This is a genomic window from Rhodobacter maritimus (assembly GCF_058747975.1).
The window spans coordinates 2,218,444-2,274,565 of the sequence record NZ_CM179095.1; the positions used below are offsets into that span (position 1 = coordinate 2,218,444).

General features: G+C 66.8%; 50 protein-coding genes, 2 tRNA genes and 1 pseudogene (2 of these 53 running past the window's edge). 24 read left to right on the plus strand and 29 right to left on the minus strand.

The annotated features are described in order from the left end of the window. Positions 1–557 carry the start of an outer membrane protein assembly factor BamB family protein gene (locus AC4PTO_RS11365; RefSeq protein WP_492728547.1) on the minus strand. The gene continues 760 nt to the left of window position 1, outside the view, so the window shows 557 of its 1,317 coding nt (coding positions 1–557); the start codon lies at positions 555–557; the stop codon falls past the left edge of the window. A 76-nt stretch (positions 558–633) separates the two neighbouring features. Continuing rightward, positions 634–1,293 carry a hypothetical protein gene (locus tag AC4PTO_RS11370; RefSeq protein WP_492728549.1) on the minus strand — a complete coding sequence of 220 codons (660 nt, stop codon included), beginning with the start codon at positions 1,291–1,293 and terminating at the stop codon, positions 634–636. A 264-nt stretch (positions 1,294–1,557) separates the two neighbouring features. Here AC4PTO_RS11370 and AC4PTO_RS11375 point away from each other — a divergent pair, with 264 nt between their 5' ends. Next, positions 1,558–2,640, plus strand: coding sequence for an efflux RND transporter periplasmic adaptor subunit (locus tag AC4PTO_RS11375; protein ID WP_492728552.1), 1,083 nt, complete (start codon positions 1,558–1,560; stop codon positions 2,638–2,640). Further along, the gene (locus AC4PTO_RS11380) at positions 2,637–6,188 is read left to right on the plus strand and encodes an efflux RND transporter permease subunit (protein ID WP_492728554.1); all 3,552 of its coding nucleotides are present in this window, start codon (positions 2,637–2,639) and stop codon (positions 6,186–6,188) included. Before AC4PTO_RS11375 ends, AC4PTO_RS11380 begins: the two co-directional genes overlap by 4 nt. 20 nt (positions 6,189–6,208) lie before the next feature. Here the strand turns inward: AC4PTO_RS11380 and AC4PTO_RS11385 are convergent, their stop codons facing one another. Both AC4PTO_RS11385 and AC4PTO_RS11390 read right to left on the minus strand, forming a co-directional pair. After that, the gene (locus AC4PTO_RS11385) at positions 6,209–8,044 is read right to left on the minus strand and encodes an ABCB family ABC transporter ATP-binding protein/permease (RefSeq protein ID WP_492728556.1); all 1,836 of its coding nucleotides are present in this window, start codon (positions 8,042–8,044) and stop codon (positions 6,209–6,211) included. A gap of 130 nt (positions 8,045–8,174) precedes the next feature. Continuing rightward, the gene (locus tag AC4PTO_RS11390; protein WP_492728558.1) at positions 8,175–9,416 is read right to left on the minus strand and encodes a LysM peptidoglycan-binding domain-containing protein; all 1,242 of its coding nucleotides are present in this window, start codon (positions 9,414–9,416) and stop codon (positions 8,175–8,177) included. A gap of 125 nt (positions 9,417–9,541) precedes the next feature. Between AC4PTO_RS11390 and AC4PTO_RS11395 the strand changes: the two genes are divergently transcribed. Next, positions 9,542–10,099: an LOG family protein gene (locus AC4PTO_RS11395; RefSeq protein ID WP_492728561.1), complete on the plus strand. Its 558-nt coding sequence runs from the start codon at positions 9,542–9,544 to the stop codon at positions 10,097–10,099. On the opposite strand, the gene rarD is transcribed toward AC4PTO_RS11395, so the two are convergent. The 7 genes from rarD to AC4PTO_RS11430 form a co-directional block, all read right to left on the minus strand. Next, positions 10,036–10,971, minus strand: coding sequence for an EamA family transporter RarD (rarD, locus tag AC4PTO_RS11400; RefSeq protein ID WP_492728563.1), 936 nt, complete (start codon positions 10,969–10,971; stop codon positions 10,036–10,038). The genes AC4PTO_RS11395 and rarD overlap by 64 nt on opposite strands. A 97-nt stretch (positions 10,972–11,068) precedes the next feature. Then, positions 11,069–11,512 (minus strand): baeRF12 domain-containing protein, encoded by a 444-nt coding sequence (locus AC4PTO_RS11405; RefSeq protein ID WP_492728565.1) that lies wholly within the window; start codon positions 11,510–11,512, stop codon positions 11,069–11,071. Between the two features lie 120 nt (positions 11,513–11,632). Continuing rightward, positions 11,633–12,232: a superoxide dismutase gene (locus AC4PTO_RS11410; RefSeq protein ID WP_492728567.1), complete on the minus strand. Its 600-nt coding sequence runs from the start codon at positions 12,230–12,232 to the stop codon at positions 11,633–11,635. An 89-nt stretch (positions 12,233–12,321) separates the two neighbouring features. Beyond that, complete coding sequence (locus AC4PTO_RS11415) at positions 12,322–12,882, minus strand: sarcosine oxidase subunit gamma (RefSeq protein WP_492728569.1); 561 nt, start codon at positions 12,880–12,882, stop codon at positions 12,322–12,324. Next, the gene (locus AC4PTO_RS11420) at positions 12,875–15,832 is read right to left on the minus strand and encodes a sarcosine oxidase subunit alpha family protein (protein ID WP_492728570.1); all 2,958 of its coding nucleotides are present in this window, start codon (positions 15,830–15,832) and stop codon (positions 12,875–12,877) included. The genes AC4PTO_RS11415 and AC4PTO_RS11420 overlap by 8 nt, the downstream gene beginning before the upstream one ends. Further along, complete coding sequence (locus AC4PTO_RS11425; protein ID WP_492728572.1) at positions 15,829–16,152, minus strand: sarcosine oxidase subunit delta; 324 nt, start codon at positions 16,150–16,152, stop codon at positions 15,829–15,831. The genes AC4PTO_RS11420 and AC4PTO_RS11425 overlap by 4 nt, the downstream gene beginning before the upstream one ends. 87 nt (positions 16,153–16,239) lie before the next feature. Next, positions 16,240–17,487, minus strand: coding sequence for a sarcosine oxidase subunit beta family protein (locus AC4PTO_RS11430; RefSeq protein ID WP_492728574.1), 1,248 nt, complete (start codon positions 17,485–17,487; stop codon positions 16,240–16,242). 234 nt (positions 17,488–17,721) lie between these two features. On the opposite strand from AC4PTO_RS11430, the pseudogene ccmI reads away from it, so the two are divergent. The 3 genes and pseudogenes from ccmI to AC4PTO_RS11445 all read left to right on the plus strand — a co-directional run. Further along, positions 17,722–18,009, plus strand: a pseudogene (gene ccmI / locus AC4PTO_RS11435) (c-type cytochrome biogenesis protein CcmI); the annotation flags it as partial. Between the two features lie 1,220 nt (positions 18,010–19,229). Continuing rightward, a complete protein-coding gene (gene ruvX / locus AC4PTO_RS11440) occupies positions 19,230–19,703 on the plus strand; it encodes a Holliday junction resolvase RuvX (RefSeq protein ID WP_492728575.1) in 474 nt (157 codons plus the stop codon). After that, positions 19,700–19,939 (plus strand): DUF1289 domain-containing protein, encoded by a 240-nt coding sequence (locus AC4PTO_RS11445; protein WP_492728576.1) that lies wholly within the window; start codon positions 19,700–19,702, stop codon positions 19,937–19,939. The genes ruvX and AC4PTO_RS11445 overlap by 4 nt, the downstream gene beginning before the upstream one ends. Here the strand turns inward: AC4PTO_RS11445 and AC4PTO_RS11450 are convergent. Further along, complete coding sequence (locus AC4PTO_RS11450; RefSeq protein ID WP_492733607.1) at positions 19,936–20,964, minus strand: ABC transporter ATP-binding protein; 1,029 nt, start codon at positions 20,962–20,964, stop codon at positions 19,936–19,938. The genes AC4PTO_RS11445 and AC4PTO_RS11450 overlap by 4 nt on opposite strands. A 161-nt stretch (positions 20,965–21,125) precedes the next feature. Further along, positions 21,126–21,905 (minus strand): SDR family oxidoreductase, encoded by a 780-nt coding sequence (locus AC4PTO_RS11455; RefSeq protein ID WP_492728578.1) that lies wholly within the window; start codon positions 21,903–21,905, stop codon positions 21,126–21,128. Positions 21,906–22,071: 166 nt separating this feature from the next. Between AC4PTO_RS11455 and AC4PTO_RS11460 the strand changes: the two genes are divergently transcribed. Genes AC4PTO_RS11460 through AC4PTO_RS11470 form a run of 3 tightly spaced genes read left to right on the plus strand, consistent with a single transcriptional unit; the run spans position 22,072 to position 25,705 of the window. After that, positions 22,072–23,082 carry a Hint domain-containing protein gene (locus AC4PTO_RS11460; protein WP_492728580.1) on the plus strand — a complete coding sequence of 337 codons (1,011 nt, stop codon included), beginning with the start codon at positions 22,072–22,074 and terminating at the stop codon, positions 23,080–23,082. Between the two features lie 54 nt (positions 23,083–23,136). Continuing rightward, positions 23,137–24,732, plus strand: a complete 1,596-nt coding sequence (locus AC4PTO_RS11465) for a peptide chain release factor 3 (protein ID WP_492728582.1) — start codon at positions 23,137–23,139, stop codon at positions 24,730–24,732. Positions 24,733–24,781: 49 nt separating this feature from the next. Further along, on the plus strand, positions 24,782–25,705 hold the full coding sequence (locus AC4PTO_RS11470; protein WP_492728583.1) for an acyltransferase family protein: 924 nt from the start codon (positions 24,782–24,784) through the stop codon (positions 25,703–25,705). Between the two features lie 58 nt (positions 25,706–25,763). On the opposite strand, the gene AC4PTO_RS11475 is transcribed toward AC4PTO_RS11470, so the two are convergent. Next, complete coding sequence (locus AC4PTO_RS11475) at positions 25,764–26,186, minus strand: OsmC family protein (protein WP_492728584.1); 423 nt, start codon at positions 26,184–26,186, stop codon at positions 25,764–25,766. Between the two features lie 177 nt (positions 26,187–26,363). Here AC4PTO_RS11475 and AC4PTO_RS11480 point away from each other — a divergent pair, with 177 nt between their 5' ends. Beyond that, entirely contained in the window at positions 26,364–26,999 is a 636-nt protein-coding gene (locus AC4PTO_RS11480; RefSeq protein ID WP_492728586.1) for a DUF6778 family protein, read from the plus strand. Positions 27,000–27,021: 22 nt separating this feature from the next. Here the strand turns inward: AC4PTO_RS11480 and AC4PTO_RS11485 are convergent, their stop codons facing one another. Then, positions 27,022–28,167 carry a deoxyguanosinetriphosphate triphosphohydrolase gene (locus tag AC4PTO_RS11485; RefSeq protein ID WP_492728588.1) on the minus strand — a complete coding sequence of 382 codons (1,146 nt, stop codon included), beginning with the start codon at positions 28,165–28,167 and terminating at the stop codon, positions 27,022–27,024. A 75-nt stretch (positions 28,168–28,242) separates the two neighbouring features. On the opposite strand from AC4PTO_RS11485, the gene AC4PTO_RS11490 reads away from it, so the two are divergent. The 3 genes from AC4PTO_RS11490 (at position 28,243) to xth (ending at position 30,198) form a co-directional block, all read left to right on the plus strand. Then, the gene (locus AC4PTO_RS11490; protein WP_492728590.1) at positions 28,243–28,575 is read left to right on the plus strand and encodes a HesB/IscA family protein; all 333 of its coding nucleotides are present in this window, start codon (positions 28,243–28,245) and stop codon (positions 28,573–28,575) included. 95 nt (positions 28,576–28,670) lie between these two features. Next, positions 28,671–29,390 carry a hypothetical protein gene (locus tag AC4PTO_RS11495; RefSeq protein ID WP_492728592.1) on the plus strand — a complete coding sequence of 240 codons (720 nt, stop codon included), beginning with the start codon at positions 28,671–28,673 and terminating at the stop codon, positions 29,388–29,390. 28 nt (positions 29,391–29,418) lie between these two features. Continuing rightward, positions 29,419–30,198 (plus strand): exodeoxyribonuclease III, encoded by a 780-nt coding sequence (gene xth, locus AC4PTO_RS11500; protein ID WP_492728593.1) that lies wholly within the window; start codon positions 29,419–29,421, stop codon positions 30,196–30,198. A 12-nt stretch (positions 30,199–30,210) separates the two neighbouring features. On the opposite strand, the gene AC4PTO_RS11505 is transcribed toward xth, so the two are convergent. Beyond that, positions 30,211–31,386: an FAD-dependent monooxygenase gene (locus AC4PTO_RS11505; protein ID WP_492728595.1), complete on the minus strand. Its 1,176-nt coding sequence runs from the start codon at positions 31,384–31,386 to the stop codon at positions 30,211–30,213. Positions 31,387–31,474: 88 nt separating this feature from the next. Continuing rightward, positions 31,475–31,897, minus strand: a complete 423-nt coding sequence (gene dksA, locus AC4PTO_RS11510) for an RNA polymerase-binding protein DksA (protein ID WP_492728597.1) — start codon at positions 31,895–31,897, stop codon at positions 31,475–31,477. A gap of 193 nt (positions 31,898–32,090) precedes the next feature. On the opposite strand from dksA, the gene AC4PTO_RS11515 reads away from it, so the two are divergent. From AC4PTO_RS11515 to AC4PTO_RS11530, 4 genes are all read left to right on the plus strand, one after another. Further along, entirely contained in the window at positions 32,091–32,930 is an 840-nt protein-coding gene (locus AC4PTO_RS11515; RefSeq protein ID WP_492728599.1) for an AAA family ATPase, read from the plus strand. 100 nt (positions 32,931–33,030) lie between these two features. Then, the gene (locus AC4PTO_RS11520; RefSeq protein WP_492728601.1) at positions 33,031–35,073 is read left to right on the plus strand and encodes an ASKHA domain-containing protein; all 2,043 of its coding nucleotides are present in this window, start codon (positions 33,031–33,033) and stop codon (positions 35,071–35,073) included. A gap of 137 nt (positions 35,074–35,210) precedes the next feature. Next, positions 35,211–35,284 (plus strand) — tRNA-Gly (locus AC4PTO_RS11525). 90 nt (positions 35,285–35,374) lie between these two features. After that, positions 35,375–35,725, plus strand: coding sequence for a RidA family protein (locus AC4PTO_RS11530; RefSeq protein WP_492728603.1), 351 nt, complete (start codon positions 35,375–35,377; stop codon positions 35,723–35,725). Between the two features lie 61 nt (positions 35,726–35,786). On the opposite strand, the gene AC4PTO_RS11535 is transcribed toward AC4PTO_RS11530, so the two are convergent. Beyond that, positions 35,787–36,215 (minus strand): SufE family protein, encoded by a 429-nt coding sequence (locus AC4PTO_RS11535; RefSeq protein WP_492728604.1) that lies wholly within the window; start codon positions 36,213–36,215, stop codon positions 35,787–35,789. 121 nt (positions 36,216–36,336) lie between these two features. Between AC4PTO_RS11535 and AC4PTO_RS11540 the strand changes: the two genes are divergently transcribed. Continuing rightward, positions 36,337–36,825, plus strand: coding sequence for a hypothetical protein (locus tag AC4PTO_RS11540; RefSeq protein ID WP_492728605.1), 489 nt, complete (start codon positions 36,337–36,339; stop codon positions 36,823–36,825). 29 nt (positions 36,826–36,854) lie between these two features. Here AC4PTO_RS11540 and rnd read toward each other — a convergent pair whose 3' ends face one another. The 3 genes from rnd to purM all read right to left on the minus strand — a co-directional run bounded on the left by rnd (position 36,855) and on the right by purM (position 39,739). Then, on the minus strand, positions 36,855–38,012 hold the full coding sequence (rnd, locus tag AC4PTO_RS11545; RefSeq protein ID WP_492728607.1) for a ribonuclease D: 1,158 nt from the start codon (positions 38,010–38,012) through the stop codon (positions 36,855–36,857). 96 nt (positions 38,013–38,108) lie between these two features. Continuing rightward, positions 38,109–38,696 (minus strand): phosphoribosylglycinamide formyltransferase, encoded by a 588-nt coding sequence (gene purN / locus AC4PTO_RS11550; protein WP_492728609.1) that lies wholly within the window; start codon positions 38,694–38,696, stop codon positions 38,109–38,111. Then, positions 38,693–39,739 carry a phosphoribosylformylglycinamidine cyclo-ligase gene (purM, locus tag AC4PTO_RS11555; protein ID WP_492728611.1) on the minus strand — a complete coding sequence of 349 codons (1,047 nt, stop codon included), beginning with the start codon at positions 39,737–39,739 and terminating at the stop codon, positions 38,693–38,695. Before purM ends, purN begins: the two co-directional genes overlap by 4 nt. Positions 39,740–39,871: 132 nt before the next feature. Here purM and AC4PTO_RS11560 point away from each other — a divergent pair. Continuing rightward, positions 39,872–39,947, plus strand: a tRNA-Ile gene (locus AC4PTO_RS11560). Positions 39,948–39,987: 40 nt separating this feature from the next. Here the strand turns inward: AC4PTO_RS11560 and AC4PTO_RS11565 are convergent. The 4 genes from AC4PTO_RS11565 to AC4PTO_RS11580 form a co-directional block, all read right to left on the minus strand. After that, positions 39,988–41,277 (minus strand): DUF3422 family protein, encoded by a 1,290-nt coding sequence (locus AC4PTO_RS11565; protein WP_492728612.1) that lies wholly within the window; start codon positions 41,275–41,277, stop codon positions 39,988–39,990. 184 nt (positions 41,278–41,461) lie between these two features. Next, positions 41,462–42,895 carry an NAD(P)(+) transhydrogenase (Re/Si-specific) subunit beta gene (locus tag AC4PTO_RS11570; RefSeq protein ID WP_492728614.1) on the minus strand — a complete coding sequence of 478 codons (1,434 nt, stop codon included), beginning with the start codon at positions 42,893–42,895 and terminating at the stop codon, positions 41,462–41,464. Between the two features lie 13 nt (positions 42,896–42,908). After that, on the minus strand, positions 42,909–44,480 hold the full coding sequence (locus AC4PTO_RS11575; protein WP_492728616.1) for a Re/Si-specific NAD(P)(+) transhydrogenase subunit alpha: 1,572 nt from the start codon (positions 44,478–44,480) through the stop codon (positions 42,909–42,911). A gap of 193 nt (positions 44,481–44,673) precedes the next feature. Continuing rightward, positions 44,674–45,123 (minus strand): methyltransferase family protein, encoded by a 450-nt coding sequence (locus tag AC4PTO_RS11580; RefSeq protein WP_492728618.1) that lies wholly within the window; start codon positions 45,121–45,123, stop codon positions 44,674–44,676. 150 nt (positions 45,124–45,273) lie between these two features. On the opposite strand from AC4PTO_RS11580, the gene kynU reads away from it, so the two are divergent. Next, positions 45,274–46,470 (plus strand): kynureninase, encoded by a 1,197-nt coding sequence (gene kynU / locus AC4PTO_RS11585; protein WP_492728620.1) that lies wholly within the window; start codon positions 45,274–45,276, stop codon positions 46,468–46,470. A gap of 16 nt (positions 46,471–46,486) precedes the next feature. Here kynU and AC4PTO_RS11590 read toward each other — a convergent pair whose 3' ends face one another. Further along, positions 46,487–47,260 (minus strand): gamma-glutamyl-gamma-aminobutyrate hydrolase family protein, encoded by a 774-nt coding sequence (locus tag AC4PTO_RS11590; RefSeq protein ID WP_492728622.1) that lies wholly within the window; start codon positions 47,258–47,260, stop codon positions 46,487–46,489. 88 nt (positions 47,261–47,348) lie between these two features. Further along, entirely contained in the window at positions 47,349–49,514 is a 2,166-nt protein-coding gene (locus tag AC4PTO_RS11595; RefSeq protein ID WP_492728624.1) for a malate synthase G, read from the minus strand. A gap of 199 nt (positions 49,515–49,713) precedes the next feature. Here AC4PTO_RS11595 and pepN point away from each other — a divergent pair, with 199 nt between their 5' ends. The 3 genes from pepN (at position 49,714) to AC4PTO_RS11610 (ending at position 54,573) form a co-directional block, all read left to right on the plus strand. Further along, entirely contained in the window at positions 49,714–52,269 is a 2,556-nt protein-coding gene (pepN, locus tag AC4PTO_RS11600) for an aminopeptidase N (RefSeq protein ID WP_492728625.1), read from the plus strand. A gap of 209 nt (positions 52,270–52,478) precedes the next feature. Then, positions 52,479–53,993: an Asp-tRNA(Asn)/Glu-tRNA(Gln) amidotransferase subunit GatB gene (gatB, locus tag AC4PTO_RS11605; protein WP_492728627.1), complete on the plus strand. Its 1,515-nt coding sequence runs from the start codon at positions 52,479–52,481 to the stop codon at positions 53,991–53,993. A gap of 151 nt (positions 53,994–54,144) precedes the next feature. Further along, positions 54,145–54,573: a DUF4177 domain-containing protein gene (locus AC4PTO_RS11610; RefSeq protein WP_492728628.1), complete on the plus strand. Its 429-nt coding sequence runs from the start codon at positions 54,145–54,147 to the stop codon at positions 54,571–54,573. Here the strand turns inward: AC4PTO_RS11610 and AC4PTO_RS11615 are convergent. After that, positions 54,570–54,824 carry a BolA family protein gene (locus AC4PTO_RS11615; RefSeq protein ID WP_492728630.1) on the minus strand — a complete coding sequence of 85 codons (255 nt, stop codon included), beginning with the start codon at positions 54,822–54,824 and terminating at the stop codon, positions 54,570–54,572. The genes AC4PTO_RS11610 and AC4PTO_RS11615 overlap by 4 nt on opposite strands. A gap of 85 nt (positions 54,825–54,909) precedes the next feature. Between AC4PTO_RS11615 and AC4PTO_RS11620 the strand changes: the two genes are divergently transcribed. Beyond that, positions 54,910–55,536 carry a J domain-containing protein gene (locus tag AC4PTO_RS11620; protein WP_492728632.1) on the plus strand — a complete coding sequence of 209 codons (627 nt, stop codon included), beginning with the start codon at positions 54,910–54,912 and terminating at the stop codon, positions 55,534–55,536. A 16-nt stretch (positions 55,537–55,552) separates the two neighbouring features. On the opposite strand, the gene AC4PTO_RS11625 is transcribed toward AC4PTO_RS11620, so the two are convergent. Continuing rightward, positions 55,553–56,122, minus strand: the 3' portion of a protein-coding gene (locus AC4PTO_RS11625; protein WP_492728633.1) for a DUF808 domain-containing protein. The gene runs 402 nt beyond the window's last position; 570 of the gene's 972 nt are visible here — the last part of the coding sequence; the start codon falls outside the window, past its right edge; its stop codon occupies positions 55,553–55,555.

Here is a 56,122-nt window from a genome sequence, read left to right on the forward strand (position 1 = left end):
ACGTCGAAGCGCTGCCGCCAGGCGACCGCACCCGTGGCCGCATCCAGCGCGATCAGCTCGCCGAACCCGGTGGTCACATAGACCCGGCCGTCGGCATAGGCGATCCCGCCGCCCGAGGCGTCGTCGGCACGGTCCGAGGGCGGCGTCAGGTCCGCGCTCCACAGCGTGGCGCCATTGGTGCCCGTCGCCACGACCGTTGCGCGGCTGTCCATCGTGTAGACGCGCCCCGCCCCGACCACCGGATCGGCGGTGATGCGGTGCTTGCGCCCCGCGCCCTGCCCTACATCGGCCGACCAGACCCGCGTCGTGCCCTGCCCGATCGCGGCATTGAACAGCGCATGCGTGGGCAGGCCGCCCCGATGTGTCCATTCCGCATTGGCCCGGCTGGCCGGAAGGTTGATCGGAACCGCCACCGCGCCGGTCAGCGGGGCCGCCTCTGCACCTTGCAGCACGTCGCGCGGATCAAGCCGGTCGCCTTCGAGTATCAGCTCTTTCGGCGCACAGGCCTGAAGTGCCGCAGCTGCGGCCAATACCGCGATCCCTTGGGAAAGCCTCACCGCTCTTGCCCCCTGTTCCTACGGTCATTCCGACCTGTTGCCGTTACGGCCGCCACACTTGCCCGCGCGCCGTCCGTCAGTTCTGCGCGGCGGGATCGGCCCCAAGCGCCACAATCAACTCACTCGCCCGCTGTTGCAAGCCCGCCGTCAGCCCGGCCTCGGACAGGATCTGGCGCAGAAGGTCCACGGCCGCGTCGGTCCGCCCTTCGGCGACATGGACCAATGCTTGCTGCTCCATCGCCAGAAGGCGGTAGGGCGCGCCGGGCGCGGCCAGCGTAGCAAGCGAGGCATCGCGCGTGGCGGCGTCCATCGCCGCCCCCCCCACGATCACGGATTTGAGCCGCGCCAGATCGCGCAGGCTTTGCGGCACCTCTGTGTCCGAAGCCACCGCAGACAGCTTCTCCAGTGCCGCCGCGCGCCCTTCGGCATCCGTCGCCTCGGTCTCGGCCGCCGCGATCAGCGCCAGAACGCCCGCCCGCGCGCCATCGGCCGAAACCGCCGCAAGCGCGGCGGCGCGGTCCTCGGCCTCCATCGCGGACATGACCGAATCCCCGAAGGCCTGTGCCTCGGCCTCGGCGCGCGCCTTCTGCCATTCGTTGTAGGCAGCACCCCCGACGATGCCCAGAACCGCCACGACGCCGATCCAGCCATATTTGCGCATCAACGCAAACAGCCGGTCGCGGCGCACCTCTTCGGTAACCTCGTCGATGAAGCTGTCGGTATCGCTCAAGCTCATGCCCTCTCATGCTTTTCGAGCCTGTCTTACACGCTTGCCCCCCGCCTTGCCAAGGGCGGGCACCAAGGTCGCGCACCACAACCCGGTCTAAGCGGGTTTTGTCTTGAGGCGCGGCGCCGTCGGCCCTAATGTGAACCGTCTGGTTCAGACCCTGCCGCTTCGCCGCTATGGCGCAGTAAAAGGGATGCTGGGTTCGGGTTTCGCGGGCAATCCGCCCGGCTGTTTATTACACTGATCGCCCTGTTGCCGGGCAAGGGGTCTGCAATGCGCGTCGTTCCCATCGTCAACGCTGTCCTTGTCAGCGCCGCACTTTACCTACTGGTGTTCGAGCGCGACCGCCTGCTGGCCTTCGCGGCCCGCGATGCCGAGGACGCGATCCCCGCCCAGCCCGCAGCACCGCCAGAGGCGGTATCGGTGCAGGTCATCAATTCGCGCGCGCAAGAGGTGGGCCAGGGCGTGCTGACGCGCGGCCAGACCGAGGCCGCGCGGCGCGTCGAAGTGCGGGCCGAGACCACCGCGCCGGTCATCTCCGAACCGCTGCGGAGGGGCGCGCTGGTCGCGGCCGGCGACGTGCTGTGCCGGCTTGATCCCGGCACCCGGGCCGCCACCCTCGCCGAGGCCGAGGCGCGCCTTGCCGAAGCGTTGCTTTCGGCCAATGCCGCCGAGAAACTGCAAGAAGGCGGGTTCCGCTCGGAAACCGCCACGGCGGCGGCGCGCGCGGCCCTTCAGGCGGCAGAGGCCGGCGTTCAGGCCGCCCGCAAGGAGATCGAGCGGCTGACCATCACCGCGCCCTTCGCCGGCCTTCTGGAATCCGACACGGCCGAGCTGGGCGCGCTTCTGGCCGCGGGCGGCGCATGCGCCACGGTGATCGCGCTCGACCCGGTCAAGCTTGTGGGTTTCGTGCCCGAAACCGAGGTCGACCAAGTGCGCGAAGGGGCCGAGGTCGGCGCCCGGCTTGCCACCGGGCGCGAGGTTATGGGCCGCGTCACCTTCCTGTCGCGCGCCGCCGATCCGGCCACCCGCACCTTCCGCATCGAGGCCGAAGTGCCCAACGCGGACCTGTCGATCCGCGAGGGCCAGACCGTCGAGATGATCGTCGCGGCCGAGGGCACCCAGGCCCATTTCCTGCCCGCCTCGGCGCTGACGCTGGACGACGCGGGCCGCCTTGGGGTGCGCATCGTGGACGCGGGGCGCGCCGCCTTCCACCCCGTCAGCCTTTTGCGCGACGCGCCCGACGGGGTCTGGCTGGCGGGCCTTCCCGAGACGGCACAGGTCATCGTCCTGGGCCAGGAATACGTCACCGAGGGCACACTGCTTGAGGTGCACGAGGCGGGGCCGCTGCAATGACTGCCATCATCGACTGGGCCGCGGCCCGCGCGCGCATGGTGCTGGCCTTCGTGGTGATGACGATCGTCGCGGGGCTGTTTGCCTATATCGGCCTGCCCAAGGAGGGCGAACCCGATATCGAGATCCCCACCCTGTTCGTCTCGGTCCCCTTCCCCGGCATCTCGGCCGCCGACAGCGAAAAGCTGCTGGTCAAGACGATGGAGACCGAACTGGCCGATCTGGACGGCCTGAAGAAGATGTCGGGCACCGCGCTTGAGAACTATGCCGGCGTGATGCTGGAATTCGAATTCGGCTGGGACAAGACCAAGATCATCGCCGATGTGCGCGACGCGATGAACACCGCCGAGGGCAAGTTCCCCTCCGGCGCCGAGAAATACACGATCAACGAAATCAACTTTTCGGAATTCCCCATTGCGGTGGTCACGCTGTCGGGCGCGGCGCCCGAACGCACGCTGCTGCGGCTGGCCACCGAATTACAGGACAGGCTTGAAGGGCTGGACCCGGTGCTTGAAGCGACGCTGGCCGGACACCGCGACGAGATGCTCGAGGTGGTGATCGACCCCTTGCGCCTGGAAGCCTACAACGTCACCGCGCCCGAGCTGATCAATGTCGTGCGGATGAACAACCAGCTGATCGCCGCGGGCGAGGTCGAGACCGAGGGCGGCGCCTTCTCGGTCAAGATCCCGTCGTCGTTCGACAGCCCGCAGGATGTCTATGCCCTGCCCGTCAAGAAGAACGGCGAGCGTGTGGTCACGCTAGGCGATCTGGCCGAAATCCGCCTGACCTTCGAGGACCGCACCGGCACCGCGCGCTTCAACGGAGAGCGCACGGTCGCGCTGCAAGTGGTCAAGCGCAAGGGGTTCAACATCATCAACACCGTCGACGAGGTGCGCCGCGCCGTCGAGGCCGCCGAAGCCGCCTGGCCCCCCGAGCTGCAAAAGGCCGTCGACGTGGGGATCTCGCTCGACCAGTCGATCACCGTCGGCTCGATGGTCAGCCAGCTTGAAGGCTCGGTCCTGACGGCGATCGCGCTGGTGATGATCGTAGTGCTGGCAACGCTTGGCACGCGCTCGGCCCTGCTGGTGGGCTTTTCGATCCCGACCTCGTTCCTGCTGACCTTCCTTCTGCTTGGTGCGATGGGGGTGGCGGTATCGAACATCGTGATGTTCGGGCTGATCCTTGCGGTGGGGATGCTGGTCGATGGCGCCATCGTCATCGTGGAATATGCCGACATGCGGATCCGCCAGGGCCAAGGCCCGATGCGCGCCTATACCGAGGCCGCCAAGCGCATGTTCTGGCCGGTTGTCTCCTCCACAGCCACCACGCTGTGTGCCTTTCTGCCGATGCTGTTCTGGCCGGGCGTGCCGGGCGAGTTCATGGGGATGCTGCCGATCACCATCATCTTCGTTCTTTCGGCAAGCCTTGTGGTGGCACTGATCTATGTGCCGGTGGTGGGCGGTGTCGCGGGCCGTCTGAGCCGCCTGTTCGAACGTGGCGCAGCTGTGCTTCTGCCCTACCCCTGGTGGCTGCGCGCGGCGCTTGCGCTGATCGCGGTGGGGGCGGTGTTCCTTGGCGCGATGCTGATGCTCAACCCCGGCTATCTGTCGGGCAGGCGCATGCCCTCGGGGGCTTTCCTTGCTGCGGTTCCGGGGGCGGTGCTGTTCCTTCTGGGCACGATGGCGGCCTCGGTCACGCTGACCGCGATCCGGCCGCGGCGCGCACCCAAACCGATCGCGCCGGGCTATCGCCGCCGCCCCTTCGGCCGTTTCACCGCGCTTATCGCGGGAAACCCGGTGATGCCGCTGGTCACGGTGGCGGTGGTGCTGGGCATCGTCGTCGCGGTCTTCGGCTATTACGGGCGCAACAACAACGGCACCGAGTTCTTCGTGGAATCCGAGACCGAGCAGGCGATCATCTATGTCCGCGCGCGCGGCAATCTGGGCCTGAGCGAGAAGGATGCGATCATGCGTGCGGCCGAGGCCCATGTCCTTGGCACGCCGGGGGTCGCGGCGGTCTTCGCCTTTGCCGGCGAAGGCGGGCTGAACCAGAACACCGGCGGCGCCATCGCGCCCCGCGACACGATCGGCCAGATCCAGGTCGAGATGCTGCCCTGGGTCCAGCGCAAGGACGATCCCGCGCTGGATGGCGACGTGGTGATGGATGGCATCATGGCGCGGCTGGCCGGTATTCCCGGCATCCGCGCGGAATACCTGTCGCAATCGCGCGGGCCCGCCTCGGGCAAGCCGATCCAGCTACGCCTGAAGGGCGACGATTTCGCCGCGCTGGATCAGGCGGTGACGATCGTCGCGGACCGGATGGCCGGGATGCGCGGCATCACCGCGATCGAGGACACCCGCCCCCTGCCCGGCATCGACTGGGAAATCGATGTCGATGTCACCCGCGCGGGCCGTTTCGGCGCGGATGTGGCCACGGTGGGCGGCATGGTCCAGCTTGTTACTCGCGGCATCCTTCTCGATACGATGCGCGTCGACAGCTCGGACGAAGAGATCGAGATCCGCGTGCGCCTGCCGCGCGAAGACCGCGTCCTGTCGACCCTCGATGCGCTGAAGCTGCGCACCGCCGAGGGGCTTGTGCCGCTGGCCAATTTCATCACCCGCACGCCGGTCCCGAAACTGGGCCGGATCGACCGGGTGGACCAGACCCGCTATTACGACGTGAAGGCCGATGTCATCGCGGGGCTGAGCAACGAGGTGGGCCAGCCGATCAACGGCAACGAGCGTATTCAGGCCATCACCGGGTGGCTTGAAACCGAAGCCGAACTGCCGCCCGGCGTGGCCTGGGAATGGACCGGCGACATGGTCGATCAGGCCGAAAGCCAGGCCTTCCTGACCAGCGCCTTCGGCGGGGCGCTTGCGCTGATGTTCGTGATCCTGCTGGCACAGTTCAACAGCTTCTACAACGCGGTGCTCGTGCTGCTGGCGGTGGTGCTGTCCACGGCCGGGGTGCTGGTGGGCATGCTGGTAATGGATCAGCCCTTCTCGATCATCATGACCGGGGTGGGGATCGTCGCGCTTGCCGGGATCGTGGTGAACAACAACATCATCCTGATCGACACATTCCAGGAGTTCCGCCGCTACATGCCCCCGATCGAGGCCGTGATCCGCACCGCCGAGCAGCGCCTGCGCCCCGTCGCGCTGACCACGATCACCACCATGGCAGGCCTGGCCCCGATGATGTTCGGCCTCAGCCTCGATTTCATCAATGGCGGCTATTCGATCAACAGCCCCACTGCGCTGTGGTGGAAGCAGCTCGCCACCGCGGTGGTCTTCGGTCTTGGAACGGCAACGGTGCTGACGCTTATCGTCACCCCCGCGCTTCTGGCGCTACGCATCTGGTTCAGCACGGGGGCCTATCGCGGCCGCAAGGCACTGTCGGCGCTGCTTCAGGGCAAAGACAGCACCGCCGCGCGCGACCTGGCGCTGGAACGCGCCGCGCGGCGCATGGGCCATACCGAGATTGTCTGGGACGACATGCCCCCCGCCAATCCCCCGGCAGAGGAACACGGGCTGAACCGGGCCGCGGAATAGGCCCGGCTTGGACGAGCGGCTCAGGCCGCCTCTTCCTCGGCCGACTGGCGCGCCCACATCGCGCTATAGCGCCCGCCGCGCGCCAGAAGCGCCTCATGCGTGCCTTCCTCAACGATCTCGCCCTTTTCCAGCACCACGATGCGGTCGGCATCGGCGATGGTCGACAGGCGGTGCGCGATGGTGATCACGGTGCGCCCCTGCCCCATCGCGCGCAGGCTGTCCTGGATGTCGCGCTCGGTCTGGGTATCGAGCGCCGAGGTCGCCTCGTCCAGAAGCAGGATCGGCGGGTTCTTCAGCAGCGTGCGCGCAATGCCCACGCGCTGCTTTTCACCGCCCGACAGCTTCAGCCCGCGTTCGCCCACGGCCGTGTCATAGCCCTCGGGCAGCGCCATCACGAAATCATGGATCTTGGCGGCCCTGGCGGCGGCGATGACCTCGGCCTCGGTCGCGTCGGGGCGGCCATAGGCGATGTTGTAGCGGATCGAGTCGTTGAACAGGACCGTGTCCTGCGGCACTACGCCGATCTGGGCGTGCAGGCTGTCTTGCGTGATGTCGCGCACGTCCTGCCCGTCGATGCGCAGCGCGCCCCCCGTGACATCGTAGAAACGGAACATCAGCCGCCCGATCGTCGATTTTCCCGAGCCCGACGGACCCACAAGCGCCACGGTCTGGCCCGGCTCGACCCGCAACGAAATGCCCTTGAGGATCGGGCGCGCGGGATCATAGGCGAAACGGACATCCTCGAAGACGACCGCGCCGCCATTAACGCGCAGCGCGGGCGCGCCGGGCTTGTCGGTGATCTCGGCGGGCTGGTGCAGCAGGTCGAACATCTCGCCCATGTCCACCAGCGCCTGGCGGATCTCGCGGTAGACCGTTCCCAGAAAACCGAGCGGCATGGTGATCTGGATCATGTAGGCCTGCACCATGACGAAATCGCCCACCGTCAGGGCGCCGCGCTGCACGCCGATCGCGGCCATCACCATCACGACGACAAGGCCCGTGGTGATGATCAGCGCCTGCCCGAAGTTCAGCGCGGCAAGGCTCTGGCCGGTTTTCACGGCCATCTTCTCATACCCCGCCATCGAGGCATCGTAGCGCGCGGCCTCGCGCGCCTCGGCCCCGAAATACTTGACCGTCTCGAAATTCAGCAGGCTGTCTATGGCCTTCTGGTTGGCCTCGGTATCGGCCTCGTTCATCTGGCGGCGGATCTTCACGCGCCATTCGGTCACCTTGAAGGTCCATGTTACATAGGCCCAGATCGTGACCACCACCACCGCGGCATAGCGCCAGTCGAACAGCACCGCGAACAGGAGCGCCACCATCGTCAGTTCAAGAATCAGCGGCCCGACCGAGAACAGCATGAAGCGCAGAAGGAAATCCACGCCCTTCACCCCGCGCTCGATGATCCGGCTGAGGCCGCCGGTCTTGCGCGTGATGTGATAGCGCATCGAGAGGCGGTGGATATGGGTAAACGTCTCCAGCGCAAGCTGGCGCAGGGCGCGCTGCCCCACGCGCACGAACAACGCGTCGCGCAGCTCGCCGAAGCCGACGGACGAGATCCGCGCCACGCCATAGGCGATCGTCAGCGCGATCGCCCCAAGCGCCAGAAGCCAGCCGTCGTCGCGCGCCTCGCCGGCAAGGCTGTCGACGGCGGCCTTGTAAAGGAAGGGCGTCGCAACCGAGATCAGCTTGGCCACGACAAGCGCCGAAAGCGCCAGCACGACCCGGTGCTTGACCCATGACTGCGATCTGTCCTGCGGCCACAGATAGGGGGCAACCTGGCGGATCGTGCGCCAACCGCGCCCGCGCTCGCGCAGGTCTTTAGATTTGTCCGCACTGATATCAGACCTGCGCATTCCGCTTGCCTCGCCCGCCTTCCGGTTTCGAAGAATTCAGCCGAACCTCGAGGGCGAAGACACCCCGCACCCGCCAAAACGAACGATCCGGTTCGGCGAACCTAATCACGCAGGATGCAGAGTTCCAGCCCTATTCGGGAAGCGCGAAGACCTGGCCGGGATAGATCAGGTCGGGATCGCGGATCTGATCGCGGTTTGCCTCGAAGACACGCACATACAGCAGCCCATCGCCATAGGTCTCGCGCGCGATGGCCCACAGCGTGTTGCCGGGCTGAACCGTCAGGATCTCGGCCCGGGCACCGGGGGCGCCGGGGGGCGCATCGGCCGGGGCGGGCGCCTGCGCGGCCAGAAGGGCCTGCGGCGTTTCGCGCAGGAAGGGCGTTTCGGCGCGGCGCGCGACCTTTCCGTCCGGATCCAGCGCGTCAACCCGCAGCGTATAAGTGCCCGGAGCGACATCGCGCAGCACAAGCCGCCATTGCCCATCCTCTTCGGCGGCGGCAGAACCCACCTCACGGTTGTCGATATAGGCCCGCACCGCGCCGCCCGGCACGCCGCCGCGCCCGCTGACGGTCACCTCGGCGCCGCTGCCATAGGCGATCGTGTCGATCCGCATCGGATCCTGCGGCGAGGCCGTCGAGCCAGGATCGAGAAGCCGCGCGCCGGTGGCATCGGCCAGAAGCACGGGCGGCGGGGCCGCAATACCGCCCGCGCCGGTGGCATCGCCCGGGGCTGCGGCCTGCGTGTCCGGCATGGGCGCCTGCCCGGCGCCGGGCGGGTTTTGCTGGGCGGCAAGGGCCGGATCGGCCAGGGCGACCTCGGCGGCATCGGCGCTTTCGGCACCAGCCGTTTCCGCCCTAGCCGTTCCCGTGGGCCGCATCACTAGGGTCTGGTCGGACTCGACCGCTCTGCCGTTGGCATCGGTCGTCCGCAGCGTCATCGCGCGGGGCGCATCGGCCGGGGGCGCATCGAAGACAAGCGCGAAGGCGCCGCCCGCCCCCGCCACCACAGAGGCTACGGGCTGGCCGTCAAGCAAGACCTCGACCGTGGCGCCGGGCGCGGCCTGCCCGGCCACCGTCACCGCCCCGTCGGGGGTGGCGCGGAACATGTCGAAGACCGGGGGCATAGGCGCGCCGTCCTGACCCGAGGCGGGCGCGGCGCTGCCGGTTGCCTGGGGCGCCGCCATCTCGGGCGCGCCAAGCGCCGCGGGCGGAGCTGCCGCCTCATCCGCCGGGCCCGGCGCAACCGGGTTCTCCCGGTCCAGCGCGAACCATGCCAGCAGCGCCAGCGCCGCCGCCCCCGCTACCAGCCCGCCGATCGCCGCACCGCTGAAGGGCCGCGCCGCAGCCCCTTCGTCCGTCTTGCCGCCGTCCATATCCAACCCCAGTCCGGGCCACCCGCGGGCCCCTTCGGGCGGGGTCTTTCCGCCCCGCTGCTTGAGCAAGCTTAGCAAGCCCGCTATCACCGCTCAAGAACGCCCTTTCACAGTAGCGAGGAACCATGAGCCGCCACCAGAACTCTGTCTGTGTCTATTGTGGCTCGCGCAGCGGCGCGCGCCCCACTTATACCGAGGCCGCGCGCGCCACTGGCGCCATGCTGGCCGCGCGTGACTGGCGGCTGGTCTATGGGGCGGGCGATGTGGGCCTGATGGGTGAGGTCGCGCGCGCGGCCCAGGGCGCGGGCGGCGACACCTTCGGCGTGATCCCGATCCACCTGTTCCAGCGCGAAGTCGGCAAGCGCGACCTGTCGACCTTCATCGTCACCGAGAACATGCACGAGCGTAAGAAGGTCATGTATATGAACTCGGACGCGATCGTGGTGCTGCCCGGCGGGGCGGGATCTCTGGACGAGCTGTTCGAAGTGCTGACCTGGCGCCAGATCGGGCTGCACGAAAAGCCGATTTTCCTTCTGAACATCGAGGGTTACTGGGATCTTCTGCTGGGCCTTATCGATCACGTCATCGCCGAGGGCTTCGCCGATGCCAGCCTGCGCGATTACCTGGTGGTCGTGCCCGATGTCAGTGCGTTGGAAAGCGCGCTTTCCACCGCCTTCGGCTGACGCAGGCTGGCATAGGAATAAAGCACCAGCGCGGGCCAGATCAGCCCAAGCGCCGCGACATGCCAGCGGGTCAGCGGTTCGGCGAAAAGCAGCACGGCGCAGACAAGCTGCAATGTCGGGTTGAGGTATTGCACCAGCCCCACCGTCGCCAGCCGCACGCGCCGCGCCGCATAGGAAAACAGGATCAGCGGCCCGGCGGTCAGCACCCCCGAAAAGACCAGCATCGCCGTTGTCGCGGCATCCCGGCCGAAATGCCCCACCCGTCCCTGCGGCCCCCACCATCCGGCATGCAGCCCCGCAAGGCAGACCAGCGCCAGCGGCGTCAGGATCGCCACCTCGGCCGTGACCGACACGACCGGCCCGACGGGAAGGTATTTCTTCGCCAGCCCGTAAAGCCCGAAGCTGAAGGCAAGGGCCAGCACGATGCCGACCTTGGCCCCCAGTCCCCAGAACAGCACCCCCACCGCAACCGCCGCCAATGCCACGGCCACGGCCTGCAACCGGCCCAGCCTTTCGCCGAAGGCCAGCATCCCGATCACCACCGCGACCAGCGGAAAGACGTAATACCCCAACGAGGCCTCGGTCGCGCGGCCCGATTGCACCGCCCAGATGAAAACGAACCAGTTGACCGAAACCACCGCCGCCGAGAAGGCCAGCACCAGCCCGTTGCGCCCGCCGAAGGCCGCGGCAAGCGCGCCGAGCCGCCCCTGCGCGGCAAGGATCAGCCCGAACAGCACAAAGGACCACAGCGTGCGGTGGCACAGCACCTCAAGCGGCGGCACGTCCGACAGCGCCTTGTAATAGATCGATGACAGCCCCCAGACCACGCAGGCCGAGACCATCGCCAAAAGTCCTTTTGCCGCCTCGGTCATCCCGCCTTCTCCGGCCCCTCACGCCCCTTCATCGCCGAGCACCGGGCAAAAGGAAAGCGCCTTCGGGTGCACCCCGCCGGGGCGGGGGCCGCGCGGCCTAAAGCGCGTCGATTTCCTCCGCGACGATGGTGGCGATCTTTGCCACGGGATGCCGGGTCAGGGTCTTGTCGATCTCGGCCACGACACAGGCGCGCAGAGTATCGTCCATCTCGTCGCGCAACGCGCCCAGAACTTGCGGCGGGGCGCACAGGACCAGCTTCTGGAACCGCCCCGCGCGGGCACGGCGCGCCAGGGTTTGCACAAGATCCGCAGCGAACCGCTCGGCCGTCAAGCGTGCGTAATCGGGCTGCTCCAGCGCCGAACGCTGTCCGGGGCCATCGTCGGCCATGCGGCCCGGACGGTCAGACGCCGTTACCACCTCGTCGGCCTCGTCGCGGGCGATCAGCGACAGGCGGGGCGCCGCCGCGCCGCCGGTATTCTCCAGCAGCAGAGCCTTTTCGCCATCGGCCACGACAACCCAGGTTCCCTTGGCAAGCAACATCTCCGTCCCTCCTCTTTCGGTTGCACGATCCTATCCGAGATAGGATCGCACCGCCCCGATTTCAAAAGGCCCGCCGGAATATCCGGCGGGCCCTGCAACGATACACCGACGCGAAACGGGTCAGAGGCGCGAGGCCACGTTTTCCCAGTTCACCAGCTTTTCGAGGAAGTTGGTCAGGTAGGCCGGGCGCTTGTTGCGGAAGTCGATATAGTAGGAATGTTCCCACACATCGCAGCCCAGAAGCGCGGTCTGACCGAAGCACAGCGGGTTCACGCCGTTTTCGGTCTTGGTGACCTTGAGGCTGCCATCCTTGTCCTTGACCAGCCAGCACCAGCCCGAACCGAACTGCCCGGCACCCGCGGCGGCGAAGTCTTCCTTGAACTTGTCGACCGAGCCGAAGCTTTCGGTGATCGCCGCTTCAAGCGCGCCGGGCATCTTGTCGCCATTCGGACCCATCATCTCCCAGAACTGCATGTGGTTCCAGTGCTGCGAGGCGTTGTTGAAGATGCCGTTCTGCGCCACGGCGCCGGCCTGATAGGTGCCGCGCACGATATCCTCAAGGGATTTGCCTTCCCACTCGGTCCCGGCGATCAGCTTGTTGCCGTTGTCGACATAGGCCTTGTGGTGCAGGTCGTGGTGATATTCCAGCGTTTCCCTGGACATGCCAAGACCGGCAAGGGCGTCATGGGCGTAGGGAAGATCGGGAAGTTCAAAAGCCATCGTTCGGTTCCTTCTGCGGAAGAGTTCCTGTTCCAACGCCTATAGAAGGCCATGGGTTCCCGAGGTCAAGGGCAGAGCCCGGCCGAAATTCAGGCCGGTGCAACCAGTTCGCTGCCCGGACGCGCCGAATGTTCAAGCGCCCCCATGACGTAGCCCGCAACCGAACGGAAGCAGACCACCGAGAACGTATCCTTATCCGATCGCCAGAGCGCGGCCGCAACCTGGGCGGCACGCGTGCGGCGTACCTCGTCGGCGGCAAGCGCGTCGAAATCGACGGGGCAAAGCTTCGTCAGCACCTGCTCGGCCTTCTCGCCGATGACGCGGAACATGGCGCGCGCGTCCGAGACGTCGACCACCAGCGCATGTTCCTTGACAAGCGCCTTTTCCAACGCCGCGACAGTGGCCGCGGCCTCGGCATAGGGCACAAGGATCAAAAGCTCGTCGGGCGACATCCAAAGCGCGGACCGCCCGGAGGCGGCCACCACGCGGCGCTGCGCGGGAAGCGAAAGGCCAAGCTCTTTCAGGGCCTTGGCAAGGGCTTTCGACGCAAGATCGCAGCGCAGCGAGACCATGCCCTGAAGCCCGGCTTCCTGCACCGTTGCAAAGCCCTGACTGGTGCGGCCCTCAAGGGCGCTGACAGCATCAGACATTCTGCTTCTCCCCATCCTTGTCGTAGAATACCGGATCGACGATGCGCGCCCGGAACACCTTTCCCGCATCGGCCGGGAAATCGAGCACCTCGCCCATCCTATCGGGTCCGCGATGCACCAGCCCCATGGCGATGCCCTTGCCCAGCGTGGGCGAGAAATAGGTCGAGGTCACGCGCCCCTGCACATTGCGCTGCCCGTTGGGGTTATGCCCCTCGGCCACCGCATAGACGCCGTCGGGCAGGACCGATCCGTCCACGGTTTCCAGACCCACCAGCTGCCAGCGGTCGGGGTTGTCCATGAAGGAACGCTGCTGCGCGCGCTTGCCCAGGTAATCCTCTTTCTTCTTCGAGATCGCCCAGCCAAGGCCAAGATCCTGCGGGATCACCGTGCCGTCGGACTCGTCGCCGATCATGATGAAGCCCTTCTCGGCGCGCATCACATGCAGCGCCTCGGTGCCGTAGGGCATCGCGCCGAACTCTTCGCCCGCCGCAAGGCAGGCCTTCCAGAACGCCATGCCCTCTGAGGCGGGGACGGCGATCTCGTAGCTCAGCTCCCCCGAGAAGGAGATGCGGAAGATCCGCGCGCGGAACCCGCCCAGCTCGCCCTCGGCCCAGGTCATGAAGGGCAGCGCCTCTTTCGAGACATCCATCCCGCCCAGCTTTTCCAGCAGCTTGCGTGCGTTCGGGCCGACAATGGCCACCTGCGCGAACTGCTCGGTCAGGTTGGCGGTATAGACCTTCCAGTCCCACCATTCGCATTGCAGCCAGTCTTCCATCCAGCCATGGATGCGATCGGCCCCGCCCGAGGTGGTGTGGCACAGCCAGCTGTCCTCGGACAGGCGCACGACCACGCCGTCATCCATCAGGAAGCCGTTCTCGTTGCACATCAGCCCGTAGCGGCATTTGCCCACCGGCAGCGTGCTCATCATGTTGGTGTAGAGCATGTCGAGGAATTTCCCCGCATCCGGCCCCTTCACCACGATCTTGCCCAGCGTCGACGCGTCGAGCATCCCGAGGCTGTTGCGGGTGTTCGAAATCTCACGGTTGACTGCATCGCGCAGCCCCTCGCCCGCGCGCGGGTAGGAATAGGGGCGGCGCCACAGGCCCACCGGCTCCCAATGGGCGCCATTGGCCTCGTGCCATTCGTGCATCGGCGTGCGGCGCAGCGGCTGGAAGATTTCGCCGCGCGCCTCGCCCGCGATCGCGCCGAAGCTGATCGGGGTATAGGGCGGGCGGAAGGTGGTGGTGCCGGTCACCGGGATTGCCTGGCCCAGTGCGTCCGACAGGATCGCCAGCCCGTTGATATTGCTCAGCTTGCCCTGATCGGTGGCCATGCCGAGCGTGGTGTAGCGCTTGGTATGCTCGACCGATTCATAGCCCTCGCGCGCAGCCAGCTGCACGTCCGAGACCTTCACGTCGTTCTGATAGTCGAGGAAGGCCTTGAAGCGCAGCGCGGGCGGCGCACCTTGCGGCATCATCCAGACCGGGGCCATCGGGCCTTCGGCGGCGGCAACAGCTGGCGGGCCACCCGCGTCGGCCAGAGCCTCGGGCAGGCGCAGCGCGCCATTCGCCGCGCCGACCGCGCGCACCATCGCGGCGCCATCGGCGCCGGTCGGCGGGCGCGACGGATCGGGGCGGAAGCAGGCATTCGCCTCGTCCCAAAGCAGCTTGCCGCCGCAATGCGACCACAGATGCACGACCGGCGACCAGCCGCCGGACATGGCGACACAATCGCAGCCGATCTCTTCGAGGACCGCGCCCTCGCCCGCCTGTGCGCAGACCTGAACGCCCTGCACCCGCTTGCCGCCCTTGACCTTGGCGACACCGCGCCCGGTCAGGACACGCACGCCGCGGGCGCGGACCTCTTCGATCAACTCGCCCGTCGGGGCCTCGCGCGCATCGAGGACCGCAGGCACGACCAGCCCCGCATCCAGCAGGACAAGCGCCGTGCGATAGGCATCGTCGTTATTCGTGACGATCACGGTTCGGTCGCCGGGGCTGACGGCCCAGTTGATCACATAATCGCGCACCGCCGAGGCCAGCATCACGCCGGGCACGTCATTGCCCGCGAAGGCCAGCGGGCGTTCGATCGCGCCGGTCGCGGTGACGATCTGCCCCGCACGCACCCGCCAGAGGCGGTGGCGCGGGCGGCCGTCGCCGGGCGTCGCGTCGCCCACGCTTTCATAGCCCAGCACATAGCCGTGATCGTAAAGCCCTGCCGCCATACAGCGGGTGCGCAGGCTGACATTGGGCATCGCGGCCAGTTGCTCAAGCGCGCCGGCCACCCAGTCTTCGGGCGCCATGCCGTCGATCTGGCCGCCATCGACCGGGCTGCGCCCGCCCCAGTGGGCAGTTTGTTCCCAGACGATCACGCGCTTGCCAGCGCGACCGGCCTCGAGCGCGGCGGAAAGCCCCGCCACGCCGCCGCCCACGACCAGCAGGTCACAGAAGGCATAGGCATGTTCATAGCGGTCGGCATCGCGTTCCGTGGGCACCTTGCCCAGGCCCGCCGACTGCCGCACGATCGGCTCGAACACATGTTTCCACGCCGCGCGCGGGAACATGAAGGTCTTGTAGTAGAACCCTGCGGGAAGGAAGCGATAGGCCCAGTTGTTCAGCACGCCGATATCGGTCTCGAGGCTGGGCCAGTGGTTCTGGCTGGAGGTCTCGGCGCCGTCGAAAAGCTCGGTCGTGGTGGTGCGCTGGTCGGGCTCGAAGCGCGCCCCGGTGCCCAGCCCCACGAGGGCGTTGGGCTCCTCGACGCCGCTTGCGATGATGCCGCGCGGGCGGTGATACTTGAAGGACCGGCCGACAAGCATTTGGTCCGCACCCAGAAGCGCGGATGCGAGCGTGTCGCCGGCAAAGCCCTTTAGGCGCTTGCCGTTGAAGCGGAAGCCGAGCGGTTTGGTGCGGTCGATCAGGCGACCGCCGGTGGCGAGACGGGTGCTCATTTCAGGCCCTCCCAGTCGGGGCGGCGGGCCTTGATGGCCGCGACGATGGATGCAGGGGGTTCGGTGGTCTGCGCGGGATAGGTGCCGAACACCTCGAGCGTGGCGGTGCAGCGCGCGGCCAGAAACCATTTGCCGCAGCCATAGGCGTGGCGCCAGCGTTCGAAATGCACCCCCTTGGGGTTCTTGCGGGCGAACAGGTAGCCTTCGAAATCTGTATCCGAGGATCCGGGGCCGAAGCGTTTCAGATGCGCCTCGCCGCCCGGAGCGAGCTCGGTTTCCTCGACGGTCATACCGCAACAGGGACAGGTCAGTGTCAGCATCTCAGCGGGCCTTTGCTTGGCGGGCGCCGGGGGCTTCGCGCCCCCGGACCCCCGCGGGATATTTGGACGAAGATGAAGGGGCGGGCATCAGTGCGCCACCCCGGCGGCCACGGATTCGTCGATGAAGCGGCCTGCGCGGAAGCGATCGAGGCCGAATTCCGCCGCGAGGGGGCCGGGGCTGCCCTTGGCCACCAGTTCGGCCATGGCCCAGCCCGATCCGGGGATGGACTTGAAGCCGCCGGTTCCCCAGCCGCAGTTGACGAAGATGTTGCCCACGGGCGTGGCCGACAGGATCGGCGAGCGGTCACCCGTCATGTCGACGATGCCGCCCCACTGGCGCAGCATCTTGAGCCGCGAGATCATCGGGAAGGTCTCGATCAGGGCGCGGACGGTTTCCTCGACATGGTGCCAGGAACCGCGCTGCGTGTAGTTGTTGAACCCGTCGGTACCGCCGCCGATCACCATCTCCCCCTTGTCGGACTGGGACATGTAGCCGTGCACGGTGTTGGCCATCACCACGACGTCCATGCAGGGCTTGATCGGTTCGGAGACGAGGGCCTGAAGCGCCAGCGACTCGATAGGCAGGCGGAAGCCGGCCATTTCGGCCAGCACCGAGGAATGGCCCGCGACGACGATGGCAAGCTTGCCGCAATCGATCGCGCCCTTGGTGGTGTCGACGCCCTGCACCTGGCCGCCCGCGGTGCGGATGCCCGTCACCTCGCATTGCTGGATGATGTCCATGCCCATGGCCGAGCAGGCGCGCGCATAGCCCCAGGCCACCGCGTCATGGCGCGCGGTGCCGCCGCGCGCCTGGTAGAGCGCGCCCAGGACCGGGTAGCGCGGGCCGTCGATATTGATGATCGGCACCAGTTCCTTGACCCGCTCGGGACCGATCCATTCGGTTTCGACGCCTTGCAGGTTGTTGGCATAGACCGTGCGCTTGTAGCCGCGCACCTCGTGTTCGGTCTGGCCCAGCATCAGCAGGCCGCGCGGCGAGAACATGACGTTGTAGTTCAGGTCCTGGCTGAGATCTTCGTAAAGCGCGCGGGCTTTCTCGTAGATCGCGGCCGAGGGGTCCTGCAGGTAGTTCGAGCGGATGATCGTCGTGTTGCGGCCGGTATTGCCGCCGCCAAGCCAGCCCTTCTCGATGATCGCGACATTGGTGATGCCGAAATTCTTGCCCAGGTAATAGGCGGTGGCGAGGCCGTGCCCGCCGGCCCCGACGATGACGACATCGTAGCGTTTCTTCGGCGCGGGCGAAGCCCAGGCCCGTTCCCAGCCCTGATGGAAACGAAGCGCCTCGCGTGCGACGGCGAAAGCGGAATAGCGTCTCATGCCCATGGGTGCGGCCCCCTTTTGTCAGATCCGGGGCGGGGTGCCGAATCCGTTCCGGACGTTCCCTGCCTTTGTCCTTTTTGATGGACCCGGAGGCCACGGAAAAGCGACCTCCAAGCGGCGCTTGAGGGAAAAAAGCGACATGAGCCTGCGACATGGCGTGTCAGGGCGTCGCTTGGGGCTTTTGCCGGGGGCTTGGAAGGCCTAAATGGGGGCCAAGGACAAGGAGACGCCATGCTGTTCTGGACAATCACCGCCGCCCTGGTGGCCTTGATCGGTCTTTTGCTGGGGCTTGCGCTGTTGCGCGGCCATGCCGGAGAGGAACCCGCCGCCGCCTACGATCTGCGCGTTTACCGCGACCAGTTGCGCGATGTCGAACGCGATCAGGCGCGGGGCGTTCTGGGCGCGGATGAGGCCGCGCGCCTCAAGGTCGAGATTTCGCGCCGGGTGCTCGAGGCCGACCGTGCCGCGCAGGGCGCGGGCGCTGCACGCCGCCCACCGATCGGCGCGACGCTGGCCATCGCGGCGCTCGGGCTGGCGATTCTGGGTGGGGCCTTCGCGCTTTATCAGCGGCTTGGCGCGGCGGGATATCCCGATCAGCCGCTGTCCGAACGCATCGCAATCTCTGAAGAGATTTATCAGGCGCGTGCCTCGCAGGACGAGGCGGAAAAGGTCGCCGAGGCCGAGCGTGGCCCCGCGCCCGCGCCTGACGCCCGTTTCGCCGAGTTGATGGAGCGGCTGCGCAAGGCCGTGCAGGACCGCCCGAACGACCTTGAGGGGCTGGCGCTTCTGGCCCGCAACGAGGCCAATATCGGCAACTTCCGGGCCGGATGGGAAGCGCAGCGCCGGATGATCGCACTGAAGGGCGACGCCGTCACGGCGGCGGATTACGCAGAACTGGGCGAGCTGATGATCGTCGCCGCGGGCGGGCTTGTGACGCCCGAGGCCGAGGCCGCCCTTGGCAAGGCGCTGGAGCTGGATCAGGGCGAGCAGCTCGCGCGCTATTATGTCGGGTTGATGATGGCACAGAACGGGCGGGGCGACCGTGCGTTCCGCATCTGGTCCGAGCTGTTGCGCGAAGGGCCCGAAAGCGCGCCGTGGATCGCGCCGATCCGCGCGAATATCCAGCAGCTTGCATGGATTGCGGGCGAACCGAACTATACCCCGCCGCCGGTCGGCGCCTCGGGGCCGTCCGCTGCGGATATGGCGGCCGCGGCCGCGATGTCGCCCGAAGAGCGCAATGAGATGATCCGGGGAATGGTCGAACAACTGAACCAGAAGCTGGCCAACGAGGGCGGCACCGCCTCTGACTGGGCCCGCCTGATCGCATCGTTACGAATCCTGGGCGAGAACGACCGCGCCGATGCCGTCTTCGCCGAGGCGCAAGGTGTCTTTGCCGGGCGTGACGAGGATCTGGCGACGATCTCCGCGGCGAATGACGGGACAGTTCCCGCGGGAGGACAGGCGCCCGGCCCGACCGCCGATCAGGTCGACGCGGCCGCCGCCATGACCCCCGAGGAGCGGCAGGAGATGATCCGCGGCATGGTCGACGGGCTGAACGACCGGCTGCTGGCCGAGGGCGGAAGCGCCGAGGAATGGTCGCGGCTGATCTCGTCGCTGGCGATGCTGGGCGACGCGCCCGGCGCGCAGGCCGCGCTTGCGGCAGCGCGCGAGAACCTTGCCGACCAGCCCGAGGCGCTTGCCGCCGTGACTGCCGCGGCCGAAGCGGCCGGGATCGCCCCTTGATCTGCGCCACGATCGAGGAATTCGCCACCGCCCTGCCCGCTTTCGGCGCGGTCGGCGGGCTGGATCTGGGCACCAAAACGATCGGCGTTGCGGTGTCGGATTCGATGCGCAGCGTGGCAACCCCGCTGCGCACCATCCGGCGCAGCAAGTTCACCGCCGATGCGCAGGAGTTGCTGGCCCTTGTGCTGGAGCGCGGGCTGACAGGGCTGGTGCTTGGCCTGCCGATGAACATGGACGGCTCCGAAGGGCCGCGCTGCCAGTCCACCCGCGCCTTCGCGCGGAACCTGGAAAGGCTGACCCCGCTTCCCATCGCCTTCTGGGACGAGCGGCTGTCGACCGTGGCCGCCGAACGCGCCATGCTGGAGGCGGATATGTCCCGAAAACGTCGCGCCGAGGTGATCGACCATGTTGCGGCGGGGTTTATCCTGCAAGGAGCCCTCGACCGGCTGGGCTATCTGAGGACGCCATGAACGACAACGGTGATCAGGTCTGGAAACGCACCGAGATTGACAGCCCCTGCGTCAAGCTTTGCGCGGTGCACCCGGTCGAGAAGATCTGCGTGGGCTGCTTCCGCACGGTCGAAGAGATCGCCAACTGGTCGCTCATGAGTCCTGAAGAGCGCCGCCGCATCATGACCGAGCTGCGCGGCCGTGCGCCCCGGCTGCGGGTGCGCCGGGGCGGCCATGCCGCGCGCAGCGAAAGCTAGGCCCGGTCGGCGAAGACAAAGCAGCGGTCGCGCCGGATCATCAGCCACATCGGCGTACCAGGTTTGGGCAGAAACACGTTCGGCACCGTGACGCGCAGGATCGAACCGTCGAAATCCATGCGAAACTCAACCAGGCTTTCGCGGCCCATGAAGCGTGCCCGTTCGACCACCCCACGCGCCGGGGTGCCATCCTGCGGCGTAGGATTGGGGCCACGACCGTTACGGTCGAAATCGATCTTGAGATGCTGCGGACGGATCACGATGTCGACGCGAGTCCCGTCGGGGTGGCCGGGCATCAGGAAATCGCCGAACGGCGTGGCGGTCAGCGCCCCGTTCACCGTGCTTTTCAGCACGTTGACATCGGAAAAGAAGGCGGCCGCATCGCGGTCGATCGGGGCGTTGTAAAGGTTGTAGGGCGCACCGCGCTGCACGATCCGCCCGCCGCGCATCAGCAGGATCTGATCGGCCATCCGCATCGCCTCATGCGGCTCATGCGTGACCAGAAGCACCGCCGTGCCCTCTTCCTTCAGCAGGGCGAGCGTTTCGTCGCGGATGCCGTCGCGCAGCCGCTCGTCAAGGCCCGAGAAGGGCTCGTCCATCAACAGGATGCGCGGGCGCGGCGCAAGGGCGCGGGCAAGCGCCACGCGCTGCTGCTCTCCCCCGGAAAGCGCATGCGGAAAGCTGTCGATATGCCTGGACAGGTGCACCCGCTCCAGCAATTCGGCCACGCGCGCGCGCTTGACCTCGCGCGCGCCCTTCAGCCCGAAAGCGACGTTATCGGCCACCGACAGATGCGGAAACAGCGCGAAATCCTGAAACATCAGCCCGATCGAGCGCCGCTCGGGCGGGACGCGGAATACCGTGTCGCAGACAAGATTTCCATCGACATAGATGCGGCCGGCATCCTGCATGTCGACCCCCGCGATGATACGCAGCGTGGTCGACTTTCCGCAGCCCGACGGTCCCAGAAGGCAGGTCACCTGACCCGCCGGAATGGTGAAGGACACATCGTCCACCACCGACATGCCACCAAAGCGGCGCTCAAGGCCCTGCACCTCAAGGCGCGGCGCCTCGGGGCGCGGCGGGCTTGGTTGAGGGGACTGGCTCACAGCGACTTTCCGATCAAAACTCTCAGGGTTTCGGCCGGGATAGCAGCCACGCAGAACCGGTGCAAGCGCACAGCCCCCTACATCGTCAGATTGGTCGCCCCGCCATCCAGAAGGATGTTCTGTCCGACAACATATCCCGCATGGACCGAGCAAAGAAAGGCGCACATCGCCCCGAACTCTTCCGAGGTGCCATAGCGCCCCACCGGGATCGTGGCGGCACGCCGGGCGGCCGCCTCTTCGGGCGTGATGCCTTCAGCCTTCGCCACGCCGCTATCAAGCGAGACAGCGCGATCCGTCGCATGCAGCCCCGGCAGAAGGTTGTTGATCGTGACGCCCTTCGCCGCAACCTGACGCGCGGTTCCCGCGACAAAGCCGGTCAGCCCCGTGCGGGCCGAATTGGAAAGCCCCAGCGTCGCGATCGGTGCGCGCACGGATTGCGAGGTGATGTTGACCACCCGTCCCCATCCGGCCTGCATCATTTGCGGCAGGCAGGCCTGCATCAGCGCGATCGGGGTCAGCATGTTGGCATCCAGCGCCTTGATGAAATCCTCGCGCGACCAGTCGGACCAGAGGCCCGGCGGCGGTCCGCCGGCATTGGTCACAAGAATGTCGACCGCACCTGCCGCACCCAGCACCGCCGCGCGCCCTTCTTCCGTGGTGATGTCGGCGGCCACGGGCACGACCTTCACGCCGTATGTCGCACCGATATCGCGCGCCGTTGCCGCAAGCGCATCGGCCCCGCGCGCGTTCAGCACCAGATCGACACCCGCCGCGGCAAGCGCCTCGGCGCAGCCCCGGCCCAACCCTTTCGAGCCCGCACAGACAATTGCGCGCTTGCCCTTGATCCCCAGATCCATGCCCGTTCCTCCACCTGTGGCGTTCCCCTTTTGCCTAGCACCCCGGATTTGGCAACGGAAGGCCGCAATGCTTGACGCTTTGTTGACTTTGTTGCTTTACCCGACCCGGAATAGCCTTACGCATCCAGCCAGGGACAGGGGCGCGGGCAGAAAGGAGAGCGGCACGATGCAAGCCAGGACGATGCTTCCCCCGGACCGGCCCGTGCATGTCTTCGAGGCGGGCGCGATCCGGGTCAGCACCGGGGTCAACCTGGGCGACCCGCTGGATCTGGCCGATCTCTGCGCGCCGGGCGACATCTACCAGCTTGCCCGCGACGCCCGGCTTCGGCGCCTTGTGCTGGCCGGGCAATCCGGGCAGGGCGCCACGCAGACCATCGCGCCCCAATCCGGCATCGGCCAGCCGGGCGACCGGGTTTCGCTTGTCGCGCGCCATGTGCTGATGGGCCCCGAGGGCGACACGCTTGACGTGCTGATGATCCGGCACGAGGCGGGCGGCGCGCTTTATGCCCTGCCCCTGTCGCCCATGGTTCCGCGCACCGAATACGCGCTTCTGGAATCGCACGAAGACCCCGGAGAGGCGCGGCTGGCCGACCTGATCTGCGTGGCCTTCGGCACCGGCACGATGATCGCCGTCGCGGGCCAGGGCCAGCAGCCCATCGAATCGCTTGTGCCCGGCCAGATGATCCTGACGCGCGACAACGGCCCGCAGCCGCTGCGCGTGGTGGCGCGCGCGCGCCTGCGCGCCCTTGGCAGTTTCGCGCCCGTCGTGATCTCGGCCGGGACGCTTGGCAATGTCGGCAACCTCGTGGTCAGCCCGCATCACCGCATCTTCCTTTATCGCCGCGGCAGCCGGCAGATCGGCGACAGCCCGGAACTGCTGGTGCAGGCCCGCCACCTGGTCGACAACGATCACGTCTGGCGCCGCGAGGGCGGCTTTGTCGACTATCACGCCCTCGTCTTCGACCGGCACGAGATCATCTATGCCGAGGGCATCCCCTGCGAAAGCCTGATGGTCACCGACACCACGCTGCACCTTCTGCCCGACGAGCTGGGCGCCGAAATCCGCGCGCGCCTGCCCAATCTGCGCCATCTGCAACATTCCGGCGCCGAGGCGGGGCGCGAGGCGCTTGCCCGGATCGGGCGCGAGGCGCTGTTCCGCCGCCGCGACACGGACTAGGCCCGCCGAAGTCCCGCATTGCGCGGCGCGCGGGCGCAGGCTAAACCGCGCGCCATGACCAATCGCCCGCCCCTCCCGCCCGAAATCGCCCGCCGCCGGACCTTTGCGATCATCTCGCATCCCGACGCCGGGAAAACCACGCTGACCGAAAAGTTCCTGCTGTTCGGCGGCGCGATCCAGATGGCGGGCCAGGTGCGTGCCAAGGGCGAGGCGCGGCGCACGCGCTCGGACTTCATGAAGATGGAGCAGGATCGCGGGATCTCGGTCTCGGCCTCGGCGATGTCCTTCGAATACCGGCAGTTCCGCTACAATCTGGTCGACACGCCCGGCCACTCGGACTTTTCCGAGGATACCTATCGCACGCTGACCGCCGTGGATGCCGCGATCATGGTGATCGACGGCGCGAAAGGCGTGGAAAGCCAGACGCGCAAGCTGTTCGAGGTGTGCCGGCTGCGCGACCTGCCGATCCTGACCTTCTGCAACAAGATGGACCGCGAAAGCCGCGACACGTTCGAGATCATCGACGAGATTCAGGAAAACCTTGCCATCGATGTGGCGCCGGCAAGCTGGCCCATCGGCATGGGGCGCGATTTCCTTGGCTGCTACGACATGCTGCACGACCGGCTGGAACTGATGGACCGGGCCGACCGCAACCGCGTGGCGGAATCGATCAAGATCGCCGGGCTGGACGATCCGGAGCTGGAAAAGCACATCCCGGCCGAGCTGCTGGCCAGGCTGCGCGAAGAGATCGAGATGGCGCGCGAGCTGCTGCCCGCCTTCGACCGCCAGTCCTTCCTTGAAGGGCACATGACGCCGATCTGGTTCGGCTCTGCGATCAACTCGTTCGGGGTGAAGGAGCTGATGGACGGCATCGGCGAATTCGGCCCCGAGCCGCAGGTGCAGAAGGCCGCCGAGCGCGATGTCGCGCCCGAGGAAAGGCCCGTCACCGGCTTCGTCTTCAAGGTGCAGGCCAACATGGACCCCAAGCACCGCGACCGGGTGGCCTTCGTGCGCATGGTCTCGGGGCATTTCGAGCGCGGCATGAAGCTGACCCATGTGCGCACGAAAAAGCCCATGGCGGTCTCGAACCCGGTGCTGTTCCTGGCCGCCGACCGCGAACTGGCCGAAGAGGCCTGGGCGGGCGACATCATCGGCATCCCGAACCACGGGCAGTTGCGCATCGGCGACGCGCTGACCGAGGGCGAGGCGCTGCGCTTCACCGGCATCCCCTCTTTCGCGCCCGAATTGCTGCAATCGGTGCGCGCGCTTGACCCGATGAAGGCCAAGCACCTCGACAAGGCCCTGATGCAATTCGCCGAGGAAGGCGCCGCCAAGGTGTTCCGCCCGATGATCGGTTCGGGCTTCATCGTGGGCGTCGTCGGCGCGCTTCAGTTCGAGGTGCTGGCCAGCCGGATCGAGATCGAATACGGCCTGCCGGTGCGTTTCGAGCCCTCGCAATTCACCTCGGCGCGCTGGATCGGCGGCCCGAAGGCCGAGATCGAGCGGCTGATCAACATCAACAAGCAGCACATCGCCACCGACCATGACGGCGACCCGGTCTTCCTGACGCGCCTGCAATGGGACATCGACCGCGTCCAGCGCGACTATCCCGAGGTCAAGCTGAGCGCGACGAAAGAGATGATGGTGTGACCGGGGGGGGGCCTCAACACGTGAGCCTTGGTTCGACGGACTCAAGGCGTTGCTGATTACTCTCGTGGTTATCGGCCATGTGCTAGAAAGCTGGATTCTTCACTCCGGTATCGCGCGCACCATCTACAACGCGATTTACATGTTTCACATGCCGGCGTTCATCGTGCTTACGGGCTCCTTTTCCGGGCGCGGCGATGTGCTCTCCAAGGCACTTCGCTTCGCTGCTTTATATGTTCTGGCACAAACGGTTTTTGCACTTTGGTATTCATATATCGAAGGTGGAAGGGCTGCTCCGGTTACCTATCCAGTTTTCGCACTTTGGTTCCTGCTAGCCATGCCTTTCTGGCTGCTGCTTACTCCCTTAATGCTGCGCTTTGGAATCTTTGCAGTTCCCCTCTCTATCGTTCTTGCACTTTTGGCGGGCTACGTTCCGCAAGTCGGCCATAATCTTTCATTATCGCGCTGCTTTGTATTCTTGCCTTTTTTCGTTCTCGGCGCGCAGATTGGACCTGAGCATCTCGCACGATTACGAATGCTCCCTCTCGCGGTTGCGGTCATCGGCCTCATTGGATTGCTGGCTCTTAGTTGGATGACCATTCCAGAAAACTTTGCATCGGCACTGTTTCTGCACAAACATAGCTATACCGATCTGGGACTTGGCGGCGTTTACGGACCAGTGTGGCGTACTTGGGCGCTGGTTTTGGGTTTCCTCGCAGGAGCATTCATCTTCGCTCAAGTCCCGGACCGACAACTTCCTCCGTTCGTAGAAAGAATCGGGAAAAATACTCTGCCAATCTATATTTTTCACACGGTTATCATCGGCACCTTACAAAGAACAAAGCTACTGTCGCAGTCGCCTGACAGCGCAGCGGTTATTTTCGGCTTCAGCGTTACGCTACTTTGCTTGTGGGGATTTTCCCACCCAACATTCGTGCACGCAACGCGCTTTCTTTGGGCGCCTCCGGCACGCTAGTTGCGCGCAATAAAGCATTGTCGGCTTCGGACTCGCCTCGGGTCTTGCTCCATCACATTCAACCCACCGTCAGCTCCATCCCCAGATCGCAGGCCAGCACGCGCGAGACCGGGCAGCCGGCCTTCGCGGCCTCGGCGGCCTTGCGGATCACGGCCTCGTCGCCCTGGCCCTGCACGCGCACATGCAGCATCGATTCCTTGATGGTGAAGCCGCCGCCGTCCTTGACCATCGTCACCCTTGCGGTGGTGTCGATCCCCACATCCGTGACCCCGGCTTCGGCAAGCCCGGCCGAAAGCGCCATCGAGAAACACGCCGCATGCGCGGCGGCGATCAGCTCTTCGGGGTTGGTGCCGGGGCGGCCCTCGAAGCGGGTGTTGAAGCCATAGGGCTGTGCGGCAAGCGCCCCGCTTTCGGTCGAAACGGTGCCCTTGCCGTCCTTCAGCGCACCTTCCCAATGCGCGGAACCTGATTTCACGATCATGCCATCCTCCTGTCTTGCAAGGGCGGAACGCGCCCGCGGCCGGGCGGTTCCGCGGTTGGCGCCTGCCGCCTTCGGCCCGGACATATCGCCGCGCGGGCCAACCTGACGGAACTGGCGCTTTGAAAAGACGCCCGAACAGGATAAGCCTTGGGCGCAATAAAAGAAACGGGTGCTTTAATGATGACTCTTGGGTTCAATCGCCGCCACATGCTTACGCTTCTTGCCTTGGGGGGGGCCGCCGCCCTTGCCGGCTGCGGAGGCGGGCAATGGCAGACCGAGTATCAACCGGCCGGACCGTCCGCGCGCGACTGGTCGCTGGCGGGGGTGGACGTTACCGTTCCGGCGAACCTGACCGTGTCCGAGGACAACTCGGTCTACGTTCCCAAGGCCGATATCGTCTGGCAGGCCGAAGCCGCGGGGGACCGGCGCGCGCAAGTGTCGCGCATCTTGCAAGAAGGGATCGCGGCGGGTGCGCGCGGCCTGAAAGGGCCCCGGCGCGTGCGCTTCCGCGTCACGCTGGAAACCTTCCACGCGCTCAACATCAAGTCGCGCAAATCGGCCCCGAAAGGCACCGGCGTGCATGACATCCGCTACCTGATCGAGGTGGTCGACGCGGCCAGCGGCGCGGTTCTGGTGCCCGCGCAGCGCATCGCCGCCGATTTCCCCGCCTATACCGGCGCCGAGGCCGTTGCGGCCGAAGCGCGCGGCGAAACCCAGCGGGTGCGCATCGTGGCACATCTTGCGGCCACGACGGCGGGCTGGCTTGGCCTTGGGCCGGACAATCGCACCACCTTCTCGCGCATGGGCGGCTGAGCAGCGCCGGGCCGGGGTCCGGTCAGCTATCGGACCCCAGAAGCCGGTGATATTCCTGAATGGCGAAACGGTCCGTCATGCCGGCCACATAATCCAGCACGACCCGCGCAAGCGCGGTGCGGTCCGCCGCGCGGGCGACCTCGTCCTGCCAGTCCTCGGGCAGCAGTGCGGGATCGTCCAGAAACAGCGGGAAAAGCGCGTTGACCATCCCCGTCACGCGGCGGCGTTCCTCCACCACGCTTGGCGCGCGATACATGCGCGTGAACAGAAAGCCCTTGAGCGCCTTGAGGTTCTGGTAGAGCGGCTTGGAAAAGCGGATGATCGGCCCCTCCATCGCGCGGATGTCATCGGCGCTTTCGGGGCAAAGCGACACAAGGCGGTTCTGCGCCACGGCGATCACATCCTCGACCATCACGCCGAAGACGCGGCGCAGCGCCTCGTGGCGGCGGCGCGTGGGGTCAAGCCCCGGATGCAGGCGGTCGACCTCTTCGAAGCAGGGGCCGATGGTGGGCAGCTCCATCAGATCCTCTTCGCTGAAAAGCCCCGCGCGCAGCCCGTCATGCAGGTCATGGTGGTTATAGGCGACATCGTCGGCCACCGCGGCCACCTGCGCCTCGGCCGAGGCGTTGGTGTGCAGCTCCAGATCCCATTCGGCATTCACCTCGGCCAGGGCATAGGACAGATCGCCCGTCACCGGCCCGTTATGCTTGGCAATGCCTTCCAGCGTTTCCCATGTCAGGTTCAGCCCGTCAAAGCCGGCATAGTGCTTTTCCAGCCGGGTCACGATGCGCAGGGCCTGCGCGTTGTGGTCGAACCCGCCGAAGGGCTGCATTAGGTCGGCCAGGGCATCCTCTCCGGTATGGCCGAAGGGCGGATGGCCAAGGTCATGGGCAAGCGCCACCGCCTCGGCCAGATCGGTATTCAGCCCAAGCGCGCCCGCGATGGTGCGCGCGACCTGTGCCACCTCGATCGTATGGGTCAGGCGGGTGCGGTAGTAATCGCCCTCATGCTCGACGAAGACCTGCGTCTTGTGCTTCAGCCGCCGGAAGGCCGAGGAATGGATGATCCGGTCACGGTCGCGCTGAAAGGGAGAGCGGAAGGTGGACATGCTTTCGGCATGAAGCCGCCCCCGGCTGTCCTCCGGCTGACAGGCATATGGTTGAAGCAAGGCCCGATCCCCTCGTCTTGTCGCGCGTTTTGCGCCATCCTATATCGAGGGAGACAGGAAAGAACAGGTCCGACGATGCTTAACATTCCGCCGAAGGTCACGCCGCGCGCCTTTTCCCGGCTGGCCCAGATCAACGAAGCCGCCGAAGCCCCCCGCGCCCTGCGCGTGGCGGTCGAGGGGGGCGGCTGCTCGGGCTTTCAATACGAGATCACGCTGGAAGACGCCCCCGCCCCCGAGGATCTGGTGCTGGAAGGCGAAGGCCAGCGGGTGCTGATCGACCCGGTCTCGCTGCCGTTTCTGGAAAATGCGGTCATTGATTTCTCGGATGAGCTGATCGGCGCGCGGTTCGTGGTGGAAAACCCCAACGCGACCAGTAGTTGCGGCTGCGGGATTTCGTTCTCGATCTAGCGCCCCCGGCCCACCCGCTTTCGGCAAGTTTCCGCCACCCGGTTTTGGTGATCTGCCAAACCGGGTTTAAGCTTTGTGCGACGGGGGATCACAAAATGACCAATGTGCTGATTCTGGGCTCCGGCCCCGAGGTGGTGCAGGCGCGCGACTGGTCGCGCGACGGCATTGATGTGATCGTGGCGATCAACCATGCCTGGCAGGTGCGCGCCGACTGGGACGTGCAGATCCACCCATGGGATTTCCCCGCCGACCGCCTGCCTCCCGCCGACAGTCCGGCCCGGATCGTGACCGAGGCGGAATTCGTCCCCGCGCAGAACGCCCATGGCGGCTTTGTCTACGCTGGCGCAACAATGGCCTTCACGGCAGGATATTGGGCGCTGAACGAATACAAGCCGCGCTGCATCGCCTATTTTGGCTGCAACATGATCTACCCCTCGAAGGGGCGGACGCATTTCTACGGGCGCGGCCACCCCGATCCGCTGCGCCGCGACATCACGCTGCAAAGCCTTGAGGCGAAATCCGCGCGGCTGCGCATTCTGGCCGCGCAACGCGGCACCGCCGTCGTCAACCTCTCTCACGAGGACAGCCGCCTGATGCTGCCCCGCGCACGGATCGGCGCGCTGCCCGGCACCCCCGCCCCCTATGACACCACCGCCGCCACCCTTGCACGGCGGCGCGAGGCGGTTCTGGACTATTACGTTCCCTCCGGGCGCTATTGGGAAGAGATCGAGCGTTTCGATCCCGCCCAGCTTGCGCGCCTCGATGCGTTGTGGCTGCGGGCCGGTGCGCTTGGCAAGGCGGCCGTCGCGGCCTAAGAAGGGGGCGCAGGCAGCCGGAGGCCCCATGAAAATCGCCACGTTCAACATCAACGGCGTCAAGGCACGCCTGAACGCCCTGATCGAATGGCTGGACGAGGACAAGGCCGATGTCGTCCTGCTGCAAGAGATCAAATCCGTCGACGAGGGCTTCCCCCGCGAGGTTCTGGAAGATCGCGGCTGGCGGGTGGAAACGCATGGCCAGAAAAGCTTCAACGGCGTGGCGATCCTGTCGAAGCTGCCGCTTGAGGACATCACGCGCGGCCTGCCCGGCGACGCGGCCGACGAACAAGCGCGCTGGATCGAGGCCACGGTGATGGGGGATCGCGCGGTGCGCGTCTGCGGGCTTTACCTGCCCAACGGCAACCCCGCGCCGGGGCCGAAATACGATTACAAACTGTCCTGGATGGCCCGCATGCGCGAACGCGCCGCGGCCCTTCTGGCCACCGAGGAACCCGTGGTCATGGCGGGCGATTACAACATCATCCCGCAGGACGAGGATGCCGCCCGCCCCGAGGCCTGGCGCGAGGATGCGCTTGCCCTGCCCGAAAGCCGCGCCGCCTTCCGCCGCATCCTCAACCTGGGCTTCACCGAGGCCTTCCGCACCCGCGTCGCGGGGCCGGGGCATTATTCCTTCTGGGATTATCAGGCCGGCGCCTGGGAAAAGAACAACGGCATCCGCATCGACCATTTGCTGCTCAGCCCGCAGGCGGCGGACCTGTTGCGCGACGTGCAGATCGACAAAGAGGTGCGCGGGCGCGACAAACCCTCGGACCACGTTCCCGTCTGGATCGAGCTTGCGGGCTGAGCGCAGCGCGGCCTAGCGGCCCGCGCCCCCCGTCACGTCGTGGCCGTAGATCCAGTCGAACCGGTCCAGAAGCTTGCCCGGCGCCAGGCGCGAGGCCGCGCGCAGCCCCAGATGGGCCACCCCGCGGCTGATCCCCGACAGGTGATAGTTGCGCGCATTGCGGTTCGCGGCCTCGACGATGGCCGCGCAGCGCGGCGCGCGGGCGGCCTGATAGGCGGCGAAGGCGGCTTCGTCGCTGTCATGCCCGGCAAGGGATTCGGCCAGAACCCAGGCGTCCTCCATCGCCATGACCGCGCCCTGCGCCAGGAAGGGCAACGTCGGATGCGCGGCATCGCCAAGGATCGCGGCGCCATGGCCGTGCCAGCGATGTGCGACCGGGTGGCGAAACAGCCCCCAAAGCCAGCATTCGTCGATCTTCGCCAGCCAGTCCGTGACCTGCGGGCAGAAATCCTCGAAGGCGGTGCGCACGGCCAGGGCATCGTCGCGCATGTTCCAGCCCTCTTCGACCCAGCGGCGGCGTTCCTCGACGGCGACGATGTTGCGCAGCCCCCCGCCAAGCGGATAGCTGACCACATGCCGCCCCGCCCCCATGAAGACCTGCGCCACGCGCGGCGCATCCTCGGCACAGGGCACCAGCGCGCGCCAGGCCACCTGATGGGTGAAGAAGGGCGCAACCTTGCCGTTCAGCGCCTGACGCACCCGCGAATGCAGCCCGTCCGCACCGATCAGAAGATCGGCCTCTTGCGTGACGCCCTGATGATTGGTCAGCCGCGGCGGATGATCGCCCAGCTCCACCTTGTCGATCTGTTGCAGCAGGCGGATCTGCACGCCGGCCGCGCGCGCGCCCTCGGCCAGAAGGTCGATCAGCCGGGCGCGATGCACGAAGCGGTATTCCTCGCCCGGACGCAGGCGCGCCATGTCCAGCCGCGCCACGCGGCTGCCGGTTTCGCCGTCGATCATCTCGACCGCCTGCGCCACCAGCCCCGAGCGCGCCAAGGAATCACCCAGGCCAAGCGCCCGCAGCACCCGCGCCCCGTTGGGCGAGATCTGAAGGCCCGCGCCCACCTCGCGGATCGCCTCGGCCTGTTCCAGCACGGTCACCTCGGCGCCGCGCAGCGCAAGCGCGCGCGCCACCGTCAACCCGGCCACGCCCCCGCCCAGCACGGTCACTTTTCTGGCTGTCAGCACAAATCACCCCCGCGAAAGAAAAACCACCGGAACCTTACGGCCCGGTGGTCCTTTGTCCTTGCGTCAGATCAAGCCGGCCGGGCGCCGGTCAGTCGTCACGATGCACGCGTTCGCGCCGCTCGTGGCGTTCCTGCGCCTCAAGCGTCATCGTCGCGATCGGGCGCGCATCCAGCCGCCTGAGGCTGATCGGCTCTCCCGTCATCTCGCAATAGCCGTATTCGCCGTTGTCGATCCGGCGCAGCGCCGCGTCGATCTTGCTGACAAGCTTGCGCTGCCGGTCGCGGGTGCGCAGCTCCAGCGCGCGGTCGGTCTCTTCCGAGGCGCGGTCGGCGATGTCGGGCACGTTTCGGGCCGATTCCGCCAGACCTTCAAGCGTTTCTGCCGACTGCTCCAGCAGCTCGTGTTTCCAGGCCAGCAGCTTGCGGCGGAAATACTCAAGCTGGCGGTCATTCATGAAAGGTTCGGTTTCGGCGGGTTTGTAATCCTCGGGGAGGAACGTTTCAGGCTTCATTTCTGATCCCTTGTTGGCGCCGGTATGTTCTGAAGTGTCACTGGTCATCTGGCGCTCCTCGCCGCGTGCCATACCCGATGTGGTGGGGGATGTCACTACCCACATTCCATCTTGGGCACCGCGGGACTACGCCTTGCGGGCATTTGAGCACGCAGATAATGTTTGCGCCGCAAGAACAGACGAAAGCAGATCCGTGCGCTTCCAATCCACCGAATCCTATGTCGCCCCCGAGGATCTGACCGTCGCGGTCAATGCCGCCGTCTCGTTGGAACGCCCGCTTCTGGTCAAGGGCGAGCCCGGCACCGGCAAGACCGAGCTGGCCCGCCAGGTCGCCGCCAGCCTTGGCCTGCCGATGGTCGAATGGAACATCAAGTCCACTACCAAGGCGCAGCAGGGGCTTTACGAATACGATGCCGTCAGCCGCCTGCGCGACAGCCAGCTGGGCGATGCGCGCGTCAATGACGTGAAGAACTACATCCGCAAGGGCAAGCTGTGGCAGGCCTTCGAGGCGCCGGGCAAGGTCGTGCTGCTGATCGACGAGATCGACAAGGCCGATATCGAATTCCCGAACGACCTTTTGCAGGAACTCGACAAGATGGAGTTCCACGTCTACGAGACCGGAGAGACGATCCGCGCCGTCCACCGCCCCGTGGTCATCATCACCTCGAACAACGAGAAGGAACTGCCCGACGCCTTCCTGCGGCGCTGCTTCTTCCACTATATCCGCTTTCCCGAGCCCGAGGTGATGCAGCAGATCGTTCAGGTCCACTTCCCCGACATCAAGCAGGCGCTCCTGTCCACCGCGCTCACGCAATTCTACGAATTGCGCGAAACGCCGGGCCTGAAGAAAAAGCCCTCCACCTCGGAAATCCTCGACTGGCTGAAGCTGCTTCTGGCCGAGGACATGGCCCCCGAGGACCTGAAACGCGACGGCGCTTCGCTGCTGCCGAAACTGCATGGCGCGCTGTTAAAGAACGAACAGGACGTGCACCTGTTCGAGCGGCTGGCCTTCATGGCCCGCGCGCGGCGCTAGCCGGGCCGCCGCATCCGGGCCATGGGGGGTCGCGCGCAGGCATTGCGCCGCCCGGCGGGGCGCATAAGACTTGTCGCAAAGAGGATTGTGGAGAATTCCCATGTCAGCGCAAGAGCCGCAGGATGCCCTTGTCATCTTCACGCCGTCGGGCAAGCGCGGGCGCATTGCCATCGGCACCCCGGTTCTTCAGGCCGCGCGCCAGCTTGGCGTCGATCTCGATTCCGTCTGCGGCGGGCGCGGGATCTGCTCGAAATGCCAGGTTGCGCCGGGCTATGGCGAATTCGCCAAGCACGGCGTCAGCGTCGCGCCGGACGCGCTGTCCCCCCGCAACGCGGTCGAAGACCGCTATGACCGCGTGCGCGGCCTGAAAGAGGGCCGCCGCCTTGGCTGCCAGGCCCGCATCATGGGGGATGTGGTGCTGGACGTGCCCCCCGAAAGCCAGGTCCACCGCCAGGTCATCCGCAAATCCGCGACCGAGCGCGTGATGCAGATGGACCCCGCCACCCGCAGCTATTACGTCGAGGTCGCCCAGCCCGACATGCACGACCCGACGGGCGATTTTCAGCGCCTTCAGGCCGCGCTGGAAAAACAGTGGCAGATCAGCGGATTGCAGGCCGACCTGCAAATCCTGCGCGAACTCCAGCCGGTCTTGCGCAAGGGCAACTGGACCGTGACCTGCGCCATCCACCACGATCATGTCGGCCCGCCTCGCCTGACCGCGATCTGGCCCGGCTATCACGACGCGCCCCTTCTGGGCCTTGCGATCGACCTCGGCTCGACCACCATCGCGGGCCATCTGGTCGACCTGACCGACGGGCATGTGCTGGCCTCCTCGGGGCTGATGAACCCCCAGATCCGCTTCGGCGAGGATCTGATGAGCCGCGTGTCCTACGCCATGATGAACCCCGGCGGCGATATCGCCATGACCGACGCGGTGCGCGACGCGCTCGCCACCCTGGCAAGCGCCCTCGCCACCGAGGCCGGCGCCGACCCGGCCGCGATCGTCGAGGCCGTGGTGGTCTGCAATCCGGTGATGCACCACCTGCTTCTGGGCATCGACCCGGTCGAACTCGGCCAGGCGCCCTTCGCGCTTGCCACATGCGACAGCCTCTCGCCTGGCGCCGCCGAAATCGGGCTGAACACGATCGCCCCGGCCGCGCGCGCCTATCTTCTGCCGCTGATCGCGGGCCATGTCGGCGCGGATGCCGCCGCGGTCGCGCTCTCCGAAGCGCCCGAGGCGCGGGACGAACTGTCGCTCGTCGTCGATGTCGGCACCAATGCCGAAATCCTGCTGGGCAACCGCAAGGGCGTTCTGGCCTGCTCCTCGCCCACCGGCCCCGCCTTCGAGGGCGCGCAGATCTCGTCGGGGCAACGCGCCGCACCCGGCGCCATCGAACGGCTCGAGATCGACCCCGCCACGCGCGAACCCCGCTTCCGCGTCATCGGCTGCGATCTGTGGTCCGACGATCCGGGCTTCGCCGCGGCCGCCCCCGCCATCACCGGCATCTGCGGCTCGGGCATCATCGAGGCAGTGGCCGAAATGCGCATGAGCGGGCTGATCGACGCCTCGGGCCTGATCGGATCGGCCGAACAGACCGGCACGCCGCGCTGCCAGCCAATGGGCCGCACGCATGAATATGTGATCCATGACGCCACCGCCTCGGGCGGCCCGCGCATCTCGGTCACCCAGGGCGACATCCGCGCGATCCAGCTTGCCAAATCCGCGCTCTATGCCGGCGCGCGGCTGCTGATGGACGAGATCGGCGTGGACCGGGTGGACCGCGTCGTCCTTGCCGGGGCGTTCGGCGCCCATATCAGCCCCAAACACGCGATGGTTCTGGGCATGATCCCCGACGTGCCGCTCGACGCCGTCACCTCGGCGGGCAATGCCGCGGGCACCGGCGCGCGCATGGCGCTCTGCTCGGTCGCCGCGCGCCGCGCGATCGAGACGCAGGTGCGCCGCATCACCAAGATCGAAACCGCGATCGAGCCGCGCTTCCAGGAACATTTCGTCGCCGCCAACGCGCTTCCCCACGCGACCGACCCGTTCCCCGAACTGGCAAAGATCGTCACCCTGCCCGATGTCAGCTTCAACACCGGCGGCTCGGGCGGCGAGGGCACGCGCCGCCGCCGCCGCGGCTGATCCTTCATCTTCGCGCAAATATCCTCGGGGGTGAATGGGCGCAGCCCAGAGGGGGCGGACAGCCCCCTTTTTTCGCCCCTCTCCCCCCTTGCAGCCGCTTGACGCGGCGCGCGCCTTGGCATACCCCTGCGCGCAGTGCGGGTGTAGTTCAATGGTAGAACGGCAGCTTCCCAAGCTGCATACGAGGGTTCGATTCCCTTCACCCGCTCCATCCCCCCGATCCTTCCGCAGCACTCTGGCCACGCCCCGCCGGACCGGCTATCACGGGCGCAGTTTCCAGCGACAGGAAGGAGAGGCCCCGATGGCCGACATCAAACGTATCGAATGCGGCCCGCGCATGAGCCAGGCGGTGATCTGCAACGGCCTGATCTGGCTGGCCGGCCAGGTCGGCGAAGCCGGCACCAGCGTCACCGAGCAGACCCGCACCATCCTTGCGGGCATCGACCGGCTTCTGGCCGAGGCAGGCTCGGACAAGACGCGGATCGTCTTGGCCCAGATCTGGATGGCCGACATGGCCGATTTCGCCGAGATGAATGCCGTCTGGGACGCCTGGGTGCCGCAGGGTCACTGCCCGGCCCGCGCCACGGGCGAGGCAAAGCTTGCCACGCCCGACTACAAGGTCGAGATCATCGTGACCGCCGTTCAGGCCTGACGCCCCTGCCCTCCGCGCCCCCGTGAAAGGGCGCGGGGGTCCGCCTCAGCCCGCCGCCGCCTCAGCCCGCCGCCGCCTCGGCCGCCAGCAGGCGGATCCGCTCGACCATCGCGCGCAACCCGTTCGAGCGTTGTGCCGAAAGGTGATCGTTCAGCCCCAGCCGCGCAAGCTCGGCCGCCGCGTCGACCTGCCCGACCTCGCGCGCGCTCAGCCCCGCATAAAGCGCATGCAGCACCGCGATCAGGCCGCGCACGATCATCGCATCGCTCTCGCCCTGGAAATCGAACCGCGCCCCGGGGCCCGTGCCCTCGATCCGCGGCAAAAGCCAGACCTGGCTTGCGCAGCCCTCGACCTTGGTGGCAGGCACGCGGAGGGTCTCGTCCAGCGGGGGCATGGCCTTGCCCAGCTCGATCACATGGCGATAGCGCTCTTCCCAGTCGTCCAGGAACTCGAACGTCTCGGCGATATCCTCGAAAGCGGTGCTGGCCATGCTCTGTTCCCCCCGGGGCTTTCTCCCCTGCCTAACGCCGCCCCGGCGCAAGGTCCAGTAGCGGCTTTTCAAAAGCCTTCCGATCGGCTACCCAGAACCCGTAGGTTCGCCCGGAGGCCCCATGAAGACGCCCGTTCTTGCCACGCTCGCCCTGTCGCTGACGCTTGCCGGCTGTGGCAGCGTTCGGGAAAGCCGCCTCAACCCGTTCAACTGGTTCGGCCGCTCGACCGAGACCGCCGCGACACTTGCGCCCGCGGGCGGATATGACAAGGCCATCGGCGACAACCGCGTTCTGGTGGAACAGGTGACCCGCTTCGAGGTGCAGCCCGCCCATGGCGGCGCGATCCTGTCGGCGGCGGGCCTGCCGCCCACACAGGGCTGGTGGGATGCCGAACTCGTGGCCGAGAATGACGGCTTCCCCGAGGATGGCGTGCTGACCTATCGCTTCGTCGTGGCCGAGCCCGTTCCCGGCACGCCCGTCGCGCGCCGCGTCCTGACGCCCGAGTCGCGCGAGGTGACGGTGGGCAAGTATATCTCGAACCAGCGCCTTGCGGGCGTGCAGCGCATCGTGGTGACGGGCGCAGGCAATTCCCGCACGGTCAGCCGCTAAGCGCCCGTCGGGGGCAGCGCCCGGCCCTGTCAGCCGGGCACGACCACCCGGACAGCGCCGCCCGCGGCGGTCAGCGCGATCTCGCCCCGTGCAAGACGCAGCGCATCGTTGCCGAAGACCTCCTTGCGCCAGCCCGTCAGCGCCGCCACATCGCGCCGCCCCGCCGCGATCCGGTCCAGATCCGACGAGTTGGCGATCAGCTTCGCGGCCACCCCGGCCTCTTCCGACTTGGCCTTGAGCAGCACGCGCAACAGATCCGCCAAAGCGGTGTTCACCTGAAGCTGCGGCCCGTCCTGGTCCACCTGCGGAAAATCCTCGGGCTTGAGGGCAAGTGCGGCCTTCACGGCGGTCATGATCCCCTCGGCAATCTCGCCCCGCCGGGCCTCGCGCAGCAAGAGCCGGGATTTCGACAGCTCTTCGGGCGTGGTGGGCTTGGTCGAGGCCAGCTCCAGCAGCGCATCATCCTTGAAGATACGCGAGCGCGGGATGTTCTTGTTCTGCGCAAACCCCTCGCGGAAGCGCGCCAGTTCGCGCACGACGGCCAGGAAGCGGCCCGAACTGGTGCGCGTCTTGACCCGCTGCCAGGCCTCTTCGGGGCGGGTGATATAGGTTTCGGGATTAAGCAGGATCGCCTCTTCCTCTTCGACCCAGGCTTCCCGGCCCGATTTCCGCAGCTCTTTCGACAGGAATTCGTAGATCACGCGCAGATGGGTGACATCGGCGATGGCATAGGTCTTTTGCGCCTCCGTCAGTGGCCGGCGCGACCAGTCGGTGAAGCGCGAGGTCTTGTCAAGCGACTGGCGCGCGATCTTCTTGACCAGCGTTTCATAGCCCACCTGTTCGCCGAAACCGCAGACCATAGCGGCGACCTGCGTGTCGAACAGCGGCACGGGAAAGACGCCGGCCTCGGTAAAGAAGATCTCCAGATCCTGCCGCGCGGCGTGAAAGACCTTTACCGTATCCTCATGGCGAAAGAGGTCGTAGATCGGTTCCAGCGAAAGATCGGGCGCCAGCGGATCGACCAGCACCGCCTCGCCGTCAGAGCCGGGCAAGGCCATCTGCACAAGGCACAGCTTCGACCAATAGGTGCGCTCGCGCAGGAATTCGGTATCGACGGTGACATAGGGCTGGGTTTTTGCCTTGGCGCAGAATTCGGCAAGGGCTTCGGTCGTGGTAAGGGTCTGCATCGGGGGCTTTCATGTCGCGCGGGGTCATCCCGCAGTCATGTTTTCTTTAGGACAGCCGCCCGCAGATGAAAAGCGCCGATAGACCAGCGGCGGGGCTTACATATACAGGGGCGCGCGGTCCCCGCCCGCAAAGCGGCGCAGAACGGCCGGGTAAAGCCGGTGCTCGGCGGTCAGAACCCGCGCGGCCAGCGTATCGGCATCGTCGCCCGGCAGCACCGGCACCCGCGCCTGTCCAAGGATCGGGCCATCGTCCAGAACGGGCGTCACCTCATGCACGGTGCAACCGGCCTCGGCATCGCCTGCGTCAAGCGCGCGCTGATGCGTGTGCAGGCCGGGATATTTCGGCAAGAGCGAGGGGTGGATGTTCAGCATCCGCCCCGCGAACCGCGCGACGAAGGCCGGGGTCAGGACGCGCATAAAACCGGCAAGGCACAGGATGTCGGGCCGGGCCGCAAGGATCGGTTCAAGCAACTCGGCCTCGAAAGCGGCGCGGTCCTTGCCGAAGGGGCGATGGTCGATGGCGGCGGTCGGCACGCCAAGCTCTGCGGCGCGTGCCAGCCCCGCCGCGCCCGCATCGTTCGAGGCCACCAGAACCGGGCGCGCCGGATGATCCCCCGTCATGCTTTCGACCAGGCGCAGCATGTTCGAGCCGCCGCCCGAAATCAGGATCGCAACGCGTTTCACAAAAGCCCGCCGGTATAGGCCACGCCCCGCCCCTCGGTGACGGTGCCGATCACGGTGACGGTTTCACCCTCCTCCTCCAGCAGCGCCTTCAGCGCCCCGGCCCGGTCGGCGGCCACGACACAGATCATGCCGATGCCGCAGTTGAAGGTCTTGAGCAGTTCGGCCTCTTCCATCCGCGCGGTCCCGGCCAGCCAGCGGAAGACGGGCGGCAGGGTCCATGCCGACAGGTCGATCGCGGCGCCAAGCCCCTCGGGCAGGACGCGGGGCAGGTTCTCGGTCAGCCCGCCGCCGGTGATATGGGCAAGCGCATGCACACCGCCCGCGCGCACCGCCGCAAGCGTCTGGCGGACATAAAGCCGCGTGGGCGCCAGCAGCGCCGCGCCAAGGCTGCCCTCCGAGAAGGGCGAGGCCGCATCCCAGCCAAGGCCCGAAAGCTCGACCACCTTGCGCACGAAGCTGTAGCCGTTGGAATGCACGCCGCTGGAGCCAAGCCCAAGCAGGACATCGCCCGCCTGCACGCCCGAAGGCAGGTCCGCACCGCGCTCCATCGCGCCCACGGCAAAGCCCGCAAGGTCGAAATCGCCCTTGTGGTACATGCCGGGCATCTCGGCCGTCTCGCCGCCGATCAGCGCGCAACCCGATTGGGCGCAGCCCTCGGCGATGCCCTCGATGATCCGCGTCGCCTGATCGACATCAAGCTTGCCCGTGGCGAAATAATCCAGGAAAAACAGGGGCTCAGCGCCCTGGCAGACCAGGTCGTTCACGCACATCGCCACAAGGTCGATACCGATCGTGTCGACATTTCCGGTGTCGATGGCGATGCGCAGCTTGGTGCCCACCCCGTCGGTCGCGCCGACCAGGATCGGATCCTTGTAGCCCGCCGCCTTCAGGTCGAACAGCGCGCCGAACCCGCCAAGGCCCGACATGGTTCCCGACCGCGCCGTGCGTTTCGCCGCCGGCTTGATCCGTTCGACAAGGGCATTGCCCGCGTCGATATCGACGCCCGCATCGGCATAGGTCAGCCCGTTCTTGCCCGTGGTCATCGCCGCATACTCCGCCAGAATTTCCGCAGCCCGGCCTTAGCGCAATGCCCGCACGGGGGCAACGGATATGGCCGCCCCCGCGCGCATATTCTTGACCCGCCGCACCAATCTGCTAGGCAGAAGCCGATCTTGGGGCCTGTAGCTCAATGGTCAGAGCAGGGCGCTCATAACGCCTTGGTTGGGGGTTCGAGTCCCTCCGGGCCTACCATCCCCACCCGCATGGCGAAATCGCCACGGCCGCCGGGCGCCTAGTGGCCGCCCATCCCCTTGCGGATGCGGCGCACCATCATCCAGACCGCGCCGATCACCGGCAGGGTCAGCATCGCCACCATCATCTCTTTCGACATGCCAAGCCGTGCCGCCAGCGGATAGGCCAGATAGCCCGCAAGGCTGACCGCGTAATAGCTGATCGCCACGACCGACAGCCCCTCGACCGTGTGTTGCAGGCGCAGTTGCAGGTCGGCCCGGCGATCCATGCTTTCCAGGAGCTTCTGGTTCTGTGCCGAGCGTTCGACATCGACCCGCGTGCGCAACAGCTCGCCCGCCCGCGCGGCGCGCTCCAGCATCGTGCGCAGCCGCGCCTCGGCCGATTTCACCGTGCGCATCGCCGGATCGTAGCGGCGCAGCATGAATTCGGAAAACATCTGCCGCCCCTCGAAGCGGCTTTCGCGCAGCGCCGCGATGCGCTGATGCACGATCGCCTCATAGGCGCCGGTCGCGCCGAAGCGGAAGGCATGGTTCACGGCAAGGCCCTCAAGCTCGGCCGAGATCGCCAGCAGCTCGTCCAGGCGGCCCTCCGCGGGGCGGCTTTCATCGCTCATCCCCGCGACAAGGGCCGAAAGCTGCGGATCGAGCGCGTTCAGGCGCTTGGTCAGCGCCCGCGCCCGCCCCAGCCCCAGCATCGACATCGCGCGATAGGTCTCGACCTCACAAAGCCGTTGCAGGATGCGGCCGATGCGACCGGCCCCAACCTCGGGGCGCACGAAGACCGCGAAACGCATCTGACCCGCGGCATCGATGCGGAAATCGCCCGCGATCACGGCCGAGCCGTCCAGAACCCACGCACAGGCAAGGCTTTCAGGCACGAACCATTCATCAAGCATCGGACCAAGCGCCTGCACATCCTCGGGCAAGATGTCGATGCGCACCGAAACGGCCGCGACACGCTTGCCCGGCGCATCCTCGATCCATTCGGCGGGAAAAAGCTCGGTCTCGGCCGGATCGAAGGGGCGCGCCGAAACGCCCGGCGCATGGGCAAGATAGGTGGTGAATTCGGTATGGCTTTCCCAACGCAGCGTGTGCCGCCCGATGCGCCCGCTGTAATGGGTGACATCGGGCTGGGGCTGCGCCGCGCCGTGGCGTTCCAGCAGATCGCCCAGATGCGCGTGATCGGCGCTGCGGTCACGGTTGGCCGCGTCCAGCGGCTCCTTGATCGCCAGATAGACGGCATGGCTTGGCGCGGAAAGCTGCGGGAACGGCCGGGCGTGCAGCTCGTTCACAAGCGCATAGCGCAGCGGATGATCATCGACAGGGGGCATGGCGGCTATCCTGCTGGGTGAAGGGCCTGCATAGCGCAAACGCCCATCAAGTAAACAGAAAAATCAAGCAAAACCCGATGGTTATCGGCATACCATTGTGCACAAAGCGCGCGCCTTCGCGCGCCCCGAACGCAACAGCCCCCACCGTTTCCGGCGGGGGCCTTGCAGTTGCGGTCGCGCCCGCTCACTCGATCATGGGCAGGAGGCTATCGACGGATTTTTTGGCGTCGCCGTAGAACATGCGGGTGTTGTCCTTGTAGAACAGCGGGTTCTCGATGCCGGAATAGCCGGTGCCCTGGCCGCGTTTGGAGACGAAGACCTGTTTCGCCTTCCACACCTCGAGCACCGGCATGCCGGCGATCGGGGAGTTCGGGTCTTCCTGCGCCGCGGGGTTCACGATGTCGTTCGAGCCGATGACGATGGCGACATCCGTCGTGGGGAAGTCGTCGTTGATCTCGTCCATCTCCAGCACGATGTCATAGGGCACCTTCGCCTCGGCCAGAAGCACGTTCATATGCCCCGGCAGGCGCCCCGCCACGGGGTGGATGCCGAAGCGCACCTCCTTGCCCCGCGCGCGCAGCTTGCGCGTCAGCTCGGCCACCGATTGCTGCGCCTGCGCCACCGCCATGCCGTAGCCCGGCACGATGATCACGCTGTCGGCCTCGTTCAGCGCCGCGGCCACGCCCTCGGCGTCGATCGCGATCTGCTCGCCCTCGACCTCCATCGCCGGGCCCCCGGCATTGCCAAAGCCCCCCAGGATCACCGACACGAAGCTGCGGTTCATCGCCTTGCACATGATATAGCTCAGGATCGCCCCGCTGCTGCCCACCAGCGCCCCGGTCACGATCAGAAGGTCATTGCCAAGCGAGAAGCCGATCGCCGCCGCGGCCCAGCCCGAATAGGAGTTGAGCATCGACACCACCACCGGCATGTCCGCCCCGCCGATCCCCATGATCAGGTGATAGCCGATGAAGAATGCAAGAAGCGTCATCACCACCAGCGCCCAGATGCCCGCGCCGTTCATGAACAGCCCCAGGGCCACGATCGAGCCAAGCGCCGCCGCCGCGTTCAGCATATGCCCGCCGGGCAGCTTCTCGGCCTTCGAGGTCACCTTGCCCGCCAGCTTGCCGAACGCGATGACCGAGCCGGTGAAGGTCACCGCCCCGATGAACACGCCCAGGAACAGCTCCACCCGCAGGATCGACAGCTCCACCGGGGTCTTGTGCGCCACGATCGCGGCGAAGCCCTGCAACCCCTCGCGCGCGGCCGCGTCCATCCCCGCCACGCGCGCCATCTCGATATAGGCATTGAAGCCCACGAAGACCGCCGCCAGACCGACCAGCGAATGCATCGCCGCCACAAGCTGCGGCATCTCGGTCATCTGCACGCGCTTGGCGACATACCAGCCGATCGCGCCCCCCGCGACCACAAGCGCCAGCGAAAGCCCCCAGCGGCCCGCGCCCGGGCCGATCAGCGTCGCCGCGACCGCAAGCGCCATGCCCACGATGCCATACCAGACCGCGCGCTTCGCGCTTTCCTGCCCCGAAAGCCCGCCAAGCGACAGGATGAAGAGAACAGCCGCGACCACATAGGCGGCGGTCGTAAATCCGAATTCCATTCCCCTGCCCTCCTTACGACTTCTGGAACATGGCGAGCATGCGCCGGGTGACAAGGAAGCCACCGAAGATGTTGATACCGGCCATGAAGACCGACAGCGCCGACAGCACGATCACAAGCCACGACCCCGAGCCGATCTGCATCAGCGCCCCCAGGATGATGATCGAGCTGATCGCGTTCGTCACCGCCATCAGCGGCGTGTGCAGGCTGTGGCTGACATTCCAGATCACCTGGAAGCCCACGAAACAGGCCAGCACGAAGACGATGAAGTGCTGCATGAAGCTGGCCGGCGCCACAAGGCCCACGCCCAGAAGCACCGCCGCCCCCACCGCAAGCAGCGTCACCTGGCTGCGGGTCTGCGCCCTGAAGGCCGCAACCTCCCGGGCGCGCCGCTCCTCGGGGGTCAGCTCCTTCGGCTTCTCCTTGGGCTTTTGCGCCGCGATCGCCTGCACCTTGGGCGGCGGCGGCGGGAAGGTGATCGCGCCGGCATGCGTCACCGTCGCCCCGCGGATCACGTCGTCTTCCATGTTGTGGTTGACCACGCCATCCTTGGCCGGGGTCAGGTCCGTCATCATGTGGCGGATGTTCGTGGCATAAAGCGTCGAGGACTGCGCCGCCATCCGGCTGGGGAAATCGGTATAGCCCACGATCGTCACGCCGTTCTCGGTGACGATCTTCTCGTCCGGCACCGTCAGGTCGCAGTTGCCGCCCCGCTCGGCCGCAAGGTCGACGATCACCGAGCCCGGCTTCATCGCCGCCACCATGTCCTTCGTCCACAGCTTCGGCGCATCGCGCCCCGGGATCAGCGCCGTGGTGATGACGATATCCACCTCGGGCGCCAGTGCGCGGAACTTCTCAAGCTGCTTCTCGCGGAACTCGGGCGAAGAGGGCGCCGCATAGCCGCCCGTCGCCGCGCCGTCCTGCTGCTCCTCGAAATCCAGATAGACGAATTCCGCGCCCATCGATTCGATCTGCTCGGCCACCTCGGGGCGCACGTCGAACGCATAGGTGATCGCGCCAAGGCTCGTTGCCGTGCCGATCGCGGCAAGGCCCGCAACCCCCGCCCCCACAACCAGAACCTTCGCCGGCGGAACCTTGCCCGCCGCCGTCACCTGGCCCGTGAAGAAGCGCCCGAAATTGTTGCCCGCCTCGATCACCGCGCGGTAGCCCGCGATATTGGCCATCGACGACAGCGCGTCCATCTTCTGCGCACGGCTGATCCGCGGAACCATGTCCATCGCGATCACGCTTGCGCCCGTCTTGTTCGCCGCCTCCAGAAGATCCTTGTTCTGCGCCGGGTAGAAGAACGAGATCAGCGTCTGGTCCGCGCGCAGCCGCTTCACCTCCGTCTCGCTTGGCGGGCGCACCTTCACGACGATGTCCACGTCCTTGAACAGACCCGGCGCCGTCTTCACCACCGTCACACCCGCCGCAGCATAGGACGCGTCCGAAAACCCCGCGCCAACCCCCGCGCCAGATTCCACAAAACACTGATGACCAAGCTTCTGAAGCTGCAACGCACTCTCGGGCGTCAGCGCAACACGCGACTCACCCCCATATATCTCCCTAGGTGCTCCGATCTTCACTGTGTCTCCCCCTTGCCGCAGACGGTTCCTGTCCGATGCTCACATCTTTGCGAAAACCTCATAACATCGCGCAATAAAGTTTCACAAGAGGCACGCGGCAGCGCAGCAAGCGCGAAACGCCCTGTTTTTCCGCAGGGTGGTCGGCTTGCATCGCTTTGCCGCAGCGCATTGCGGGGGAAATCCTGCCCGCGCGTCAAAGCCAGCGGCGCGTCCGCGTGGCATAGCTGCGCCATTCGGGGCCGAATCGCGCGGCGATCCGGGCCTCTTCGCCCGCGATGAAGCGGCGCGCGATGAACAGCATGAAGGCGGGCACCAGCCACAGCGCCGCGATGCCGTCCCACCACAGCAAAAGCCCCGCCAGGATCAGCGCATCGGCCAAGTAGATGGGGTTGCGCGACAGCGCGAAAGCCCCGCCCGTGACCAGTGCCGAAGGGTCACGGCGCGGCACGAAGCTGGTGCGGCGCAGCACCATCTGGATCAGCGCCGCCGCCATCAGAAGCACCCCCATCACCACAAGCACCGCGCCGATCGGACGGCTCTGGACGAAGGGCAGTGGCAAAAGCCGGGCCAGAAGCCAACCGGCCGCCGCGAACAGCGCCAGCCACAGGGGCGGCAGGTCGATCTGGTGCAGCAGCTTGCGCATGTGGTTCCCGCTGTTTCCGCCGGCCCATATTGCGCAGCGCGCGCGGGGCACGGCAAGGCAAAGATCGCGCCTTCCGTCGGGTCCGGCGGGATGCGCATGCTTGCCAAACCGGCGCGCGCGGGCCAATTTGCCCCGATGCAGGAGGACCACATGAGCACCGATTTCACCGCGACCCGCGCCCTGTTCGACCTTCCCGAAGGAGTGGTCTATCTTGACGGGAACTCGCTTGGCCCCCTGCCGCGCGCCGTACCCGAACGGGTGGGCCGCGCGATGCGCGAGGAATGGGGCGGCATGCTCATCTCGGCGTGGAACCGCGCGGGCTGGATGGAGATGCCGCGCCGCGTGGGCGACCGGATCGCCCGGCTGATCGGGGCCGAACAGGGCAGCGTGGTGATGGGCGACACGCTGTCGATCAAGGTTTATCAGGCGATCGCCGCCGCGCTCGACATGAACCCGGAGCGGCGGGTGATCCTGTCCGACAGCGGCAACTTCCCGACCGATCTTTACATGGCCGAGGGGCTGTGCCGCACGCTTGGCCCCGGCTATGCGCTGAAGGTCGTCGCCCCGGAAGAGGTGGCCGGCGCCATCGACGAAAGCGTGGCCGTGCTGATGCTGACCGAGGTGGATTACCGCACCGGGCGGCGCCACGACATGGCCGCGCTGACCGCGCAGGCCCATGCCGCGGGGGTGCTGACGGTCTGGGATCTGGCGCATTCGGCCGGCGCGGTTCCGCTGGACCTCGCGGGCGCGGGGGCCGATTTCGCGGTGGGCTGCACCTATAAATACCTCAATTCCGGCCCCGGCGGCCCGGCCTTCATCTATGTGGCCCCGCGCCATGCCGACCGGGCCGTGCCCGCGCTGTCGGGCTGGCATGGCCATGCGGCGCCCTTCGCCTTCGATCTGTCCTACCGCCCCGCCGCGGGGATCGAGCGGATGCGCGTCGGCACGCCGCCGATCCTGCAACTCGCCGCGCTCGATGCGGCGCTCGATGTCTGGGACGGGGTGGAGATGGCCGATATCCGTGCCGCCTCGCTGTCGCTGGCCGACCGTTTCATCGAAGGCGTGCTGGCCGCCTGCCCCGATCTGCGCCTTGTCACCCCGCGCGATCCGGCGCTGCGCGGCAGTCAGGTCAGCTTTGCCCATCCCGAGGGCTATGCCATCGTGCAGGCACTGATCGCACGCGGCGTGGTGGGCGATTTCCGTGCCCCCGACATCCTGCGCTTCGGCATCACCCCGCTTTATATCGGTGCGGCGGAAATCGACCGCGCCGTGGCGATCATGGCCGAGGTGATGGAGAAGGGCCTTTGGGACCGGCCGGAATACAAGGTCCGCGCGGCCGTCACCTGACGCGAAGGCACCTGCGTCAGGCCACCCGCCCGATGCCGTGCCGCTTCGCCGCCCAGGCCGCCGCCGCCTGGCCGAACGCCTCGAACAGCGGGCGCGAGACCGGATCGGCGGCAGCGTTCCATTCGGGGTGCCACTGCACCGACAGCGTGAAGCCGGGCGCATCGGCCACATGGATCGCCTCGGGCGTGCCATCCTCGGCCCGGCCCTCGATGACGATGCGCGCGCCGGGCTGACAGATCCCCTGCCCGTGCAGCGTGTTCGTCATGACCTCGGTCGCGTTCAGCACGCTGTGAAACAGGCCGCCTTCTTGCAAAATGACCTTGTGGCGCAGCGCGAAGCTTTCATCCAGCGGCGCGTCGGGCGGCATGCGGTGGTTCATCCGGCCCGGCAACTCGCGGATTTCCGGGTGCAGCGTGCCCCCCATGGCCACGTTCACCTCCTGAAAGCCGCGGCAGATGCCGAAGATCGGCTGGCCGCGCTCCACGCAGGCGCGCACCAGCGGCAGGGTGATCGCATCGCGCGCACGGTCGAAGGCGCCATGGGCGGGGGTTTCCTCCTGCCCGTATTCGGAGGGGTGCACATTGGGCCGCCCGCCGGTCAGCAGGAAGCCGTCGCAGACCTCGATCAGATCGGCCACCGAAACAAGGTTCGGATCGGCCGGGATCACAAGCGGCAGGCATTGCGCGACCCGCGCCACCGCCTCGGAGTTCATCGTGCCCCCCGCATGGACGGGATAGGCATCGTTGAGTTCATATGCGTTGCCGATAATTCCGACGACCGGTCGTGTCATGTCTTCCCCGCAGGCGTATTTTTTCCCAAGCCTACGGGGAGCACGCATCCATGAAAAGGCCTGCAACGCGCAGAGGCTGTGCAAAATCTCAGGCACCGCCCCGCGCCTTGACCTGCGCGCGGCGCGCATGCAGCACCGGCTCGGTATAGCCCGAGGGCTGCACCCGGCCCAGGAAGACCAGATCGCAGGCCGCCTGGAAGGCCAGCCCGTCAAAGCCCGGCGCCATCGGGCGATAGGCCGGATCGCCCGCGTTCTGGCGGTCGACGACCTCGGCCATCTTGCGCAGGGCCTCCATCACGCGCGCCTCGGAAACGATGCCGTGATGCAGCCAGTTGCACAGTGCCTGCGCGCTGATCCGCAGCGTGGCGCGGTCTTCCATCAGGCCCACGTCGTGGATGTCGGGCACCTTGGAACAGCCCACGCCCTGGTCGATCCAGCGCACGACATAGCCCAGGATTCCCTGCGCGTTGTTCTCGATCTCGTCGCTGATTTCCTGCTCGGAATAGTTGCGCCCCGACGCCAGCGGGATGGTCAGAAGATCGTCAAGCCGCGCGGGCCGCTTCAGCGCGGCGATCTCGGCCTGGCGCGCCTTCACGTCGACGCGGTGGTAATGCGTGGCATGCAGCGTGGCGGCGGTGGGGCTGGGCACCCAGGCGCAGTTCGCCCCCGCCATCGGATGGGCGATCTTGGTTTCAAGCATCTCGGCCATCCGGTCAGGCATGGCCCACATGCCCTTGCCGATCTGGGCCTTGCCCGCCAGCCCGCAGCGCAGGCCGATATCGACATTGCGATCCTCGTAGGCCTGGATCCAGGGCTGCGACTTCATCTCGCCCTTGCGCACCATCGGCCCGGCCTCCATCGAGGTGTGGATCTCGTCCCCGGTGCGGTCCAGAAAGCCGGTATTGATGAAGGCCACCCGGTGCTGCGCCGCCCGGATGCATTCCTTGAGATTGGCCGAGGTGCGGCGCTCCTCATCCATGATCCCCAGCTTCACGGTATAACGCGGCAGGCCCAGCACGGCCTCGACCCGGTCGAAGATCTCGCTGGCGAAGGCAACCTCTTCGGGGCCGTGCATCTTCGGCTTCACGACATAGACCGACCCGGTGACCGAGTTGCGCGGCCCCTCGGTCCGGGCCAGATCGTGCATCGCGCAGAGCGTCGTGACCATCGCGTCCATCAGCCCCTCGGGGACTTCGGCGCCCGTCTCGTCTAGGACGGTGGGGTTCGACATCAGGTGGCCCACATTGCGCACCAGCATCAGCGCGCGCCCCTTCAGGACCAGCGCCCCGCCATCGGCGGCGGTGAATTCCAGATCGGGGTTCAGCGTGCGGGTAAAGGCCTTGCCGCCCTTCTCGACGGTTTCGGACAGATCGCCCTGCATCAGGCCAAGCCAGTTGGAATAGGCCAGCACCTTGTCCTCGGCATCGACGGCCGCCACCGAATCCTCGCAATCCATGATCGAGGACAGCGCGGCCTCAAGGTGCAGGTCGCTGATATGGGCCGGATCGTCACGCCCGATCGGATGGTCGGGGTTCACCTCGATCACCATGTGCAGATCGTTGTTGCGCAGCACGATCCCGGTGGGCGCCCCGGCCGGGCCGCGATAGCCCAGGAACTGCGAAGGATCGCGCAGGCCGGTCTCTTCGTCGGTGCGCACGAAAAGGCCGCCGTCGCGCACCTCCATCGCGCTGACCGCCGCCCAGGACCCCGAGACCAGCGGCGCGGCACGGTCCAGGAATTCGCGCGCCCAGGCGATCACGCGGGCGCCGCGCGCGGGGTCATAACCCTTGCCCTGCGGCAGGTCGCCCAGCGCATCGGTGCCGTAAAGCGCGTCGTAAAGGCTGCCCCAGCGCGCATTCGCGGCATTGAGCGCATAGCGCGCGTTCAGGATCGGCACGACAAGCTGCGGCCCGCACTGACGGGCGAATTCCGGATCGGTCGGGCCGGTCTCGATGGCGAAATCGGGGCCCTCGGGCAGAAGATAGCCGATCTCTTCCAGAAAGGCGTGGTATTCGGCGGCGTTCTGCCCCTTGCCGCGGCGCTCCAGATGCCAGGCGTCGATCCGGGCCTGCATCTGTTCGCGCGTGGCCAGAAGCGCGCGGTTGCGCGGCGCAAGATCGCGCACGATCGCGGCAAAGCCGTCCCAGAAGGCCTGCGACGCAACGCCCGTGCCGGGCAGGGCCCGGCCCTCGACAAACTCTGCCAGACGGCTGTCGACCGCCAGACCCGAACGATTGATCCGCGTGACCTGCATCCCGTTCTCCTCCGGTTTTCCGGCCCCGCAAACGCGGGCCGGCAGGATTTCCTTGTGCAGCCCTACCCGCCCCGGCGGCGCAAGACAAGCGTCAGGCAGGCGCTCAGCGCATCCCCGCCAGCTTGCACCCCGCCCCGGCGCGACCTAGGGTCTGCGCAACGCTCCGGGCCGTGCCCGCACCACTTTGCAGGAGATTGTCATGGACGGCACGCCCGGCACCACCCGCCTTTCCGACTATGCCCCCTACCCGTTCCGCATCGACGCGGTTTCACTGCATTTCCGGCTGGACCCGCAGGCCACGCGCGTCACGGCCGCGCTGTCCTGCGTGCCGCTGCGCCCCGGCGCCTCGATGGCGCTTGACGGCGAGGGGCTGCGCCTGATCTCGGCCGAAATCGACGGGGCCGCGCTTGCCCCGCGGGATTACCGCCTGACCGATACCGGCCTGACGATCCACGCCGCCGCCCTGCCCGACCAGCCCTTCACCCTGCGCACCGAGGTCGAGATCGCGCCCGCGGCCAATACCGCGCTTGAGGGGCTTTACATGTCGCGCGGCATGTATTGCACGCAATGCGAGGCCGAGGGGTTCCGCAAGATCACCTTCTATCCCGACCGCCCCGACGTGATGGCCCCGTTCCGGGTGCGCATCGAAGGCGTGCCGCCGGTCCTTCTGTCGAACGGCAACCCGGTGGCGAAGGGCCCCGGCTGGGCCGAATGGAACGATCCCTGGCCCAAGCCCGCCTATCTTTTCGCGCTTGTCGCGGGCGATCTGGTGGCCCATCCGGGGCAGTTCACCACCCTTTCGGGGCGCAGGGTCGCGCTGAATATCTGGGTCCGGCCAGGCGACGAGGACCGCTGCGCCTTCGCCATGGAGGCCCTGCAACGCGCGATGAAATGGGATGAGGACCGCTACGGCCGCGAATACGATCTGGATGTGTTCAACATCGTCGCGGTGGACGATTTCAACATGGGCGCGATGGAGAACAAGGGCCTCAACATCTTCAACTCCAAATGGGTGCTCGCCAGCCCCGAAACCGCGACCGACAGCGATTACGAGCGGATCGAGGCGATCATCGCGCACGAGTATTTCCACAACTGGACCGGCAACCGCATCACCTGCCGCGACTGGTTCCAGCTATGCCTGAAAGAGGGGCTGACGGTGTTCCGCGACCAGCAGTTCACCGCCGACATGCGCCTTGGCCCGGTCAAGCGGATCGAGGATGTGCTGACCCTGCGCGCGCGCCAGTTCCGCGAGGATCAGGGGCCGCTCGCCCATCCGGTGCGGCCCGATCACTACCGCGAGATCAACAATTTCTACACCGCCACCGTCTACGAAAAGGGCGCCGAGGTGGTGGGCATGCTGCACACCCTTGTTGGCGCGGACGGCTATCGCCGCGCGCTCGATCTCTATTTCGCCCGCCATGACGGCGAGGCCGCCACGATCGAGGACTGGCTGAAGGTGTTCGAGGACGCGACGGGCCGCGATCTGGCCCAGTTCAAGCGCTGGTATACCGATGCGGGCACGCCGCAACTGAGCCTGCGCGAGGACTGGCACGAGGGCAGCCTGACGCTGCATTTCACGCAATCCACCGCCCCCACGCCCGGACAGCCCGAAAAACCCCCGCGCCTGATCCCGATCGCGGTGGGCCTTCTGTCGCCCAATGGCGACGAGGTGGTCCCGACCACGGTGCTGGAAATGACCGAGGCGCAGCAAAGCTTCACCTTCTCCTGGCTCGGCGCGCGGCCCGTGCCCTCGATCCTGCGCGGGTTCTCCGCCCCGGTGGTCCTGGAACGCGACAGCGACGCGGCAGAGCGCGCCTTCCTGCTGGCGCATGACACCGATCCGTTCAACAAATGGGAGGCCGGGCGCAGCCTTGCCCGACAGGCGCTGACCGGGATGGCCTGCGGTGCCGCGCCCGATCCCGCCTATCCCGATGCGGTCGGGCGCATGCTGGCCGATGACGCGGCCGATCCGGCATTCCGCGCGCTCTGCCTGCGCCTGCCCGGCGAGGACGAGATCGCCCAGGCCCTGCACGAGGCCGGCCGGACCCCCGATCCCGACGCGATCCATGCCGCGCGCGGCGCGCTCGCCCACAGCCTTACGACGCAGCATGAGGCCCGGCTGGCCACGCTTTACGACACCATGGCGGTGCCCGGCCCCTACCGGCCCGATGCCGCATCCGCCGGACAGCGCGCGCTGCGCCTGGCCTGCCTGGGACTGCTGAACCGGATCGACAGGAGCGCACGGGCGCGGCAGTTGTTCGAGCAGGCCGACAACATGACCGAAGCCCTCGGCGCGCTGAGCTGCCTGATCGAGACCGGCACGGCCGAAGACGCGCTTGCCCGCTTCCGCGCCCGCTGGCAGGGCGACCGGCTGGTGATGGACAAATGGTTCGCTGTCCAGCTGGCCCATTGCCTGCCCGCAACCGCCACCGCCCTTGCCGCGCGCCTTGCCGAAGACCCGGCCTTCGAGTGGAAGAACCCCAACCGCTTCCGCGCACTGATGGGCGGGCTGGCGGCCAATCATGCGGGCTTTCACAAGGCCGATGGCGCGGGCTATCGCTTCTATGCCGACTGGCTGATCCGGCTCGATCCGGTCAACCCGCAGACCGCCGCGCGCATGTCCACCGCCTTCGAGACGCGCGCGCGCTATGATGCGGGCCGGCAGGCACGGATGCGCGCGGAACTCGAGCGGATCGCCGGAACCGAAGGGCTCAGCCGCGATCTGACGGAAATGGTCACGCGGCTGCTGGGTTAGAATAAGGGGGCGCTGCCCCCTCTGGCCTTTCGGCCATTCACCCCCGGGATATTTTGACTCTGAAGAAGACATGCCGACGATTTCTTCAGAGCGGAAATATCCCGGGGGTGAGCGCGCAGCGCGAGGGGGCAGAGCCCCCTTTCCTGCCCCTTGCCCCGCACGCGCCCCTGCCCTAGAAGGCATTTGCCGACCAGAACAGGAAGCAACCGATGCTTGACCATCTTGCCTACAAAGCCCCCGAACCCAAAACCATCGCAGGCGCGAAATCGGATTGGGAACTGGTGATCGGGCTTGAAGTCCATGCGCAGGTCGCCTCGAATGCAAAGCTTTTCTCGGGGGCCTCGACCACCTTCGGAGCCGAGCCGAACTCGAACGTGGCCTTCGTCGATGCCGCGATGCCCGGCATGCTGCCCGTCATCAACGAATTCTGCGTGGCGCAGGCGGTGCGCACCGGGCTGGGGCTGAAGGCCGCGATCAACCTTGTCTCGACCTTCGACCGCAAGAACTATTTCTACCCCGACCTGCCGCAGGGCTACCAGATCAGCCAGCTTTACCACCCCATCGTGGGCGAGGGCGAGATCATCGTGGACATGGGCCCCGGCATCGCGCGCCGCGTCCGCATCGAGCGCATCCACTTGGAACAGGATGCCGGCAAGTCGATCCATGACATGGACCCCAACATGTCCTTCGTCGACCTCAACCGCACGGGTGTCGCGCTGATGGAGATCGTCTCGCGCCCCGATATCCGCGGCCCAGAGGAGGCGGCGGCCTATGTGGGCAAGCTGCGCCAGATCCTGCGCTATCTGGGCACCTGCGACGGCAACATGCAGAACGGCAACCTGCGGGCGGATGTGAACGTGTCGGTCTGCAAGCCCGGCGCCTATGATAAATATCAGGAAACGCAGGATTTCTCGCATCTGGGCACGCGCTGCGAGATCAAGAACATGAACTCGATGCGGTTCATTCAGCAGGCCATCGACCATGAGGCCCGCCGCCAGATCGCCATCCTCGAGGATGGCGGCAGCGTGGTGCAGGAAACCCGCCTCTACGATCCCGACAAGGGCGAGACGCGCAGCATGCGCTCGAAGGAAGAAGCGCATGACTATCGCTACTTCCCCTGCCCCGACCTGCTGCCGCTGGAGATCGAGCAGGCTTGGGTCGACGACATCGCCGCCTCGATGCCCGAACTGCCCGACGAGAAGAAGGCCCGCTTCGTCGCCGCGTTCGGGCTGTCGGAATACGATGCGGGCGTGTTGACCGCCGAGGCCGAGAACGCCGCCTATTTCGAGAAGGTGGCCGAGGGCACGGATGGCAAGCTGGCCGCGAACTGGGTCATCAACGAGCTGTTCGGCCGCCTGAAGAAGGAAGGGCACGACATCACGGAAAGCCCGGTTTCGCCCGATCAGCTTGGCGCCATCGTGCGGCTGATCAAGTCGGGCGACATCTCGGGCAAGATTGCCAAGGACCTGTTCGAGATCGTCTATACCGAGGGCGGCGATCCAGCGAAGATCGTGGAAGAGCGCGGGATGAAACAGGTCACCGATCTGGGCGCGATCGAGGCGCAGGTCGACGAGATCATCGCCGCCAACCCCGCGCAGGTCGAAAAGGCCAGGCAGAACCCCAAGCTTGCGGGCTGGTTCACCGGGCAGGTGCTCAAGGCCTCGGGCGGCAAGGCCAATCCCGCGGCCGTGAACGAGATCGTGGCGCGGAAGCTCGGGCTCTGATCGCGGGGGCCGGAACCGGAAGGGCGCCGCGGGGCGCCCTTTTTTTGGTGCGAAGCGGCGCGATGCGGCCGATGGCTGCGCGTTCACACCGGTTTCATTTGACCGCCCCCCCGCTTTGGCTAAAAGGGGCAGCCGAAAGACGAGGTATGCGATGCAGGCTTATGAATACAAGGTCATCCCCGCCCCGATGAAGGGCGAGAAGGAGCGCGGTCTGAAGACCGGGGCGGAACGTTTCGCCCATGGCCTGACGCTTCAGATGAACGAGATGGCGAAGGACGGCTGGGAATACTGGCGCGCCGAGACGCTGCCGGCCGAGGAACGCGCGGGCCTGACCTCGAAGGTGACGGTCTATCACAATCTTCTGGTGTTCCGCCGTCCGGTGAACGCCTCTGCCGGGGCGGGCAAGCTTCCCGTGCTTGAACTGGGCGCAAGCGCCGCGGCCGCGCCGAAGGACAAGGAGATCCGCGCCGAGGACCCCGCCACGTCCGACTTCCGCTCCACCCGCCAGATCAGGACCGAGTCCCCGCAAGGGGCGGCACCAAAGCTCGGCTCGGCCTTCGGCGGCGCGGCGCGGGCCTAGGGCTCGACCTCGAGGGCGAAGGCGTGGATGCGGGCCAGAAGCTCGGCCCCCACGGCCGCGTGAACGGCGCGGTGCTGTGCCAGCCGCGAAAGCCCGGCCAGGGACCGCGCGCGAATCCGCACCCGGAAATGGCTTTCCCCGCCCGGACGCGCGCCCGCATGGCCCGCATGCAGGGCGCTTTCGTCGATGACCTCGAGCGTCTCGGGGTTCAGATGCTCAAGCTTTTCACGGATCTCGTCCACAACGGGCATTTTTCCGCCACCCCCCCTTTAACCACGCCTGAAATAGCCTAAACTCTGTCGCCCGAGTCGAACAGGCCCCAGCGCGAGAGCCCAGATGAGCAGAAACGACCCTTTCGGATTCGATATCTCCGCCGCGTCGGACAAGAAGCGCCGCCAGAAGGGCAAGCGCGGAATGTCGGGCGCGTTCGAGACCTCGACCCGCATTTGCGACAAGGAGGGCTGCAACGAGCCCGGCCAGTATCGCGCGCCGAAATCGCCCAAGGTGCTCGATGATTATTTCTGGTTCTGCAAGGACCATGTGCGCGAATACAACCTGAACTGGAACTATTTCCAGGGGCAGTCCGAGGCCGAGTTCCAGGCCTTTCTGGACAACGCCACCGTCTGGGAACGCCCCACCCGCCCCTTCGCCCGCGCCAAGGACGAGGCGCGCGGCTGGGAACGGCACGGCATCTCGGACCCGATGGAGCTTTTGGGGCAGAACGCCACGCAGAACCCCGGCCGGGTGGCGGGCCGCAGGCTGCCCCCGACCGAGCGGCGCGCGCTGGACATTCTGGATGCCCGCGACAGCATGACCAAGTCCGAGATCCGCCGCCAATACAAGGCACTGATCAAGGTTCTGCACCCCGACATGAACGGTGGAGACCGCAGTCAGGAAGAGATCCTGCAAGAGGTGGTCTGGGCCTGGGATCAGCTCAAGGACAGCCGCAACTTCAAGGACTGAGCGCGGCGGGCGCGCATCAATGCGCGGCCCCCTTCTTGCCGGTCAGCCGGGCAATCAGCGGATTGATCAGAAAACTGACCAGCGGGATCAGCACGAACCCCAGCGCAAGCCCCACCACCCCGTCGAAGAATGCCGTCACCGCCCAGGCGACGAACCCGCCCGCCTGCGGCAGGGCCGCGGCCGCTGTCTCGGCCTGGTGGTGGATCCAGTCATAGGGCCCATGCCAGCCAAGCTCGGCCACGCCATGAACCACGATCGAGCCCCCGACCCAGATCATCGCCGCCGTGCCCACCACCATCAGCGCCTTCATGAAGCCCGGCATGAAGGCCACGATGCCGCGCCCGAGCGCGCGCCCGAACCCGGTGCGGCCGACGCGGGCCAGCCACAGGCCGAAATCATCCGCCTTCACGATCAGCGCGACGCCGCCATAGACCAGCGCGGTGATGCCGATCGCCACCAGCAAAAGCGCGAAAGCCTGCATCCAGATGTTCTGCGGCGGCAGCGCGGCAAGCGCGATGGTCATGATCTCGGCCGACAGGATGAAATCGGTCTTGACCGCGCCGGCGACCTTCTCGCGCTCCAGGTG

Coding starts and splice junctions, on each gene's coding strand:
- AC4PTO_RS11370 (WP_492728549.1), bottom strand. CDS start 1,293: ATGAGCTTGAGCGATACCGACAGCTTCATCGACGAGGTTACCGAAGAG.
- AC4PTO_RS11375 (WP_492728552.1), top strand. CDS start 1,558: ATGCGCGTCGTTCCCATCGTCAACGCTGTCCTTGTCAGCGCCGCACTT.
- AC4PTO_RS11380 (WP_492728554.1), top strand. CDS start 2,637: ATGACTGCCATCATCGACTGGGCCGCGGCCCGCGCGCGCATGGTGCTG.
- AC4PTO_RS11385 (WP_492728556.1), bottom strand. CDS start 8,044: ATGCGCAGGTCTGATATCAGTGCGGACAAATCTAAAGACCTGCGCGAG.
- AC4PTO_RS11390 (WP_492728558.1), bottom strand. CDS start 9,416: ATGGACGGCGGCAAGACGGACGAAGGGGCTGCGGCGCGGCCCTTCAGC.
- AC4PTO_RS11395 (WP_492728561.1), top strand. CDS start 9,542: ATGAGCCGCCACCAGAACTCTGTCTGTGTCTATTGTGGCTCGCGCAGC.
- rarD (WP_492728563.1), bottom strand. CDS start 10,971: ATGACCGAGGCGGCAAAAGGACTTTTGGCGATGGTCTCGGCCTGCGTG.
- AC4PTO_RS11405 (WP_492728565.1), bottom strand. CDS start 11,512: ATGTTGCTTGCCAAGGGAACCTGGGTTGTCGTGGCCGATGGCGAAAAG.
- AC4PTO_RS11410 (WP_492728567.1), bottom strand. CDS start 12,232: ATGGCTTTTGAACTTCCCGATCTTCCCTACGCCCATGACGCCCTTGCC.
- AC4PTO_RS11415 (WP_492728569.1), bottom strand. CDS start 12,882: ATGTCTGATGCTGTCAGCGCCCTTGAGGGCCGCACCAGTCAGGGCTTT.
- AC4PTO_RS11420 (WP_492728570.1), bottom strand. CDS start 15,832: ATGAGCACCCGTCTCGCCACCGGCGGTCGCCTGATCGACCGCACCAAA.
- AC4PTO_RS11425 (WP_492728572.1), bottom strand. CDS start 16,152: ATGCTGACACTGACCTGTCCCTGTTGCGGTATGACCGTCGAGGAAACC.
- AC4PTO_RS11430 (WP_492728574.1), bottom strand. CDS start 17,487: ATGAGACGCTATTCCGCTTTCGCCGTCGCACGCGAGGCGCTTCGTTTC.
- AC4PTO_RS11445 (WP_492728576.1), top strand. CDS start 19,700: ATGAACGACAACGGTGATCAGGTCTGGAAACGCACCGAGATTGACAGC.
- AC4PTO_RS11450 (WP_492733607.1), bottom strand. CDS start 20,964: ATGTCGGTGGTGGACGATGTGTCCTTCACCATTCCGGCGGGTCAGGTG.
- AC4PTO_RS11455 (WP_492728578.1), bottom strand. CDS start 21,905: ATGGATCTGGGGATCAAGGGCAAGCGCGCAATTGTCTGTGCGGGCTCG.
- AC4PTO_RS11460 (WP_492728580.1), top strand. CDS start 22,072: ATGCAAGCCAGGACGATGCTTCCCCCGGACCGGCCCGTGCATGTCTTC.
- AC4PTO_RS11465 (WP_492728582.1), top strand. CDS start 23,137: ATGACCAATCGCCCGCCCCTCCCGCCCGAAATCGCCCGCCGCCGGACC.
- AC4PTO_RS11475 (WP_492728584.1), bottom strand. CDS start 26,186: ATGATCGTGAAATCAGGTTCCGCGCATTGGGAAGGTGCGCTGAAGGAC.
- AC4PTO_RS11480 (WP_492728586.1), top strand. CDS start 26,364: ATGATGACTCTTGGGTTCAATCGCCGCCACATGCTTACGCTTCTTGCC.
- AC4PTO_RS11490 (WP_492728590.1), top strand. CDS start 28,243: ATGCTTAACATTCCGCCGAAGGTCACGCCGCGCGCCTTTTCCCGGCTG.
- AC4PTO_RS11495 (WP_492728592.1), top strand. CDS start 28,671: ATGACCAATGTGCTGATTCTGGGCTCCGGCCCCGAGGTGGTGCAGGCG.
- xth (WP_492728593.1), top strand. CDS start 29,419: ATGAAAATCGCCACGTTCAACATCAACGGCGTCAAGGCACGCCTGAAC.
- dksA (WP_492728597.1), bottom strand. CDS start 31,897: ATGAAGCCTGAAACGTTCCTCCCCGAGGATTACAAACCCGCCGAAACC.
- AC4PTO_RS11520 (WP_492728601.1), top strand. CDS start 33,031: ATGTCAGCGCAAGAGCCGCAGGATGCCCTTGTCATCTTCACGCCGTCG.
- AC4PTO_RS11530 (WP_492728603.1), top strand. CDS start 35,375: ATGGCCGACATCAAACGTATCGAATGCGGCCCGCGCATGAGCCAGGCG.
- AC4PTO_RS11535 (WP_492728604.1), bottom strand. CDS start 36,215: ATGGCCAGCACCGCTTTCGAGGATATCGCCGAGACGTTCGAGTTCCTG.
- AC4PTO_RS11540 (WP_492728605.1), top strand. CDS start 36,337: ATGAAGACGCCCGTTCTTGCCACGCTCGCCCTGTCGCTGACGCTTGCC.
- rnd (WP_492728607.1), bottom strand. CDS start 38,012: ATGCAGACCCTTACCACGACCGAAGCCCTTGCCGAATTCTGCGCCAAG.
- purM (WP_492728611.1), bottom strand. CDS start 39,739: ATGACCACGGGCAAGAACGGGCTGACCTATGCCGATGCGGGCGTCGAT.
- AC4PTO_RS11565 (WP_492728612.1), bottom strand. CDS start 41,277: ATGCCCCCTGTCGATGATCATCCGCTGCGCTATGCGCTTGTGAACGAG.
- AC4PTO_RS11570 (WP_492728614.1), bottom strand. CDS start 42,895: ATGGAATTCGGATTTACGACCGCCGCCTATGTGGTCGCGGCTGTTCTC.
- AC4PTO_RS11580 (WP_492728618.1), bottom strand. CDS start 45,123: ATGCGCAAGCTGCTGCACCAGATCGACCTGCCGCCCCTGTGGCTGGCG.
- kynU (WP_492728620.1), top strand. CDS start 45,274: ATGAGCACCGATTTCACCGCGACCCGCGCCCTGTTCGACCTTCCCGAA.
- AC4PTO_RS11590 (WP_492728622.1), bottom strand. CDS start 47,260: ATGACACGACCGGTCGTCGGAATTATCGGCAACGCATATGAACTCAAC.
- AC4PTO_RS11595 (WP_492728624.1), bottom strand. CDS start 49,514: ATGCAGGTCACGCGGATCAATCGTTCGGGTCTGGCGGTCGACAGCCGT.
- pepN (WP_492728625.1), top strand. CDS start 49,714: ATGGACGGCACGCCCGGCACCACCCGCCTTTCCGACTATGCCCCCTAC.
- gatB (WP_492728627.1), top strand. CDS start 52,479: ATGCTTGACCATCTTGCCTACAAAGCCCCCGAACCCAAAACCATCGCA.
- AC4PTO_RS11610 (WP_492728628.1), top strand. CDS start 54,145: ATGCAGGCTTATGAATACAAGGTCATCCCCGCCCCGATGAAGGGCGAG.
- AC4PTO_RS11615 (WP_492728630.1), bottom strand. CDS start 54,824: ATGCCCGTTGTGGACGAGATCCGTGAAAAGCTTGAGCATCTGAACCCC.
- AC4PTO_RS11620 (WP_492728632.1), top strand. CDS start 54,910: ATGAGCAGAAACGACCCTTTCGGATTCGATATCTCCGCCGCGTCGGAC.